The organism is Rhizobium sp. PL01 (genome assembly GCF_033447125.1).
In the GTDB taxonomy this organism is placed as follows: Bacteria; Pseudomonadota; Alphaproteobacteria; order Rhizobiales; family Rhizobiaceae; genus Pararhizobium.
Window position 1 is genome coordinate 1 of sequence record NZ_JAWQUM010000003.1, and the last position, 57,671, is coordinate 57,671.

47 protein-coding genes and 1 tRNA gene (1 of these 48 running past the window's edge) are annotated in these 57,671 nt (G+C 59.5%); 29 read left to right on the plus strand and 19 right to left on the minus strand.

The genetic code is table 11. From position 1 onward, the window contains the following. The 6 genes from R6X40_RS07745 to R6X40_RS07770 form a co-directional block, all read right to left on the minus strand. Positions 1-408, minus strand: a 408-nt coding sequence (locus R6X40_RS07745) for an Arm DNA-binding domain-containing protein (RefSeq protein ID WP_318412399.1), incomplete at its 3' end; no start/stop codon positions are given. 323 nt (positions 409-731) lie between these two features. Next, positions 732-2,552, minus strand: coding sequence for a phosphogluconate dehydratase (gene edd, locus R6X40_RS07750; RefSeq protein WP_318412400.1), 1,821 nt, complete (start codon positions 2,550-2,552; stop codon positions 732-734). Between the two features lie 184 nt (positions 2,553-2,736). Next, positions 2,737-3,435: a 6-phosphogluconolactonase gene (pgl, locus tag R6X40_RS07755; RefSeq protein ID WP_318412402.1), complete on the minus strand. Its 699-nt coding sequence runs from the start codon at positions 3,433-3,435 to the stop codon at positions 2,737-2,739. 11 nt (positions 3,436-3,446) lie between these two features. Continuing rightward, positions 3,447-4,922, minus strand: coding sequence for a glucose-6-phosphate dehydrogenase (gene zwf, locus R6X40_RS07760; RefSeq protein ID WP_318412404.1), 1,476 nt, complete (start codon positions 4,920-4,922; stop codon positions 3,447-3,449). 109 nt (positions 4,923-5,031) lie between these two features. Continuing rightward, a complete protein-coding gene (locus R6X40_RS07765) occupies positions 5,032-6,318 on the minus strand; it encodes an FAD-binding oxidoreductase (protein ID WP_318412405.1) in 1,287 nt (428 codons plus the stop codon). Positions 6,319-6,334: 16 nt separating this feature from the next. Then, a complete protein-coding gene (locus R6X40_RS07770; protein WP_318412406.1) occupies positions 6,335-7,771 on the minus strand; it encodes a glutamine synthetase family protein in 1,437 nt (478 codons plus the stop codon). A 172-nt stretch (positions 7,772-7,943) separates the two neighbouring features. On the opposite strand from R6X40_RS07770, the gene R6X40_RS07775 reads away from it, so the two are divergent. From R6X40_RS07775 to R6X40_RS07790, 4 genes are all read left to right on the plus strand, one after another. Next, positions 7,944-9,128, plus strand: coding sequence for an NAD(P)/FAD-dependent oxidoreductase (locus R6X40_RS07775; RefSeq protein WP_318413217.1), 1,185 nt, complete (start codon positions 7,944-7,946; stop codon positions 9,126-9,128). Between the two features lie 222 nt (positions 9,129-9,350). Further along, positions 9,351-9,506, plus strand: coding sequence for a hypothetical protein (locus R6X40_RS07780; protein WP_318412407.1), 156 nt, complete (start codon positions 9,351-9,353; stop codon positions 9,504-9,506). A 338-nt stretch (positions 9,507-9,844) separates the two neighbouring features. Further along, positions 9,845-12,394: a HAMP domain-containing methyl-accepting chemotaxis protein gene (locus R6X40_RS07785; protein WP_318412409.1), complete on the plus strand. Its 2,550-nt coding sequence runs from the start codon at positions 9,845-9,847 to the stop codon at positions 12,392-12,394. A gap of 385 nt (positions 12,395-12,779) precedes the next feature. Then, a complete protein-coding gene (locus tag R6X40_RS07790; RefSeq protein WP_318412410.1) occupies positions 12,780-13,655 on the plus strand; it encodes a LysR family transcriptional regulator in 876 nt (291 codons plus the stop codon). 92 nt (positions 13,656-13,747) lie between these two features. On the opposite strand, the gene R6X40_RS07795 is transcribed toward R6X40_RS07790, so the two are convergent. Further along, the gene (locus R6X40_RS07795) at positions 13,748-13,987 is read right to left on the minus strand and encodes a hypothetical protein (RefSeq protein WP_037119629.1); all 240 of its coding nucleotides are present in this window, start codon (positions 13,985-13,987) and stop codon (positions 13,748-13,750) included. Positions 13,988-14,069: 82 nt separating this feature from the next. Then, on the minus strand, positions 14,070-15,359 hold the full coding sequence (gene aceA, locus R6X40_RS07800) for an isocitrate lyase (protein WP_318412414.1): 1,290 nt from the start codon (positions 15,357-15,359) through the stop codon (positions 14,070-14,072). Positions 15,360-15,590: 231 nt separating this feature from the next. On the opposite strand from aceA, the gene R6X40_RS07805 reads away from it, so the two are divergent. Then, entirely contained in the window at positions 15,591-17,000 is a 1,410-nt protein-coding gene (locus R6X40_RS07805) for a helix-turn-helix domain-containing protein (protein WP_318412415.1), read from the plus strand. Positions 17,001-17,007: 7 nt separating this feature from the next. Here R6X40_RS07805 and R6X40_RS07810 read toward each other — a convergent pair whose 3' ends face one another. Next, entirely contained in the window at positions 17,008-17,961 is a 954-nt protein-coding gene (locus tag R6X40_RS07810) for a fatty acid desaturase family protein (RefSeq protein WP_318412417.1), read from the minus strand. Positions 17,962-18,302: 341 nt separating this feature from the next. On the opposite strand from R6X40_RS07810, the gene R6X40_RS07815 reads away from it, so the two are divergent. From R6X40_RS07815 to R6X40_RS07830, 4 genes are all read left to right on the plus strand, one after another. Further along, entirely contained in the window at positions 18,303-19,397 is a 1,095-nt protein-coding gene (locus R6X40_RS07815) for a polyamine ABC transporter substrate-binding protein (protein WP_318412418.1), read from the plus strand. Between the two features lie 93 nt (positions 19,398-19,490). Beyond that, positions 19,491-20,633, plus strand: coding sequence for an ABC transporter ATP-binding protein (locus R6X40_RS07820; RefSeq protein WP_318413219.1), 1,143 nt, complete (start codon positions 19,491-19,493; stop codon positions 20,631-20,633). Positions 20,634-20,637: 4 nt separating this feature from the next. After that, positions 20,638-21,549 (plus strand): ABC transporter permease subunit, encoded by a 912-nt coding sequence (locus R6X40_RS07825; RefSeq protein WP_318412419.1) that lies wholly within the window; start codon positions 20,638-20,640, stop codon positions 21,547-21,549. 2 nt (positions 21,550-21,551) lie between these two features. Further along, positions 21,552-22,367, plus strand: a complete 816-nt coding sequence (locus R6X40_RS07830) for an ABC transporter permease (RefSeq protein ID WP_318412421.1) — start codon at positions 21,552-21,554, stop codon at positions 22,365-22,367. 24 nt (positions 22,368-22,391) lie between these two features. Here R6X40_RS07830 and R6X40_RS07835 read toward each other — a convergent pair whose 3' ends face one another. Both R6X40_RS07835 and R6X40_RS07840 read right to left on the minus strand, forming a co-directional pair. Beyond that, positions 22,392-22,652 carry a DUF6460 domain-containing protein gene (locus R6X40_RS07835; RefSeq protein WP_318412423.1) on the minus strand — a complete coding sequence of 87 codons (261 nt, stop codon included), beginning with the start codon at positions 22,650-22,652 and terminating at the stop codon, positions 22,392-22,394. 71 nt (positions 22,653-22,723) lie between these two features. Beyond that, on the minus strand, positions 22,724-24,562 hold the full coding sequence (locus R6X40_RS07840) for an AsmA family protein (RefSeq protein WP_318412424.1): 1,839 nt from the start codon (positions 24,560-24,562) through the stop codon (positions 22,724-22,726). 172 nt (positions 24,563-24,734) lie between these two features. Between R6X40_RS07840 and R6X40_RS07845 the strand changes: the two genes are divergently transcribed. Then, the gene (locus R6X40_RS07845) at positions 24,735-26,687 is read left to right on the plus strand and encodes an acetoacetate--CoA ligase (RefSeq protein WP_318412425.1); all 1,953 of its coding nucleotides are present in this window, start codon (positions 24,735-24,737) and stop codon (positions 26,685-26,687) included. 284 nt (positions 26,688-26,971) lie between these two features. On the opposite strand, the gene R6X40_RS07850 is transcribed toward R6X40_RS07845, so the two are convergent. After that, positions 26,972-28,042, minus strand: a complete 1,071-nt coding sequence (locus tag R6X40_RS07850; protein WP_318412427.1) for an alpha/beta hydrolase family protein — start codon at positions 28,040-28,042, stop codon at positions 26,972-26,974. Between the two features lie 149 nt (positions 28,043-28,191). Between R6X40_RS07850 and R6X40_RS07855 the strand changes: the two genes are divergently transcribed. After that, on the plus strand, positions 28,192-29,220 hold the full coding sequence (locus tag R6X40_RS07855; RefSeq protein WP_318413220.1) for an AraC family transcriptional regulator: 1,029 nt from the start codon (positions 28,192-28,194) through the stop codon (positions 29,218-29,220). Here the strand turns inward: R6X40_RS07855 and R6X40_RS07860 are convergent. Then, complete coding sequence (locus R6X40_RS07860; protein WP_318412428.1) at positions 29,217-33,056, minus strand: ATP-binding protein; 3,840 nt, start codon at positions 33,054-33,056, stop codon at positions 29,217-29,219. The genes R6X40_RS07855 and R6X40_RS07860 overlap by 4 nt on opposite strands. Before the next feature lie 249 nt (positions 33,057-33,305). Between R6X40_RS07860 and R6X40_RS07865 the strand changes: the two genes are divergently transcribed. The 4 genes from R6X40_RS07865 (at position 33,306) to R6X40_RS07880 (ending at position 35,821) form a co-directional block, all read left to right on the plus strand. Then, entirely contained in the window at positions 33,306-33,755 is a 450-nt protein-coding gene (locus R6X40_RS07865) for a phasin (RefSeq protein WP_318412430.1), read from the plus strand. 166 nt (positions 33,756-33,921) lie between these two features. Continuing rightward, positions 33,922-33,998, plus strand: a tRNA-His gene (locus R6X40_RS07870). Between the two features lie 230 nt (positions 33,999-34,228). Then, on the plus strand, positions 34,229-34,669 hold the full coding sequence (locus tag R6X40_RS07875) for an NUDIX hydrolase (RefSeq protein WP_318412432.1): 441 nt from the start codon (positions 34,229-34,231) through the stop codon (positions 34,667-34,669). Between the two features lie 516 nt (positions 34,670-35,185). Next, positions 35,186-35,821: a DUF1062 domain-containing protein gene (locus tag R6X40_RS07880; protein ID WP_318412434.1), complete on the plus strand. Its 636-nt coding sequence runs from the start codon at positions 35,186-35,188 to the stop codon at positions 35,819-35,821. A gap of 98 nt (positions 35,822-35,919) precedes the next feature. Here R6X40_RS07880 and R6X40_RS07885 read toward each other — a convergent pair whose 3' ends face one another. Next, a complete protein-coding gene (locus tag R6X40_RS07885) occupies positions 35,920-36,081 on the minus strand; it encodes a hypothetical protein (RefSeq protein WP_318412436.1) in 162 nt (53 codons plus the stop codon). A 257-nt stretch (positions 36,082-36,338) separates the two neighbouring features. Here R6X40_RS07885 and bcsA point away from each other — a divergent pair, with 257 nt between their 5' ends. From bcsA to bcsN, 4 genes are read left to right on the plus strand one after another with little or no spacing between them, the layout of a single operon-like run. Next, positions 36,339-38,603, plus strand: coding sequence for a UDP-forming cellulose synthase catalytic subunit (gene bcsA / locus R6X40_RS07890; RefSeq protein WP_318412438.1), 2,265 nt, complete (start codon positions 36,339-36,341; stop codon positions 38,601-38,603). Then, positions 38,596-40,968 (plus strand): cellulose biosynthesis cyclic di-GMP-binding regulatory protein BcsB, encoded by a 2,373-nt coding sequence (locus R6X40_RS07895; protein ID WP_318412440.1) that lies wholly within the window; start codon positions 38,596-38,598, stop codon positions 40,966-40,968. Before bcsA ends, R6X40_RS07895 begins: the two co-directional genes overlap by 8 nt. Beyond that, positions 40,965-43,061: a bacterial transcriptional activator domain-containing protein gene (locus R6X40_RS07900; RefSeq protein WP_318412442.1), complete on the plus strand. Its 2,097-nt coding sequence runs from the start codon at positions 40,965-40,967 to the stop codon at positions 43,059-43,061. The genes R6X40_RS07895 and R6X40_RS07900 overlap by 4 nt, the downstream gene beginning before the upstream one ends. Next, positions 43,058-43,999, plus strand: coding sequence for a cellulose biosynthesis protein BcsN (bcsN, locus tag R6X40_RS07905; RefSeq protein WP_318412444.1), 942 nt, complete (start codon positions 43,058-43,060; stop codon positions 43,997-43,999). Before R6X40_RS07900 ends, bcsN begins: the two co-directional genes overlap by 4 nt. A 4-nt stretch (positions 44,000-44,003) precedes the next feature. Here bcsN and R6X40_RS07910 read toward each other — a convergent pair whose 3' ends face one another. Together R6X40_RS07910 and R6X40_RS07915 are read right to left on the minus strand one after the other, a co-directional pair. Further along, positions 44,004-44,885 (minus strand): LysR family transcriptional regulator, encoded by an 882-nt coding sequence (locus R6X40_RS07910; RefSeq protein WP_318412445.1) that lies wholly within the window; start codon positions 44,883-44,885, stop codon positions 44,004-44,006. A gap of 10 nt (positions 44,886-44,895) precedes the next feature. Continuing rightward, complete coding sequence (locus R6X40_RS07915) at positions 44,896-45,213, minus strand: antibiotic biosynthesis monooxygenase family protein (protein WP_318412446.1); 318 nt, start codon at positions 45,211-45,213, stop codon at positions 44,896-44,898. Positions 45,214-45,336: 123 nt separating this feature from the next. On the opposite strand from R6X40_RS07915, the gene R6X40_RS07920 reads away from it, so the two are divergent. From R6X40_RS07920 to rirA, 4 genes are all read left to right on the plus strand, one after another. Next, the gene (locus tag R6X40_RS07920; RefSeq protein ID WP_318412448.1) at positions 45,337-46,833 is read left to right on the plus strand and encodes a CoA-acylating methylmalonate-semialdehyde dehydrogenase; all 1,497 of its coding nucleotides are present in this window, start codon (positions 45,337-45,339) and stop codon (positions 46,831-46,833) included. Between the two features lie 181 nt (positions 46,834-47,014). Next, positions 47,015-48,106, plus strand: coding sequence for a YjgN family protein (locus R6X40_RS07925; protein ID WP_318412450.1), 1,092 nt, complete (start codon positions 47,015-47,017; stop codon positions 48,104-48,106). Then, positions 48,096-49,163: a M48 family metallopeptidase gene (locus tag R6X40_RS07930; RefSeq protein ID WP_318412451.1), complete on the plus strand. Its 1,068-nt coding sequence runs from the start codon at positions 48,096-48,098 to the stop codon at positions 49,161-49,163. The genes R6X40_RS07925 and R6X40_RS07930 overlap by 11 nt, the downstream gene beginning before the upstream one ends. Positions 49,164-49,434: 271 nt before the next feature. Further along, positions 49,435-49,899, plus strand: coding sequence for an iron-responsive transcriptional regulator RirA (rirA, locus tag R6X40_RS07935; RefSeq protein ID WP_318413221.1), 465 nt, complete (start codon positions 49,435-49,437; stop codon positions 49,897-49,899). Between the two features lie 45 nt (positions 49,900-49,944). Here rirA and R6X40_RS07940 read toward each other — a convergent pair whose 3' ends face one another. After that, entirely contained in the window at positions 49,945-50,331 is a 387-nt protein-coding gene (locus tag R6X40_RS07940) for a response regulator (RefSeq protein WP_318412453.1), read from the minus strand. Between the two features lie 69 nt (positions 50,332-50,400). Then, positions 50,401-51,111: a helix-turn-helix transcriptional regulator gene (locus R6X40_RS07945; RefSeq protein WP_318412454.1), complete on the minus strand. Its 711-nt coding sequence runs from the start codon at positions 51,109-51,111 to the stop codon at positions 50,401-50,403. A 496-nt stretch (positions 51,112-51,607) separates the two neighbouring features. Between R6X40_RS07945 and R6X40_RS07950 the strand changes: the two genes are divergently transcribed. The 6 genes from R6X40_RS07950 to R6X40_RS07975 all read left to right on the plus strand — a co-directional run bounded on the left by R6X40_RS07950 (position 51,608) and on the right by R6X40_RS07975 (position 57,358). Beyond that, positions 51,608-53,203: an ABC transporter substrate-binding protein gene (locus R6X40_RS07950; RefSeq protein ID WP_318412456.1), complete on the plus strand. Its 1,596-nt coding sequence runs from the start codon at positions 51,608-51,610 to the stop codon at positions 53,201-53,203. A gap of 105 nt (positions 53,204-53,308) precedes the next feature. Beyond that, the gene (locus R6X40_RS07955; protein ID WP_318412459.1) at positions 53,309-54,313 is read left to right on the plus strand and encodes an ABC transporter permease subunit; all 1,005 of its coding nucleotides are present in this window, start codon (positions 53,309-53,311) and stop codon (positions 54,311-54,313) included. A 9-nt stretch (positions 54,314-54,322) separates the two neighbouring features. Further along, positions 54,323-55,216 (plus strand): ABC transporter permease subunit, encoded by an 894-nt coding sequence (locus tag R6X40_RS07960; RefSeq protein ID WP_318412460.1) that lies wholly within the window; start codon positions 54,323-54,325, stop codon positions 55,214-55,216. Next, positions 55,216-56,070, plus strand: coding sequence for an ABC transporter ATP-binding protein (locus R6X40_RS07965; RefSeq protein ID WP_318413222.1), 855 nt, complete (start codon positions 55,216-55,218; stop codon positions 56,068-56,070). Before R6X40_RS07960 ends, R6X40_RS07965 begins: the two co-directional genes overlap by 1 nt. Next, positions 56,067-56,894, plus strand: a complete 828-nt coding sequence (locus R6X40_RS07970) for a dipeptide ABC transporter ATP-binding protein (protein WP_318412461.1) — start codon at positions 56,067-56,069, stop codon at positions 56,892-56,894. The genes R6X40_RS07965 and R6X40_RS07970 overlap by 4 nt, the downstream gene beginning before the upstream one ends. Positions 56,895-57,013: 119 nt before the next feature. Continuing rightward, entirely contained in the window at positions 57,014-57,358 is a 345-nt protein-coding gene (locus R6X40_RS07975) for a RidA family protein (RefSeq protein WP_318412462.1), read from the plus strand. Between the two features lie 68 nt (positions 57,359-57,426). Here R6X40_RS07975 and R6X40_RS07980 read toward each other — a convergent pair whose 3' ends face one another. Then, positions 57,427-57,671 carry the 3' portion of a hypothetical protein gene (locus R6X40_RS07980; protein ID WP_318412463.1) on the minus strand. The gene runs 142 nt beyond the window's last position, so only the last 245 of its 387 coding nucleotides appear in the window; the start codon falls outside the window, past its right edge; the stop codon is at positions 57,427-57,429.

Consider the following 57,671-nt stretch of genomic DNA (forward strand, 5'->3'; position numbering starts at 1 on the left):
GGCCAGATTTCGGTTCAACAGCCAGCGGTAGCCAGCGGCGGTTCGCGGTCGCAGTTTCGACAGGCGGCGCGCGGTATAATCGGCCAGCACGGTTTCCAGCGTATCGCTTTTCAGCCGTGCCTCCTGTTCCTTGCGCTCGCGTTCGGCCACCTTGGGATCGACACCCGTCGTCACCTGTCCAACGATGCCTTGCGCCAGTTCGCGCGCCTTGGCGAGCGGGATGGCGGGATAGGAACCCAACGTCGCCTTGGTCACCTTGCCGCCGATTGAGTAGCGCACGGCGAAGGATTTCGAGCCGGTCTGCTGGATGATCAGATAGAGGCCGGGAAAACCGAGATCGGCGATTTCCTGCCGCTTTTCGGTTGCTGGTGCGTGCTTGCAAAATCGGTCTGTGAGTTTGACGGGCATGGTGTCCTTGGGGGAAGTCTGGGGGAAGCGTGGCACCCTGTATACAGCTGTTATCAACTGTTGTCTACTGTTGCAATAAACGGTTGATATTTATGGCTTTTTGTTCGGTATCGGCATTCAGCAGTTGCCACTTGGGGGAAGCTGTTTTGCCAGTATATCTGTGCTTGTCACAGAGATCCAGCCAGTCCAAGTCTTTGGGCTGAAAGAGTCGTTTGACCCGACCGACGTCAGGTCGCTGGATCCCCGCCACGAGGGCGAGGATGACGGAGAGTGGGTGACACTCTTTACAGAGAATCATTTTCAGTGTTTGTCAGAAGCCGTTCTCAGTGAAAGAAGACGCTGGCGCCGTGATCAGCGGAGCCTGTCGCTGCGCGGAATGGGGCGAACAGTTCACGGCCCATGCCGAATTCATTGTCAGACAGATCGGCTTCCGCCGGAGCCCGGCTTGCCAGTTCCGCAGCATCGACCAAAACCTGGATCGTGCCGTGGATGGCATCGAGCCGGATGATGTCGCCCTCGCGGATCTTGGAGATCGGCCCGCCGTCCTTGGCTTCGGGCGTCATGTGGATCGCCGACGGCACCTTGCCGGACGCGCCGGACATGCGGCCATCGGTGACAAGCGCCACGGTCTGGCCGCGATCCTGAAGGATGCCGAGCACGGTGGTCAGCTTATGCAGTTCCGGCATGCCATTGGCTTTTGGGCCCTGGAAGCGCACGACGGCAATGAAGTCGCCTTCGAGCTTGCCGTCCTTGAAGGCCGTCTGCAGCTCGGACTGATCGTGGAAGATCTTCGCCGGTGCCTCGATGACATGGCGTTCCGGCTTGACGGCCGAGATCTTGATAACCGCCTTGCCGAGATTGCCGGTCAGCATCTTCAGACCGCCGGAATGCTGGAAGGGATGTTCGACAGTCGAAAGCACCTTGGGATCATGGCTGACTTCCGGCGCCGGTTCGCGCGCGACCGTGCCGTTGGCACCGAGCTTAACGTCGATCGCATAGGCATCCAGCCCCTGGCCGAAGACTGTGCGCACGTCATCATGCAGCAGACCGTGCTTCAGAAGCTGGCTGATCAGGTAGCCCATGCCGCCGGCCGCGTGGAAATGGTTCACGTCGGCAAGACCGTTCGGATAAACACGGGCAAGCAGCGGGATGGTATCGGACAGCTCGGAAATATCCTGCCATGTCAGCGCAATACCGGCCGAACGGGCCATGGCGACAAGATGCATCGTGTGGTTGGTTGAGCCGCCGGTCGCATGCAGGCCGACGACGCCGTTGACGATCGAACGCTCGTCGATCATCTCGCCTGCCGGTGTGAATTCGTTGCCGAGCGCAGTGATGGCCAGCGCACGTTTGGTCGCTTCCTTGGTCAGCGCATCGCGTAGCGGCGTGCCCGGATTGATGAAGGAGGCACCGGGCAGGTGAAAGCCCATGATTTCCATCAGCATCTGGTTGGAATTGGCGGTGCCGTAGAACGTGCAGGTGCCGGGGCCGTGATAGGACTTTGATTCCGCTTCGAGCAGTTCGTCGCGTCCAACCTTGCCTTCGGCAAACAGCTGACGCACACGGGACTTTTCGTCGTTCGGCAGGCCTGTGGTCATCGGGCCGGCCGGAATGAAGACGGCTGGCAGATGGCCGAAGGTCATCGCGGCGATCATCAGGCCGGGCACGATCTTGTCGCAGACACCGAGATAGACGGTTGAATCGAACATGTTGTGCGACAGGCCGACACCTGCGGCCATCGCGATCAAGTCGCGGGAAAACAGCGAAAGCTCCATGCCTGGCTGTCCCTGGGTGACGCCATCACACATGGCCGGGACGCCGCCTGCCACCTGCGCCACGCCGCCGACATCATGGGCCGCCTGGCGGATCAGGGCCGGGTAGTTTTCGAACGGCTGGTGAGCCGAGAGCATGTCGTTGTAGGAGGTGATGATCCCGAGATTGAGCACTTCATCGCCGGAGAGCGCCACCTTCTCGGAGGGGGAACAGACGGCGAAGCCATGGGCAAGGTTGCCACAGCCGAGAACCGAACGGGTGACGCGCTTGGATGCAGCCGAGCGAACGCGGGCGAGATAAGGTTCGCGATAAGGCTTTGAGCGTTCGACGATGCGAGCGGTGATCGCAGCAATACGGGCATCAGCGGACATGACAATCCTGTTCCGGAGTGTTCGGCACTCCTGTGATCGGCGTGGTTTCGGTTATCCGGGTCTTGGGTCCCCGGATTCGGGCTTAAAGCATGTCGCGCAAAAGTGTGCAGCGGTTTGCGATAACGACATGCGTAAAATCAAAAGACCCAAAGCGCAGGAAGCGATCCAGAGATCGCGACCCGCTTTAGGGGGCCCAGTAGATCTGAAGCGGGGAGGCGGCCCGGCGCAGTATGGCCCGGATCGGCATCTCCGCCTCGTCACCGGGCGCTTCAGCCTTGGCAAGAACGTCCTTCTTGGCCGCTCCCTCAATATGGAGCACCAGAAGTCGGGCATCCTGAAGGCTGGAGAATGTAAATGTCAGGCGCGGCTCGCCGGCTCCCTCGGCTTCCATCGTCATCAAACCGCGCGGCGTGGCCGGATCAAGCGCCTCGGCAAGGCGCGAGCCACCCGGAAAGAACGAGGCCGTATGTCCGTCACCGCCCATGCCGAGAATGACCACGTCGAAGGGACAGCCAAGCGCGGCGGTCTGCTTGTTAGCCGTCGCCGCGGCCTCTTCCGCTGTCGCCGCCGGATAATAGAGCGGCTGGAAAAGGGCTGAGGCGGCAGCATTGGTCAAAAGGTTGTCTTTGACGAGCTTTTCGTTGGAGCGGTCGGTATCGGGCGCAACGAAACGTTCGTCGACCAGGGTCACCGTGACCTTGGTCCAGTCGATCGATTTGCCGGACAGTGCTTTAAAGAACGCCTTTGGCGTCGAGCCGCCGGAGACGGCGATGCAGGCTTCGCCGCGTGCCGCAACGGCGGCGGACAGTGCCGAAGCCACAGCCTCGGCCAGGCCTTCCGCCAGATCTGCACCATTGTCGAATACATGCATCGCAGCCGTCATGGCTCTTATCCTCAGATCACTTCATGCCAGGTGCGGCCGTCCCGCTCGATGAGCGCGATGGCCTGGCTCGGTCCCCAGGTGCCAGCCGTATAGGACTGGACCTGCTGGTTGACGGCTTCCCAGGATTTCAGGATCGGATCGACCCAGCGCCATGCCGCTTCGACTTCGTCGCGGCGCATGAACAGGGTCTGGTTGTTGCGCACCACGTCGAGCAGCAGGCGCTCATAGGCGTCGGCGCTGCGGGCATTGAAGGCTTCGGCGAAGGTCATGTCGAGCGAGACGTTGCGCAGGCGCATGCCGCCCGGACCGGGGTCCTTGATCATCAGCGACTGCTTGACGCCTTCGTCCGGCTGCAGGCGGATGATCAGTTGATTGGCCTCGATGCGGCCGGCGGCATCGTCGAAGATCGAATGCGGGATCGGCTTGAAGGTGATGACGATTTCCGACATGCGGCCGGCCATGCGCTTGCCGGTGCGGATGTAGAAGGGAACGCCGGCCCAACGCCAGTTGTTGATTTCGGCCTTGATGGCAACGAAGGTCTCGGTGTTGGACACGCCGCCTTCGAGCTCTTCAAGATAGCCCTTGACCGCACCGCCTGCCGAAGCGCCAGCCTTGTACTGGCCACGCACCGTCATCTTCTCGACATTGCTCGGATTGATCGGCTTCAGCGCGCGCAGCACCTTCAGCTTTTCGTCGCGCACGGCTTCCGCGTTCATCGACGGCGGAACTTCCATCGCAACAAGGCAGAGAAGCTGCAGAATATGGTTCTGCACCATGTCGCGCAGCGCGCCAGCCTTGTCGTAATAGCCGGCACGGCTTTCCAACCCGACCGACTCGGCAACGGTGATCTGGATATGGTCGATGTAGGACGAGTTCCAAAGCGGTTCGTACAGCGTGTTGGCAAAGCGCAGCGCCATCAGGTTCTGCACGGTTTCCTTGCCGAGATAATGGTCGATACGGAAGATCTGTTCTTCCTTGAACACCTTGCCGATCGTGTCGTTAAGCTCGAGTGCAGACGCAAGGTCTCGGCCGATCGGCTTTTCGACGACGATGCGTGTCATCTTGGTGATCAGCTTGTGGTCACGGATCTTCTCCGAGATATCGCCGAAGATCGCCGGGGCGACGGCGAGGTAGAAGGCGCGAACGCGGTCCTTGCCTTCGTCCAAAAGTGCCTTCAGCTGATCCCAGCCGTTGTCCGACTTGGCATCGACTGGAATATAGAAAAGACGGTCGGTGAAGGTCTTTACCTGCGCCTCGTCATACTCGCCTGCCTTCAGATGCTCCTTAAGGGCGTCGGTGGCAAATTTGCGGTATTCTTCATGGCTGAGCACGCTGCGCGATGCACCGATAATGCGGGTCGGATCGGTGAGTTGGCCATCCAGCTGGCGATGATAAAGGGCAGGAAGCAATTTGCGTTCGGCAAGGTCGCCGGTGCCTCCGAAAACCACATAGTCAAAGGGTTCCACAGGAATGATCTGGCTGCTCATGAGAAATCTCGATCTCGTTCTGGTCTGAGGAGTGTATAATCTAATCGATTTAAAAGCGCTAGGGTGCGACGCAACAAAATGCGTTTCGTCGGCCTTTGAGGTCCGGCTTTTAAAACTTGTCGCGCAAGGCATACCAGCTGAGTGCGACGAACAAAAGCACGGAGCGGAACCGCGTGCCGCCCGGAAATGCCGGAACGTTCAGCTCCCGGAACAGGTCGAGGTCCGAGCGGTTACCGGTCACCATGTCGGAATAGAGCTTGCCGCAATAGTTTGACAGCATGACGCCATGGCCGGAATAGCCGCCAATCGAGGTGACGCCCGGCATGACTTCGCGCACGAAGGGTTGGCGCGGCAGCGTAATGCCGACTGAGCCGCCCCAGGAGTGGGTCATCTCGATATTCGCGAGCTTGGGGTAGATCTCGGTGATCTGCCGGCGGATATGCTCGGAAATCTCGCGTGGATTGTCCGCCGTATAAGCCTCGCGCCCGCCAAACAGCAGCCGCCCATCCTTCGATTTGCGGAAATAGCGCACGACGAAGCGCGAATCGGCAACGGCTTCGCCGCCGGGAAGAACATCCGGAAAATCGCCGAGCACCTTGGTGGCGCCGATGAACGAGCGGATCGGCATGACATGCCGTGCGGTCACCGGTTCGAGATTGCCGATATAGCCATTACAGGCAATCAAGGCCCGGTCGGCGCGGATCGTGCCCTTGTCGGTCTCGATGGTGACGCGGCCACCTGCCTGGTTGATCTTCAGCGCCTTGGTCTGCTCATGCAATGAAGCGCCAGCAAAGGCGGCCTGTTTTGCCAGGCCGACCAGCAGTTTCATCGGCTGTATATGGCCGGTTCCAGTATCGCGGATGCCGAACAGATAGCGCTCGGAGCCGAGCCGCTCGACGGTTTCGTCCCGGCCCATGAAGCTCTGATGAGAATAGCCATAGCGTGAGGAAGCGATCTCGACGCTGTCGCGGTACTCTTTTTCGAGGCGTGGCTTGTGGCAGACGTTCAGCTGTCCCTCGACATACTCGATATCGATGCCGTGCGCGGATGCGAAGTCGAGCAGGTACTTCTTGGCATCTTCGGCCAGATCGAACAAAGCCTTCGATCTCTCGAAGCCGAGCGATCCTTCCATCTCTTCGGGCGACCAGCGCTGACCGGTGCCGAGTTGGCCGCCATTGCGGCCCGATGCGCCGTCGCCGAGGCGGCAGGCATCGATCAGCGTGACGCGAACACCTTTTTGGGCAAGATTATATGCCGCTTGAAGACCGGTGAAACCGCCGCCGACGATGGCGACATCTGTCTCGACCGAGCCGGAGAGGGCCGGATATTCCGGCCGCTCCGGGACGTTTGACTCATACCAGGAAATCCCCGGCGAGATCGGGCTTTGCCAAGGCATGGCTGCGCCTTTCGTATCAGACATTGAGAAGCAGGTATTCGCGTTCCCAGGGGCTGATCACCTGCATGAAGGTTTCGAACTCGCCCCGCTTCACGCCACCATAGATGGCGATGAATTCCGGGCTGAAGATTTCGGCAAAGGCTGGTTCTGCCTCAAGCAGCGACACCGCTTCCAGCAAGCCCCGCGGCAGGTCGATCGTGCCCTTGTCGGCCGATGCTTCGGCTGGTGCCGATGGTTCCAGACCCTGTATGATGCCGAGATAACCGCAGCCGAGCGAAGCAGCGAGCGCCAAGTATGGATTGGCGTCCGAGCTTGGCAGGCGGTTTTCGACACGCCGGGCGATGGGCTCTGAAACCGGAATGCGAAACGCCGTTGTCCGGTTGTCATAGCCCCAGGCGTTGTTGACCGGTGCCGACATGTCTGGCGTCAGCCGCCGGTACGAATTCACATAAGGGGCCATCATCGACAGCGCCTTCGGGACAAACGTCTGCATACCACCGATGAAGGAGAAGAACTCCTTGGACGGCGTCCCATCGGCATTGGAAAACAGGTTCCGGCCGGTGTTCACCTCGATGACAGACTGGTGGATATGCATGGCGGACCCGGCCTGCGCCTGCATCGGCTTGGCCATGAAGGTCGCGTAGATACCATGCTTTAGCGCCGCTTCGCGGATCGTCCGCTTGAACATGAAGACCTGGTCGGCAAGCTCGATCGGATCGCCGTGACGAAGGTTGATTTCCAGCTGCGCCGGGCCTTCCTCGTGGATCAGCGTATCGATCTCGAGACCCTGCTTTTCAGAGAAGTGGTAGATATCGTCGATCAGTTCGTCGAATTCGTTGACGCCGGCAATCGAATAGCCCTGTCCACCCTGGATGGCGCGCCCGGACCGGCCCTTCGGCGGGTGCAGCGGGTAATCCGGATCCTCGTTCTTGGCGACCAGATAGAATTCGATTTCCGGTGCCACGACCGGCTTCCAGCCTCTCTGGTGATAGAGGTCGAGCACATGCTTCAGGACGTTGCGGGGGGTATAGGGAACTTTTTCACCCTGCGAACCCGCAATGTCGCAGATCACCTGCGCCGTCGGGTCGCTTTCCCAGGGGACGACCGAAAGGGTCGAAAGGTCGGGTACCAGCTTGATGTCGCTGTCCCGGCTGTCATAGCGGAAATTGCCCGTCTCTTCTGGGTATTCGCCGGAAATGGTGTGGCGGTAGATTGCTGAAGGCAGTGCCAGGGAGGTGTTGGAGGTGAATTTCGAAGACGGCATCATCTTGCCGCGCGGAACGCCGGCGATATCAGGCGTGATGCATTCGATATCTTCGATGCCACGGATCTTCAGCCAGTCGGCGGCTTCTTTCCAGGTTTTCACTCCGCGTGGAGCTTGCAGTGCGGCGGGTATTTTCGAAGTCTTGACAGTCCTTGCAGATGGTTGGGCAGCATTTCTTCTGACGGGCATAAATCACCGGTTTTGGGTTCGGATGAGGCATCATAGCCACAGTTTGGCAATTGGCTAGGGTGAAAACCGGGACTTTCGCCGCCGTACAGGCTGTATTCGCGCCGATTGCAGCAACAGCGATTGACTTTGACGTCCTTGCCTTCGAAAGAAAACTGAAACGGGAATGGATGTCTTGGCCGAGCAATTCGACGTGGTGATAATCGGGGCAGGCGCTGCCGGCATGATGGCAGCGATCGAGGCGGGCAAGCGTGGCCGCCGCGTCGCCGTGCTCGATCATGCAAAGGCGCCGGGCGAAAAAATCCGCATCTCCGGTGGCGGACGCTGTAACTTCACCAATATCCATGCCAGCCCGAAGAATTTCCTCTCAGCCAATCCGCATTTCTGCAAGTCGGCCTTGGCGCGCTACACGCCGCACGATTTCATCGGTCTGGTCGATCGCTACACCATCGCATGGCATGAAAAGGCGCTTGGCCAGCTGTTCTGCGACGACACCGCCAAGGACATTATCCGCATGCTCCTGACGGAAATGAAGGAAGCCCGCGCTGTCCTGCGGCTCGGCGCGCAGATCCAGACAATCGACAAAACCGTTTCCGGTTTTCGGGTCGTCACGGCGGACGGCGCGATTGATTGTTCATCACTGATCGTTGCCAGCGGTGGAAAATCGATCCCGAAAATGGGCGCGACCGGCTTTGCCTACAAGCTTGCCGAGCAGTTTGGCCTGCCGCTGGTCGAAACCCGTCCGGGACTGGTGCCGCTGACGCTTGACCCAGCGCAGCTCGAAAGCCTGAGCGCGCTTGCCGGCGTCGCCGTCGACGCACAGGCCCGCTCCGGCAAGACGATGTTCGAGGAAGCGCTGCTGATCACCCATCGTGGCTTGAGCGGCCCCGCGATCCTGCAAATATCCTCCTACTGGCGCGAGGGCGGGGACATTCGCCTCAGCCTGCTGCCGCACGTCGATATCGCGGCTCTCTTGAAGACGGCGCGCAAGGAGAATGGCCGTCAGGCACTACAGACGGCGCTGGCCGAACCCATGCCGAAAAGGCTGGCGCAGTTCTTTACTGAAGCCGCCGGGCTCAATAACCGGCCGCTCGCCGATCTCTCCGACAAAGCCATCGATGCCTTCTGTCTCACGATCAAGGACTGGGCCATCACGCCTGCCGGCTCGGAAGGTTACCGCACCGCCGAGGTGACACTGGGCGGGGTCGATACAAGAGCACTCGATTCCCGCACCATGCAGGCGCGCGACGTTCCCGGCCTCTATTTCATCGGTGAATGCGTCGATGTCACCGGCTGGCTTGGCGGTTACAATTTCCAATGGGCGTGGGCATCGGGCTTTTCGGCGGGGCAGGCGGCATGAACGGCACAAAGCTGAGCTGACTTCAGCGATTGTTAAGACATCTCGCCGAACCTGTTTGAAACGCTGGCACAACAGCCCTGCGCAACGGTAAAGATGCAGTTTTCAAGAATTGTTTCAGAAAAGTGACATTTTTACTCTTTTGTGAGCTGATGCAACATGATGTGGGCTGGCGGTCCAGATCATCCGGGTCTATTGTTACTTAGGTCGAAAGGAAATGATGCCATGAATCAGTCACGCAATCGTTCCACAGCCCGCGCAATCGCAATTGCGAAAGCCGACGAAAGCGCAGCGCGCAAGGCTTTGCTGATCCGCGTTTCAGTGATCGCCGTGTTCGCTCTTGCAGCGCTCGTGGCCCTGCCGACTTTCTGGTCCTTCTAAACAAGCTGCTTCTGTTTTTGAGTGATGACTGCGTTGTGCGCTATGTTTCAGCACGCAGTATTGTGCAGCTCTTTCGCTTGACGGTAAGCGAAAGGACCATCTGAAACGATTTAGGCCGCATTTATTCAAATATTAATCGTTCCCGTTGAAGAATGTTTATCAACGGAGCCTGCCGTGATCTTAGCCCCGGGAGGCGGCGGATCATGCAATGAATGCCTGGCAGGCTGGCGGCGATGCGCCGCATGATTTTTCAGTCAAATCACCAGCTTGTTGGCGTACCGGGGAAGCCTTTGAGGGCTTGAGGAGGGCGGACGCAGGCTGCGAGCCAAGGTGCGTTCATGTTCATCGACAAGATTCTTGCCCGCTTTAAAATCCAGACCAAGGTATTGTTGTTTATTCTGCCCTTCGTCGTCAGCATCAGTGCTGTCGGCATCACCGGGCTTTACGCGTCCGGGTTGCTGCAGGGACGGATGGAAATTTCCAACAGTGTCCTGCAGTCGCTAAGCGGCTTCAAGGACGTTTATGCCGGTATGAACGCTTTCCTCCAGAACACGTCAGAAGAAACCCGGCAGGCTGTTGTCACGAAGCTGGAGACCCAGCAGGACGTTCTCGCGGCGACGCTCTCGCAGGTCGTCGACAAGGAAGGCCGCCAGCAGCTTCAGATGGCTGTCGACGGCAGCACGAAAATCGATGACCGGGTCGGCCAGTTGTGGACCCTGTTTGAAAACGAAGTGAGCTTGCGCAAGTCCATCAACGTCAGCCTTGGCAATCTGCTCAGTGAGCAGATGAAAGTGCTTGAGGAAGCAACCAAGATGGAACGCGCCGTGCGCAAGGACGAGGAAGCGGCAAAGACGCTGTTGCGCGAAGCCGAGCGCCTGACCTCTTCCGGCGACACCGTGGCTTCCCTCGTGACGAATTTCGCATTGGCAAATGCCAATACCGACAAGGCTGCCGGTGCGGCGGCGGCAATCGGGGTCGCGGCAGAGTCCTACGGTCCCATGAGCAAGGTGCTGCGCAAGATCAGCTCGGCCCTGCCGCCGGAGCGAAAAGCCGCTGCAGAAACAATGAAGAAGACGATCGACGAGATCAAGGCGCTGGTTGATGGCGGTGACAAGAGCGAGGAGACGGCCGCTTCCATCGGCAAGCTCATCGCGCGCTTCCGCCAGACGAGCATCCAGCTGAACACCGCGGCGGTTTCGAAGATGAAAGAGGCAACGGCAACATTCGGTAAGCTGGATGCGCCGCTGGTCAAGGCCGGTGCCGTGCTGACGGATACCCGCAAGCTGGTCAATTCTGTTTACTCCATCCGGATCGCTGCAGCGAGTTTCCTTGAAAAATCGGATGAAGAAGGCCGTCAGCGTCTTGCCCGGGAGTTCAAGGTGATGGAGCAGGATATTCAAAGCCTTGCCGGGACAGCGGGCGACATGGAGTTTTTCTCCAAGCTCGTCGGCGCATTGAAGCCAATCATCGAGAAAATGGGCAGCGACAGCGCCACGCTGGTCGATATCAGCCAGAAGCGCAACGCGGAGTTCACGGCCGCTGCTGCCGAGATCGACGACATCTGGGCTCAGCTCACAGCATTCGCAGAGGGGCAGAAGACGACAGCCTCCGTCGAGCGCGACAAGGCCAACCAGGTATCCGTCATGGCGACCGTGCTGGGCGTTCTCATCGCGCTTCTCGCCGGCGGTGCGCTGGTGCTAACGCTAAAAGGCCCGATCGGCCAGATCACCGCCGCGATGCGCCGGCTTGCCGACGGCGCACTCGACACCTCGATCGATGGCGGCGCCCGCCGCGACGAGATCGGTGACATGGCTCGGGCGCTCGGTATCTTCAAGGAAAATGCCTTGTCCAAGGTCCGCATCGAGGCCGAAAGCGAAGAGCAGCGGGCGCAGGCCGACGCGGAACGCAGCCGCAATGACACGGAAAAGCGCGCCCTCGACAGCCAGATCGATTTCGCCGTCAGCCAGCTCGCCGCGGGTCTTGGCCGCCTGGCGCAGGGCGACCTGTCCCAGCAGATCGAAACGCCGTTTACCGGCCGCCTCGAACAATTGCGCATGGACTTCAACGGCTCGCTGATCCGCCTGCAGGACACGTTGCTGCAGATCCGCAACAATGCCCTGTCGATCCAGCGCAGCGGCAATGACATGCATGCATCGGCCGATTCGTTGTCGAAGCGCACCGAGGCGCAGGCCGCGTCCCTGGAAGAAACGGCCGCTGCCGTCGACCAGATCACCGTCACCGTCCGTTCCTCGGCCGAGCGTGCCCATGAGGCCAATGTCGCCGTTACGCACACCAAGAAGAGCGCCGACAGCTCGGCCGTTGTCGTCAGCAGCGCCATCGCCGCCATGGGCCGCATCGAGGACGCTTCGCACCAGATTGAACAGATCATCGAAGTCATCGACGAGATTGCCTTCCAGACCAATCTGCTGGCATTGAACGCCGGTATCGAAGCGGCGCGTGCCGGCGATGCAGGTCGAGGCTTTGCAGTCGTTGCCCAGGAAGTGCGGGAACTTGCCCAGCGTTCGGCTGATGCTGCCCGCCAAATCAAGGGCCTGATCAACAAGTCGACGCAGGAAGTGAATTCCGGGTCACAACTGGTTCAGGAAACGGGCGCGGTGCTCGCTTCGATCAGCCAGCAGATCGTCTCGGTCAGCAGCCATGTGGAAATGATCGCAACCGCCAGCCGCGACCAGGCTGCGGCGCTGCACGAGGTCAACGGCTCCGTCAACCAGATGGACCAGATGACCCAGCAGAACGCCACCATGGTCGATCAGGCAACCAACGCCAGCCGCGAACTCGCCAATCAGGCCGATACGCTGATGATGCTGGTCGATCAGTTCCGTCTGGAGCCGGTCAGCACTGGACGCCAGATCGGCCGCGCCGCCTGATCAAGCAGAGAGTTCGAACGCGAAAAGCCCGGCGTCCTCAGGATCGCCGGGCTTTTCGTTTGCTGCCTTATCGCACCCAGCGCAGGCAAAGCAGGCGCAGCGCGCTGGACATTCTGCTGGACAGGCGGTTCCGGTTGATCACCTCCTGGAATTCGTGCGGCCTGCGTCCGTCCTTCGCCAGCATATCCGCCAACAAAACTATTCCCATCATCTCTGGCATTGCAGTTCCTTCGGCAACAGAAAGCCGTTGCCGGACGGATGTCCCGCAGCCAACGTTCTTCAATCTGGGGTGAGAAAGCGGCTCGGCCACGCTCCGTTTACGCTCCGAACCTATGCTTCAAAAATCGGTTTATAAACGCAAGAAACCGGAGTACATTTTTCATTTATGAAAGACGTAACCTGGGATTCCTATCAGATTTTTTTAGCTGTCGCGCGCCATGGCGGCTTGACCGGCGCTGCGCAAGCCAATGGTTTGAGCCCAGCTACGGTGGGCCGCCGCGTGCTCGACCTGGAGCAGGGGATCGGCCGGCAGCTGTTTGTGCGCAGCCAGACCGGTTACCGGCTAACTGCCGACGGGCAGGCTCTGTTCGAGCAGCTGCAGGCGATGGATGCTGTTGCTCGCAAGGTCGATGGCTGGCGGCAAGAGGCGCATGGCGCGTCGGTGGTGCGGCTGATGGCCGGTACCTGGGTGACGTGGCTGGTCTGCGAAAATGTCCAGGCAATCTGGAGCGAACGCGACGGGTTTCGCCTCGATATGTCCGTTTCCGAGCGCCGGGCGACGCTGGCGCACCGCGAAAGCGACGTAGGCGTGCGCGCGGTGGTGCCGGAAGAGCCGCATCTGGCCAGCCGCCATACGGGCGACGTCGCCTATGCAACCTACCGGCAGCGCAATGCGCCGGAGGGGCTGGCGTCTGCCTGGCTTGCCGTGTCGGAGGAGGACGCGATTTCGCCTTATCTGCGCTGGCCGCATGAGCAGGCAGCCGCCTCGATCGCCGTCATCGTCAGCCGGCCGCGCTCGCTGCTCGATCTCGCCCGCGCCGGTGCCGGGCAGGCGGTTCTGCCCTGTTTCGTCGGAGATCTCGATCCGGGTCTGGAGCGGGCCGGCGATGAGCTGAAACAATTGCGTCACGGGCAATGGATCGTCACCAACAGCGAAGACCGCCACCGCCGCGAAATCCGCACGGTTTCCGAGCGTTTTTTCCGATTGCTCAAAAGCCATGCTGATCTCTTTGCCGGCAAGCGCCCGAGCCGAAACGTCTAACGGTGGCGGCGAACAACATTCGGGCGGCGCTTAAACGCAAAACCCCGACGGGATAAGTCCCGCCGGGGTTCTCGTCGACAGAGTACCATGCCTCAGCCGCGTCCCTGCGTGACGATGACCGGGATCAGCAGATCGCCCCAGTTTCCCTCGCCACCATGATGGCGGGCCGAGCGGACAAGCTCGACGGAAACACCGGCATCAACGGCCTTCATCACGGCCTGATTGAGCCTGTGCAGGTCATTGGCAACCATGCGGATCATCGCCTGCTGTTCCGGTGTCATGGCCGAGGACTGTTCTTCGGCCCGTTCCTTGACGCGTGTCTGGACTGTCATGTTCGTTCCTCCTTGGTTGATGATGGGTCTAAGACCCCTCCCAACCCCTCCTCCTTGTGGGGAGGGGTTGGGAGGGGAGTTTTTACTCCGCCGCCGGGCGGAATTGTTCGTGTTCGGTCGATTCATGCATGGCGGTGGTCGAGGACTTGCCGCCGGTGATGGCCATTGAGACGGCGTCGAAATAGCCGGTGCCGACTTCGCGCTGGTGTTTGGTCGCGGTATAGCCGTTGACCTCGGCGGCAAATTCCGCCTCCTGCAGTTCCGAATAGGCGGCCATCTGCCGGTCCTTGTAGCCGCGCGCCAGTTCGAACATGCCGAAGTTCAGCTGGTGGAAGCCGGCCAGCGTGATGAACTGGAACTTGTAGCCCATGGCGCCGAGTTCACGCTGGAACTTGGCGATCGTCGCGTCGTCAAGGTTCTTTTTCCAGTTGAACGACGGCGAGCAATTGTAGGCAAGCTTCTTGCCCGGATGCACCTTGTGCACCGCCTCGGCAAACCTGCGGGCCTGTTCGAGATCGGGCTTGCCGGTCTCCATCCAGATCAGGTCGCAATAGGGGGCGTAAGCAATGGCGCGGGCGATGCAGGGCTCGATGCCGTTCTTGACCTGATAGAAACCTTCGGTCGTTCGCCCGGCATCGTAATCGACGAAGGGCTGGTCGCGCTCATCGATATCGGAGGTCAGAAGCTTTGCGGCCTCCGCGTCGGTGCGGGCGATGACCAATGTCGGCGTGCCCATGACGTCGGCTGCCAGACGCGCGGCATTCAGGTTGCGGATATGGGCAGCCGTCGGGATCAGAACCTTGCCACCGAGATGGCCGCACTTCTTTTCCGAAGCCAGCTGATCCTCATAGTGAACCCCGGCTGCGCCCGCCTCGATGAAGGACTTCATGATCTCGAAAGCGTTGAGCGGCCCGCCGAAACCGGCCTCGGCATCGGCAACGATCGGGGCGAACCAAGTGTCGACGGACAGGCCTTTGCCCTCGGACGTTTCGATCTGGTCGGCGCGCTGGAGCGTGCGGTTGATGCGCTTGGCCAGTTCAGGTGCGGCGTTGGCCGGATAAAGCGATTGGTCGGGATACATCGACGATGCGGTGTTGCTGTCGGCCGCGACCTGCCAACCGGACAGGTAGATCGCCTTCAATCCGGCGCGGACCTGTTGCATGGCCTGATTGCCGGTCATGGCGCCGAGCGCGTTGACAAAATCTTCCTCGTGGATCAGCTGCCACAGCCGGTTTGCACCCATTTCGGCCAACGTGTGGCGGATCTGGACCGAGCCGCGAAGACGCTTGACGTCTTCTGCCGTGTAGGGGCGATCGAGACCATAGAAACGGCCCTTCGGTGCGCCGGGAACGAGATTGTAAAAATCAGTCATAAACATCCTCCTGCAAATTTTCGGGTGCCGTTCGACTTTGGTTTAACAGACACTCGATCAACGAATTCAATGTGACGAGTTTTACAATGCGTCGCACAAAACAGCGAGAACAAAAGAATTGTTGGGCCTTTGAAAAGGGTTATCATGTCTTGTCTTTTACAGAGACCTCTTGTAATTTTGTAAATGATGTAAATATCCTGATTGCCCGCGAATTTGTAAAAGGCGTGACAAATGGCTGAAAACAAGATTTTTGCCGGCGCCCGCGTTCGGCGTATCCGCAATGGCCTGTCGCTGACCCAGACGGCGATGGCCGAGGCGCTGGGCATCTCGCCGTCCTACCTCAACCTCATCGAGCGCAATCAGCGGCCGCTGACGGTGCAGCTGCTTCTTAAGTTGGCATCGGTCTACAAGGTCGATCTCGATGAACTGCAGGGCGAGGCATCCGGCAGCGTCGCGCAATTGCGCGAAATGTTCGCCGATCCCCTGCTGTCCGGAGAGCTTCCCGGTGATCAGGAACTGATCGAAGTGTCTGAAGCCGCCCCGAATGCCGCGATGGGCGTGCTAAAGCTCTATCGTGCCTACCGCGAACAGTCTGCCCGGTTGAAAGACCTGAGTGCGCTGCTGTCCGACCAAGGGCATATGGCAGCACTGTCGGATGCGCGCCTGCCGATGGACGAGGTGCGCGACATCTTCGAAACCCGTCCGCATTATTTTGCCCGCATCGATGAAGCGGCCGAAGCCTTCCACGCCCAACTCGCTCCGGGTGACGATCTCGCTGGCGCGTTGAAAACCTGGCTGCGCAAGGAGCATGGACTGACCGTCCGCACACTGCCTGTGCATGTCATGCCGGACCTGCGCCGCCGCTTTGATCGGCATTCGATGCGCCTGTTTCTGTCGGAGCGGTTGTCCCTGCCGGATCAGTTGCGCGAGATTGCCATGGAGGCGGCACAGATTGCCTTTCCAGAGGCAGTTGCTGCCGATCTCGATCATCTGGCATTCTCGACAGGGGAGGCCCGGCGGATCGGCCGCTTTGAGCTGGCCCGCTATGCCGCCCATGCGATCATGATGCCATATGGCGCATTTCTGGCCGCAACGCAGCGGGCAAAATACGATCTCGACGTGCTGTCCGCCCGCTTTCAGGTTTCCTTCGAACAGGCCGCAAACCGGCTGGTGACGCTGCAGCGTCCGGGGGCTTCAGGCCTGCCATTTTTCCTGATGGAGATCGATCATGCCGGGCATTGTCTCCGCAAATCCGGTGCGCTGGGCTTTCCGCAGGCGCGGTTCGGTGGCAGCTGTCCCAAGCTCAATATTCATGCAGCGTTTTCGCAGGCCGGACAGGTTTTGGCCGATCGTGTCGAGATTTTCGGCGGCGGGGAGTTCTTGACGGTTGCCCGGACTGTCGAGGGGCCACGCACCAGTTTTCAGGAGCGCGTGCGCCGTACTGCCCTACTGGTGGGGTGCGATGCCGCCCATGCGCAGGAGACGATCTATGGCGAGGCGCCACTGGTGACCGTCGCCGGCGGCACAGCCTGCCGTCTCTGCGAACGGCGGGGCTGTCTTGCCCGGGCCGAACCGCCGGTCACCCGGCCGCTCGGGCTGGATGAGATGGTGACCGGTTTGAGCGCGTTCGATTTTCAGTAACTGCCGTTTAGTAACTGACCGGATGGTGGGCCGGCAGAAGCGGGGCGTCTGGCGCGAAGCATTCCGAGGCAAGACCTGTCGTATAGCCACGCGTGATGTGCGCCTTTGCGGCGTAGGTGGGGTTCTTCATCAGGATCGCGTGCAGTTCCGGCAGGTTGTAATAGGGCACGCCCGGATAAAGGTGGTGTTCCAGGTGATAGTTGATGTTGTGGGGCGCGAAGAACAGCTTTTCCCAGAGGTGCGGATAGACCGTGCGCGAGCTGCCCAGTTCGTCTGAATAGTCCATGCTGCCAAAATGCTCGGCAACGCTGCGGACATACAGGAAGAGGCAAAAGAAGGTGAAGAACGGCACCAGCCAATAAAGGGTGAAATCCGTCCAGAGCCCGAAGACCGAGAAGATCAGAGCAGCCGTGATATAGAAGCCGAGCCGCAACAGCTTGTAGGTCCGGGTCGAGCGGTCATGCTTGGCGATGCGCTTGGCCATATGCAGGATATCGCGGATCGAATTGACCGCAACAAGATAGCCGAGCAGTTGCACGACGCCACGCCAGACCTTCTGCGGGAAGGTGAATTGCGTCATGCCGAGCTTGGCAGCCCAGTCCGGATCATCGTCGGTATTGGTATGCTGGTGATGGGCAAGGTGGTTCATCCGGTAGCCATCGACGGTCGCCATGATCGGCCATGCCAGAAGAAGGTCGCTCATCCAGTCGCTGAGCTTGCGGTTCTTGATGATGCGGTAATGGGCGGCCTCGTGCATCAGGCAGCCGAAGGCATGCATCCGCCCGGCAATAACCAGCACGGCGGCGAAATAGGCCAGCGGGTGCTGCATATATTTGCTGAAGGCGATGGCGCCGGCGATCAATGCCCAGTCGAAACCGATGACCAGAAGTGTCCGGTGGGATTGCAGGACGGAGAGACGTTTCAATTCCCGTGGATCGATCCGCTGCGACTTGACACTCATGATGGCCAACTCCGAAACGCAAAACGTGCGCGCAAAATCGCATTCCGGACATGGTTAAGCAATCGTAAACACTGTCGTGCCGGATCGATTTGAGCTTATGGTTAATCCGCCTTCGATGGGTGGGCGTTTTCTGTCACTGTATGGATGTCACACTGAAAAGATTCGGCTTTTGCCGGTGGTCGTGAAAAAATCGGGAAGCGGCCGAATGGCCGGATGGCGCGTGTAAAAGCGCTTGTGGTTGTCAGAAAACATGCCTACCTTCCAGACGCGCATACGGAGGGACAGACTGGCAGGCGACGGCAGCGTGCCCGGACTGATCCGATAAAACCAAGGGGAATTCTATGTCGCGTACGATTGCCACAGCCTTTGCCGCGTTGATCCTCAGCGGGTCCGCAACCATTGCCTTCGCGCAGGAGCGCGTTGTCAATGTCTACAACTGGTCCGATTACATCGATGCCAGCATTCTCGAAGACTTCACCAAGGAAACCGGCATCAAGGTCGTCTATGACGTCTTCGACAGCAACGAGATCCTCGAAACCAAGCTGCTCGCAGGCGGCACCGGCTATGACGTCGTCGTGCCAACGGCCAGCTTCCTGCAGCGCCAGATCGCTGCTGGCGTGTTTCAGAAGCTCGACAAGTCGAAGCTGCCGAACCTGTCCAATATGTGGGACGTGATTTCCGAGCGCATCCAGAAATATGACCCCGGCAACGAATACGCCATCGACTATATGTGGGGCACCACCGGCATCGGCTATAATGTCGAGAAGGTGAAGCAGATCCTCGGCACCGACGAGGCACCGACATGGGACGTGATCTTCAAGCCGGAAGTCGCCGCAAAGTTCAAGGATTGCGGTATCCACATTCTCGATTCCGCGTCCGACGTTCTGCCGTCCGCCCTGGCCTATCTCGGTCTTGATCCCGACAGCCGTACCCCGGATGACCTGAAGAAGGCGGAGGAGCTTCTGACGTCCATCCGCCCTTACGTTCGCAAGTTCCATTCGTCTGAATATATCAATGCGCTTGCCAATGGCGACATCTGCCTTGCCGTCGGTTATTCCGGTGACGTGTTCCAAGCGCGTGACCGCGCCGCCGAAGCCAAGGCCGGCGTCACGGTCAACTATGTCATCCCGCCGACCGGCGCGCAGATGTGGTTCGACGTGATGGCCATCCCGGCCGACGCACCGCATGTCACTGAAGCCCATGAGTTCCTGAACTACATGATGAAGCCGGAAGTCGTTGCCAAGGCGTCGAACGTTGTCTTCTACGCCAATGGCAACAAGGCCTCACAGCAGTTCGTCGACAAGGCGGTGCTTGATGATACGGCGATCTATCCGACACCGGAAGTTTTGGCCAAGCTCTTTACGGTCACACCCTATGACGCCAAATCGCAGCGTCTGGTGACGCGGCTCTGGACCAAAGTGGTCACCGGCCAGTAAGTCGAAAAGAGTTGCCCGGACCTGAAGTCCGGGCAATTTTCTTTTATGGCGCTGGGGACGGCGCCGTTTGTGCATGTCATTTGGGGATAGATGATGAAGTCACTTGGCAGTATCCGGCGCTCTTTTGCTCCTTGGACAGATCCGAAATCCGTGCCATTCATCGCGGTCAAGAACGTCACCAAAAAGTTTGGTGATTTTGTCGCCGTCGACGATCTGTCGCTAGACATCTACCCCCGCGAATTCTTCGCGCTTCTCGGTGCTTCCGGCTGCGGCAAGTCAACGCTGCTGCGCATGCTGGCGGGCTTTGAGCAGCCGACTTCGGGCGAGATCATCCTTGATGGCCAGAGCCTTGCCGGCATCCCGCCCTACAAGCGGCCGGTCAACATGATGTTCCAGTCCTATGCTCTGTTCCCGCATATGACGGTCGAAAACAACATCGCCTTCGGCCTGAAACAGGATGGCATGCCGAAAGCGGATATCGCCGCTCGTGTCGAACAGATGCTGAAGCTGGTCAAGCTCGACAAATTTGCCAAGCGCAAGCCGCATCAGCTCTCCGGGGGCCAGCGCCAGCGCGTCGCGCTTGCCCGCTCGCTGGCCAAGCGGCCGAAAGTGCTGCTGCTTGATGAGCCGCTCGGCGCGCTCGACAAAAAGCTGCGTGAGGAAACCCAGTTCGAACTGATGGACCTGCAGCAGGAACTCGGCCTAACCTTCGTCGTGGTGACCCATGACCAGGAAGAGGCGATGACCATGGCCGACCGCATCGCAGTCATGGCGCATGGCAAGGTCGTGCAGGTGGCGACGCCGCCGGAAATCTATGAGGCCCCGAACTCGCGTTTCGTGGCCGATTTCATCGGCGACGTGAATATTTTCGATGGCACTGTTTCCGCCGTCGGCAATGGCACCGTCGAGATCGCAACGCAAACCGGCTTTACGGTGCGCGTCGCCTCCGCCGAGCCACCCGCCATGGGCGCCAAGGCCGGCTTTGCCGTCCGCCCGGAAAAGATCCGCGTCGGCCGCGACCGGCCCGCCTGCGCTCCGCTCAATGCCGCACAGGGCGAAATCTGGGACATCGGCTATCTCGGCGACATGACGGTTTTCCACATCAAGCTCAAGGACGGCAAGGTGATCAAGGCCTCGTCGCTCAATGCTGTCCGTGCTGTCGAGGATCCGCTCGGCTACGATCAGGAAGTCTGGATTTCGTTCGATGAAAATGCCGGCGTCGTGCTGAAGGATTGAAGCCATGGCAAAATTCGGATCGGCTTTGTTCAACCGGCTGGTGATCATCATCCCCTATGCCTGGTTGCTGTTCTTCTTCCTGATACCGTTTTTCATCGTCATCCGCATTTCGCTGTCGGAAACTGCAGTCGCCATGCCGCCTTATCTGCCGGTGTTCGATCTGGCGTCTGGCTTTGGCGGGTTCATCGACAATATCAAGCAGTTCTCCATCGACAACTACATCTGGCTGACCGAGGATGCGCTCTACACCAAGGCCTATATGTCCAGCCTCTGGATCGCCGGTGTCTCGACCTTCCTGACGCTGCTGATCGCCTATCCCGTCGCTTACGGCATGGCGCAGGCCCCCAACACCATCCGCCCAACACTGTTGATGCTGGTCATCCTGCCATTCTGGACAAGCTTCCTGATCCGCGTCTATGCCTGGATCGCGATCCTGAAGCCGGAAGGCCTGCTCAATCAGCTGCTTTTGACGCTCGGCGTGATCGATCAGCCGTTGATCATCCTCAATACCAATTGGGCGATCTATATCGGTATCGTCTATTCCTATCTGCCGTTCATGGTACTGCCGATCTATTCGTCGCTGGAAAAAATGGATCACAGCCTGACGGAGGCGGCACAGGATCTCGGCTGCACGCCGATCCGGGCGTTTTGGCGCGTCACATTCCCGCTCTCCATGCCCGGTGTCATCGCCGGCTGCATGCTGGTGTTCATCCCGGCTGTCGGCGAGTTCGTTATCCCGGACCTGCTTGGCGGCTCCGAGACCCTGATGATCGGCAAGACACTCTGGAACGAGTTCAACGCCAATCGTGACTGGCCTGTATCCGCAGCGGTGGCGACCATCCTTCTGCTCATTCTCGTGGTGCCGATCATGTTCTTCCAGCATGCGCAGGCCAAAGCCGACGGCGAGGGGAAATAGTCATGCAGCGCTGGTCTCGTTTCAACATCGCCTCCATCGTTCTCGGTTTTGCGTTTCTTTACCTGCCGATCGTGCTTCTGGTGGTCTTCTCGTTCAACGAATCCAAGCTCGTCACCGTCTGGGCGGGCTTCTCGACCAAATGGTATGTCCAGCTATTCCACAATCAGGCGCTTCTCGATGCCGCCTGGGTGACGGTCCGTGTCGGCCTGATCTCGGCGACGGTGGCAACGGTCCTCGGCACGCTGGCAGCGCTCGCGATGACGCGGTACACCCGTTTTCGCGGCCGCATGCTGTTTTCGGGCATGATCTATGCGCCGCTGGTCATGCCGGAAGTCATCACCGGCCTGTCGCTGCTGCTGCTGTTCGTTGCCATCGGCTTTGATCGCGGCTTCTGGACGCTGACTTTGGCGCATATCACCTTCACCATGTGTTTCGTTGCGGTGGTGGTTCAGTCTCGCCTGCTCAGCTTCGATCGTTCGATCGAAGAGGCCGCGATGGATTTGGGGGCTACGCCGGTTGCCACTTTCATGCAGGTGACGTTGCCGGTGATCGCACCGGCCGTGTTCTCCGGTTGGGTTCTCGCCTTCACGCTATCGCTGGACGACCTAGTGATCTCCAGCTTCACCTCCGGCCCTGGCGCCACGACACTACCGATGCGGATTTACAGTCAGGTCCGGTTGGGCGTAACGCCTGAGATCAACGCTGTCTGCACCATCCTGATCGGCATCGTCGCCATCGGCGTGCTGATCGCCTCGGTGGTGTCGCGCCGCCGGGAAATTCAGCGCGTCAAGGACGAGCAGGCCGCTTTCGCTCACTGATCCGAATGGAAGGGGGCGGGCGCGTCAGTCGCGCTCGCGTTCTCTTTCGCGCGGGGGCAAGAAAACGTAAGTCAGCAGCCAGATCGGCAGCACGATCATCGAGCCCAGCATGATGTTGGGCAGTGCCCAGTTGGTGAAGCGCATTAGGTGAGCCCACAACACATCCGGTGTCAGCCCGGCTTGCTCGAGAATCTGCACCGACGATATGTTGAAGATCGACAGTCCGGCACCCGTCAGGAGCGATGCCGGCGCGATCTTGAGCAGGGCGGCAAGGAAACGGAGCACCGGCACATCTCCTGTGGGCTGATTCGCCTGCTTATCTTAGAATGCCCTGCGGCAAAGTCGATCTGGTCCGCCTATGGCTGGGTCGTCCGCGCGGGCAGGAGGGAAATGACCGGATTGGGCCAGGACCCGTCGGCGAAGAAGCGTAGAACAGGTATTGCGGTATCGTCAGACCGGATGGCGCCGGCAAGCGCCAGTTTACCCTTCGTGAACGGAACGGTGCCGGCAAGAGACACTGTCTTTCCTTCACCCGTGATATCCGCCGTGGTCAGTTCGATAGCGCCATTGCGAAAGGTCGCGGCGATCTCCGCTCTGGTGAAGGCGAACGAACCATTGGTGGCGTGGCTGACGTTGAAAGCTTGGCCCAGCGTTGCCAGCCGCTCGAATTCCGGCAGGTCGAAATTCACCACGGTGCCGTTGTTTGCCGCGTAGCGAAATACTCCGGAAACGCCGTCCACCGTCATTTTCGACAGGGGTTCGGCGGTCGAGAGGTCTGCGCTTAGTATACCCCGGCCAAGCGGCAACGGTCCTTCGAGACCAAGACTTTCTGCCACGGGCGCGAGATCTGCATTCTTCAGCGCAAGCTGCAAATGGCCGCCTTCAGCACCGTCATTGGTAAGCGTGATACGGCCGCTGACTGAGCCATTGGCAAATGTGCCGTCACCGATATCGAAGGAGGCACGGCCGTTTTCCACCATGATGCCGGCGGCGACATCCGTCAGCGCGGCGGTACCATAACTGATCTCCTGTGCCGACAGCCGCAGATCGAGACTGATCTGCTTGAGCAAGGCCATTTCCTGCTCGTTCGCGGTGCTGTCTACCGGGCGAAGCGGGAAAACCGATGACAGAAGCGGCGTCAGGTCCAGCCGGTCGAATGCGAGCGTGCCATCGATGCGCGGACCACGTGCCTGACCCCAAGCCATGCCAAGGACACCGGTCGCATTGGCATCGTCCAGCGATAGCGAAAGGTTGTCCATTTTCAAGCTCTGAGCGGACATTGTCATGCTGGTGTCGATGCTGACAGACCCGGCCGTTGCGGGCGGTAGCGGATCGCCTTTGAACCATGCCTGCATGGCGCCGACCGATTTTACCTTGAGCTGAAGCTGGCCGGTGGCGAAGGGATGGTTTGAAGCGTTGCCGTTGCCATCGAAACTGAAAGTCAGCGGTGAGGAATTGAACGATGTCTTGATTGTGCTGGTCTGGCCAGACAGCAGCATCAGCGGCTCATCGCAGGTGATCGTCCATTGAACCTTTTCACCGTTCATGAGAGCCGAAAGGTCTGCACTCATTCGTGTGGTTGGGGTCCGCCATTGCACGGAGCCCGATATGGCGCTGACGCGATGCGTGCTAGAGGTGAGGCGGTCGGTCAATTCGAGCGTGCCGTTGACGACTTCTATATCGCCAATCGGTGTATCGCTCGCGGGGGATGGCGTCTTGCCGGAAGCATCGGCGATGGCATCTGCCATCCAGCCGGAGCGCCGCCAGTTGAACGTCCCGTCAAGCCGGCGCTCCACCTTGAAAACTGGATTGATCAGATGGAAGTCGTAGAAGACCGGCGTGCCGCTCAGCGCCGCGAGGATATCGAAATCCGCCGCAATGGCGTCAGCCTTCGCCAAGAGTTCCGGTGCGGCGGCATCGCCGCCTTCGAAGGTGACGTTGCGCAACGTTAAGACCGGGTGCGGCCAGAAGCTGATCTGCGGATCGCCGGCAATATTTGCCCGCGCGCCGGTCCACGACGACAGCACGTTCTCCATGTTCGTCTTGACGCTGCTCGTCGAAACGAAGAGCGGCAAGGCGATTTTGAACAGGGCAGTAAGAATGACCGCGCCGACAAGAAGCCATGCGACGGTGCGCGACAGAAAAAATGCCTGCCATCCGTTTTTTCTGCTGGCGATGGTGAAGAATTGCCTCATGGGCGTCCGGGGCACTTTCAATCGGTTGAAGGCCTCTGGATAGGCTTTCATCGCTCATAAATCAAACTGTTGACACGCGAAATGTCGCAACTGCCACAGCCATCATTTGTACGGCCTGTTTATCTTGCGTCGCAGCATGATATAGAGGCTGGCTTGGGAAGCGGAGGAAAATATGCAGTCAGATCGGCCCCTTTGGATACCATCAGCAGAATTCATCGAGCAGACACCGATGAAGGCGTTTATCGACTGGTGCGGACAACGTTTCTCGAAGACCTTTGCAGACTATGATGCGTTCCATGACTGGTCGATCACCGAGCGCACCGATTTTTGGACAGGGGTCTGGGATCATTGCGGCGTTATTGGCAATAAGGGCGAACGCGCACTGATCCACGGCGATGTGATGCTGGACGCGCGTTTCTTCCCCGATGCCACGCTTAATTTCGCCGAAAACCTGCTGCGCCATACCGGCAGCGGCGACGCGTTGGTTTTCCGGGGCGAGGACAAGGTGCAGTCGCGCATGTCCTGGGACGCGTTGCGGGCTCTGGTCTCAAAACTGCAGCAGGCGTTGAAGGCCGAGGGTATAGGCAAGGGCGACCGCGTCGCGGCGATGATGCCGAATATGCCGGAAACTATCGCATTGATGCTGGCCACCGCTTCCATCGGCGCCATCTGGTCGTCCTGTTCTCCGGATTTCGGTGAGCAGGGCGTGCTCGATCGGTTTGGCCAGATCGAGCCCAAATTGTTCATCGCCTGCGACGGCTACTGGTATGCCGACAAACGTCAGGACGTGTCCGCGAAGGTTCAGGCGGTCACAAAAAAGCTGGGCGTGCCCACCTTGATCATTCCCTATGCCGGCGATGCGGAAGCCCTTGCGGCATCGCTCGATAACGGCAGGACGCTTTCCGATTTCATCGCGCCCTTCACTGCGAAGACGCTTGAGTTCATCGCGCTGCCGTTCGCGCACCCGCTCTATATCCTGTTTTCGTCCGGCACCACCGGCGTTCCGAAGTGTATTGTCCACTCCGCGGGCGGCACACTGTTGCAGCACCTGAAGGAGCATCGCTTCCATTGCGGGCTGCGGGAGGGCGAGAAGCTTTTCTATTTCACCACCTGCGGCTGGATGATGTGGAACTGGCTGGTCTCTGGCCTGGCATTCGGTGCAACGCTCTGCCTGTTCGACGGTTCGCCGTTCCATCCAGATGGCAATGTGCTGTTCGACTACGCCCGCGACGAACAGTTCGCCATCTTCGGCACCTCTGCAAAATATATCGATGCCGTGCGCAAGGGCGGCTTCACGCCGGTCTCCACGCATGATCTCTCGGCATTGCGACTGATGACCTCGACCGGTTCGCCGCTGTCGCCCGAAGGCTTTTCCTTCGTCTATGAAGGCATCAAGCCGGACGTCCAGCTGGCCTCGATTTCCGGCGGTACCGATATCGTCTCCTGCTTCGTGCTCGGCAATCCGCTGAAGCCGGTCTGGCGCGGCGAAATCCAGGGGCCGGGGCTCGGCCTTGCCATGGATGTCTGGAACGACGACGGAAAGCCGGTGCGCCAGGAGAAGGGCGAACTCGTCTGCACCAAGGCGTTTCCTTCCATGCCGGTGATGTTCTGGAACGACCCGGAAGGCGCCAAATACAAGGCGGCCTATTTCGAGCGTTTCGACAATATCTGGTGCCACGGCGATTTTGCCGAATGGACCGTGCATGGCGGCATCGTCATTCACGGCCGCTCGGATGCCACGCTTAACCCCGGCGGGGTTCGTATTGGCACGGCGGAAATCTACAATCAGGTCGAGCAGATGGACGAGGTGGCAGAAGCCATCTGCATCGGCCAGGACTGGGATGATGATGTTCGCGTCGTCCTGTTCGTCCGGCTGGCAGCAGGGATCGTTTTGACCGATGATCTGGTCAAGGCAATCAAGGCGAGGATCCGCAGCGGCGCATCTCCGCGCCACGTGCCTGCCAAGATCATCGCCGTCACCGATATCCCACGCACGAAATCCGGCAAGATCGTTGAGCTTGCAGTGCGCGAAGTGGTGCATGGCCGGCCGGTCAAGAACAAGGAAGCGCTCGCCAATCCGGAAGCGCTTGACCTCTACGCAAACCTTGCCGAGCTTGGAAACTGAGTGCGTCCTGTTAACGATTTGGAGCTCGCCGAATTAACCAAAGCTTAGGTCTTACGTGCCGATAGCTAAAATTGGTGTGTTTCGTAGAAAGGTTTTGTTTACGAATGGCAGCGCATGGTGATCTCAACTTGAGGCCACCCAATGTGGGGTTGGCTTTGGCAGAGATGCCGGCGCAGACATGATGTCATTACCTCTCGAGCACCTGTTTTAGCATTTAACTTATCGAGGCAGCTTCCCAGCTGCCTCTTTTTTTGTCTGCTGTTTGGAGCGCAAGATGCGGCGTCTTACTGGTGATCCTTGAGCGTTTTCTGCAAGGCGTCCTGTATGAGGCGTGTGAGTTCCGCATGGATATCTGCGCGCGACCGGCTGCCGCTATCCGAGCAGATCGGATCGACTTCTCCGAACGTTTTTAGGAGTTCGGCGCCGCCTTGTTTGCATTCCGGCAGGAAGCTGAAGTGATCGGCATCGGTCACGGTGGCATATGATCCCTTTGGCGAGAGCGCCGCCAGCCGGTCGGCGATCACTGCTTCGGGGATCGTGCCGGTGCTGCCGAGATTGATGAAGCTCATCGGGATCGCGATCTCTTTCAGGCTCTCCGCTTCAAAGGCCTGCGCCAGGCCTGGATCGACGAGAACGGCGGACCGTATGCGGCGATCGAGGTTCGATTGTTCGAAGCGTACCTTGTCGAGAGTGCGCAGATCGACTTTATCGACCTTCACCGGTTCGTCGTTGATGTAACCTTTGCCGCCTGCAAACCAGGCGCAATCCCATTTCGTGTAGGTGTCGCAGTAGCGCGCAAAAGCCTCAAGATTGGCCCGCGCACCGGCGATCTCCATAGCGGCGGCACCGCCAAGCGAGAAGCCGACAACCCCGATACGGTTAGCATCGATGACGCTCTTCCAGTCCGGTTTGGCCGTCAGCGCGTCGATCACTGCCGATAGATCCTGTGTGCGCTCCCACAGCTTCGGTGTGTCGGCCGGGGTCGAGTCGCCGCTGGTCGTGCCGGGATGATTGGGACCGGCAACGACAAAGCCGGCTTTGGCGAGTTCGGTTGCAAGCCAGGTCATGCCTTCAATGCGTCCGCCCGAGCCATGCGACATCAACACCAGCGGAAAAGGCCCTTTGATCATGGGCGCGTTGTGAAAGGCTGATGAGCCCTTGAAGATCTTGTTGTCACCAACGAGAACAGGCTCGCCACCTGCCTCGGCGGGATACCATACGGTGACGGCGAGATCGCGCGCGCGTTCCGGCGCGGGAACGCTGATTTCGCGCAGCACACCGACCTCGGCAGCCAGGCAGGGAACAGCGAAAGTGACCGGAATGACGACGGAGCAGAAAAGATGAAAAAGGTTCATGAGGGGCTCACTTGGTTTGGAGGAACCCGAAAAACATCGCAGCTCCATCGCGCCACCGCTTCCTCGATCGCGATTCAGGTCGTCCCGAATCGCGATATGAGCGACCATCGGCCGATTGATCGCCACTTAAAGGACACGCCTTGATCTTCGTGCCGCTGCCATTTGTCGTCGCATTGCTGCTTCTGATCCTGCTCGCTGTCATGCTGCGGGGTTCAGAGCCCTCGAAAGGCAATCGGCCATTCCTCGCTCTGGTTGGTGCGTGTGCGCTGCAGTCGATTGTCGTCGGGTTGCGATGGGGCTACGAGGTTGAGGAGTTGCGCTACGTACTACCCGTTCTGGCAAGCTGCCTGCCTCCGCTGGTCTGGGCAAGCTTTCGTAGCCTGATCCATCAGGAGGGCGGTGCCGGCATCAGCTGGCTTCATGCCGCCCCGCCGCTTGTCATCGTCGCATTGTTAGCGATTGCTCCCGCATTGATCGATGTCGCCTTGTTCGGGCTGTTCGTCGGATACGCGCTTGCGCTCCTGGATCTTGCCCGCAACGGCACCGATGCGTTGGACGAGGCACGTCTCGAAGGCGCCGTGGCAGCGCATCGCGCGCTGTTTCTCGCCGCCGCATCCCTTTGCCTGTCGGCGCTGTTCGACCTGACGATCCTTCTGGATTTTGCATGGGGCAAGGGAGAGAATGCCGCCCTGATCGTCGGTAATGCGAACCTTTTCGGCCTGTTTTTATTCGGTGTAACTGCTCTCGTCGCCGCCCGCGAGCGGGCAGGTCCTGTGCCTGTCTCGAACGTCGATCATCTTGCGTCTCAGGCCGTGCAAGATCGCGACATCCTTGACCGGATCGATCGTTTGCTAACCGAACAGAAATTGTCGCGTGATGAAAATTTGACATTGTCGCGGCTGGCGCGGCGTGCGGGCGTACCCGCCCGGCAGATATCCGGTGCCGTCAACCGGCTCGCGGGCAAGAACGTCTCGCAGTACATCAATGATTTTCGAATTGCCGAAGCCTGCCGGCTGCTGCGCGAGACCGACATGTCCGTGACATCAGCCATGTTCGAATGCGGCTTTCAGACCAAATCGAACTTCAACCGCGAGTTCCGGCGGGTAACATCCCTCAGCCCTGCCTCCTGGCGCGAGCAAAACCGGATGCTTGACGCTTCGCTATCTGGGAGCGCCTAGTTCGCCAGCACCCTTTGCGACGGGAAGGAAATCTCCACCAGCGTGCCTTCGTTGGGGGCCGAGTTGATCGAGAAGTGGGCCCGGTTGGCCTCCGCCATCGCCTTGGTCAGCGGCAGGCCAAGGCCGGTGCCGTCGCCGCGCTTACGCGCGCCGGTCGTCACCTGACGAAATGGCTTCATTGCCTGCTCCAGTTCGGTGCGGGTCATGCCGACGCCGGTATCGCGGATGCGCAGGATAACGCTGCCATTGGCCTCATAGGCTGTTGAAACAACGATCTGGCCGCCGGATGGGGTAAAGCGGATGGCGTTGGACAGGATGTTCAGCGCGATCTGCTTGATCGACCGGTTGTCGGCAACCACGTTCGGCACAGAACCGGACAGCGAAGTACGGATGATCACGCGTTGGCTGTTGGCCTGCGGCTGCACCAGAGAGACAGCTTCGGACACCGCGTCGTTGATCTCGACGGCGGTGAATTCCAGATCCATCTCGCCGGCCTCGATTTTCGAAATGTCGAGCAAATCGTTGACGATATCGAGCACATGGCGGCCGGAGCGGCCGATATCCCCGGCATATTCGACATAGCGGGGATTGCCGATCGGACCGAAATGCTCGCTCGCCATCATGTCGGAAAAGCCGATGATCGCGTTGAGCGGCGTGCGGATTTCGTGGCTGACGCGGGCAAGGAAATCGCTCTTGTGGGCATTTGCCGTCTCGGCGGCCCGCTTGGCGTTGCGCAGTTCCTCTTCCGTCCGCTTCCACTGGGTAATGTCGCGGATAACGGCGCAGAACCCGTTGGAGGAGGAGAGGCGGCCCATGGTCATGAACAGCGGAATAAAGCCGCCGGATGCCTCGCGGCCGATCACTTCGCGGCCATCGTTGAGCACGCTGGCTACACCATGGCCGGAAAGGCCCGCGAGATAGTCGAGAACGGCCTTCTGGCTTTCGTGGGCAAACAGCATGGCGAACGGCTTGCCGCGGATTTCACCGTCATCATAGTTGAACAGGGCGCTTGCCGAGCGGTTGACCGAGCGGATCTCACCCTCGGCACCAACGACGACGACGCCGTCCGTTGCCGTCTCGAGAATGGAATGCAGTTCCTCCGCCTCCATGCGCAGTGCATGGACTTCCGGTGCTTCCGCCGGTTCTGCGGCGGCATCCAACTGCTGGATGTCTGCTGCGACAGGTGCAGGCGCTGTCTGCGTAGCCGAAAGCGCCATCATCAGCGCGTTCGTGTCTTCCCAGCGGATCGACTGAAGCCGCGCCGAGACCGGCACGAGTTGGCCATCGTTACGGATCAGCATTATCGTGCCATCCGGCAGGTCGAACAGATCATCCTCATCCCCGGCGAAAAGGGCATCGATCCCACCTTCCTCGCGCAGTTGGTCCAGGTCGGAATAGCCAGTCAGCGCCAGAAATTCGGAATTGGCGTGAAACAGGTCGTCACCGCTGTGGACCAGAAGAGCGAGCGGAAGATTGTCGAGGAATTCCGGTGTCAGGCTGCTGTTGCCGCTGGTGCGGGCCGGAACGATCGGGGCGGGCGCCTCGGGCAAACCGGTTTCGACGATTGGCGCTGCTTCTTCAGCGATGTCGGTGCGATCATCGACGCTGATGGCCTCGGTTTTCGGCGAGAGATCATCCTGGATCAAATTTTGAGTCGCGGACTCGTCCGCAACAGGCACGGTTTCATTCGGACGGTTGTCGACACTCTCACCGAGTTGACGGGCAATCTCGCGAAAGGCGGCCTGTTCACTGCGGCTCAGGGGTTCGGTACCCGGACGATGACTGTCGAGCTGGACGATTTTGTCGGATGAGCGGCGCCCGAAAGGCTGGACCAGTTTCAGCGCCGGACGCTCGCCGCGGAAGGGGTCTTCCTCTTCATCGACCACGGGCGCTTCGTTGCTGGGCTCGGCAGGCCGTTCGCTGTCACCTTGCTCAGGCGGCGTCAGTTCAGATGCAAACTCCGCGCTATCATCAGGTTCGCTCGGAGCTTCGCTATGCTCCACCGATGTGGCATCTTCCTGCGTCGTGTCATACGGGGCAGTCTCTTCAGCGACCACGTCTTGACCGGCCGTCAACAGATCCTCAACCGTGCCATCCAGCCCGTCCGCAACAGCTTCCTCACTGGCTTCCTGAACGCCAAACGTCAGTCCCATCGACTGTGCATCGTCGATCGTATCGGCCACGCGCACGATGCCGAAACCACGAAATCCATCGAATTCACGGTTGCGCGAATAGGTCGGAAGGGCGGCGAGATCGACCGGAACCTGAAGGGCCGTGCCTTCGACCGGCCAGTAGATCGTCTTGCCCGACCACGTGTCGCGCCGCTTCAAGAGCTCGCTGATCGTATTGCCGGGGTCGAGGTGATAGCGGTCCGCCAGATCGCTAAAGCTCTGGCCGGTAATATTGGCGGAATTCGGCCCGACCGCTGCCGCGAATTCCTCGGAAATCTCGCTGAACCGCCCATCCGAATCGATCTTCCAGACAAACCGCACGGCACGGCTGTTCGGGTTGAAGACGAAACCCTGGACAGGCTCTGCTGCGCTGGTGTCGTCGGCAGGCGTTTCCTCTGACGTGATATCGGCTGGACCGGCGGCGACATCGTCATCGGCTGCTACGTCATCTGCGGCAGTGTCCGCAGGCGCGGTGCCCTCAACCTCGGCCACAACTGTCTCATCCAGCGCAACACTGCCTTGAACGGGCTCTTCCCGAGCTTCGATGGATTCGACTGGCACTGTTTCGCCGGCCTCAATCTCGTTGGCCACCGGTTCATCTGTTCCCGGCAGAACGGCAGTTTCCTCGGAGACGTCGGCGTCTGCAGTCTCATCCGGATCAGCGACATCCGAAGCGATGTGGTCCGGCCGCGGATCAGAGGGCAGGTCCAGATGCGGAGCTGCTTCCTCGGTCACAGGGTCAACTGGAGCCGCCGGCTCTTCCGCGGAAGGCTGTTCCGTCTCTGCTGCGAAAACACTGTCAGCATCATCGGCGTCGATGAAAGCATCGTCTTCCGGCGCGATTTCCTCGATCTGCTCGATCTCGTCGATGACATCGGCGGGCAGGAGCGCGGGCGACAGAAGAGGCGCGGCCGCTGGGCTTGGACCCTGTTCGGCGACGGTTGGCACGCTGTTGGTGTCCGCGATCTCCTCAAAATCCGTTCCCGGATCGAGGTTGCCGAGGATGGTTTCGACTGCGAAAAGCAGATGCAGGGCGGGACGTTCCGAGAGCTTGCCGATGGCGGCCGGTAGGTGGCCCTTGCCTGTCGGGATCGGCCGCTTGAGCAACCAGTCGCTGTCGCGGGTGACGGCGGTTACCAAAGAGCGGCAGGTCTGCGGTGTCATCGCCAGCGCCTTGAAACCGGGCGAGGCGGCAAGAACGGCGCCATCGCCATCGAGAACGGCCATATGTGTGTCAGGGTCGTCGAAGCCGGAGATCATCCGTGCTGCGCGATCCTGAATGGCAAGCGGCTTGCCGCTGCGGGGAGCTGCAAAGAGGATGGCTGTTTCACCCGGCCGCACGGAGATCATCTCGACCGAGGCTCTGACAGAAGCCCGCTGGAAACCCGAGGCAATCCGCATCAGGAACGACCGGCTATCGCCGCTGCGCTTCAATTGCCGGGCGGCGGCCTCCATCTGGCGATAGGCGGCATCATTGCGGTTGGCGCCGCTATCGATGAAATCGTAGATCGACGGCAGGCCGAACAGGAACGCGCCTTCGCCATTCGACCACAGCACCTGGCTCATGTCGGGCGAAAACAAGACGGCTGCATCGCCCTTGGCAAAATGCTCCCGCACCCGTTCATGAACGGCGATGTCGATAAAGGGATACGATTTTGCGGGCATCGGTTGACCTGGTTTGCGCAACCGTCACAAGGACGGGATTGTTAACAGTCTATTAATAGCCTCCGGGGCGGCAGGGGTCCAGCTTGCTGACCATGGCGCACAAGCCTTTCACGGCGCAAGGTTAATGTCGGTGATTTTAATGAATGCTGCACTGCACAAATATATTGCAATGCACAACTAAATCGCCTATATAGACATCATCACACAAGGGTGCCTCATGAGAGGGCCCAAAACCAAGGAGCGCAGATCATGGCTACCAAGAAAACCGACGACGTCTTTTCGCTTGCCTCGTTCGACCCGGCAAAGGTCACCGAAACTTTCCGCGATTTCGCTGAAAAGGGTGCTGCCCAGTCCAAGGAAGCCTATTCCAAGATGAAGACCGCCGCCGAAGACGCGACGAAGACCGTTGAAGCGACATTCGAAAGCGCGCAGTCCGGTACCGTCGAACTTGGCCTCAAGGCGATCGACGCCCTGCGCACCAATGCCGAAAACTCGCTGTCGCACATGGAAGCGCTGCTCGGCGTCAAGTCGGTTTCGGAACTGTTCGAACTGCAGACCGCCTTCATCCGCAAGCAGGCCGAGCTTGCCATGGAACAGGCAAAGTCGATGCAGGAAGCCACCCGCAAGGTTGCCGAAACCGTGACCAAGCCTGGCAAGGATGCCGCCGAGAAGGCCGTATCGAGCTTCAAGAAGAACTGATTTTTGCAGGCGCTGGCTTTGCCAGCGCAGCATGACAAAAAGAACCGGGTGATTTTTTACCCGGTTTTTTCACATCTACGGGCAAGTTATGGCTTGCAAAAAATCCGGACTGCCCGTATTTGACCCGTCAGCGGCACATGATAATGTCTGTGCGTTGCTGTGTTGTGCGGTTGTAGCTCAGTTGGTTAGAGCGCAGGTTTGTGGATCCTGAGGTCGGTGGTTCGATTCCACCCAACCGTACCATTCCTTCCCCAGTCAAATATATGACGATATAGCTTTTTTGCCGTTCTTGGCTTGGCGCATCGAAATTTCGGCAATTTTTTGGGTACTCCGTATCCCTGCCACTTGCAGCCCGGCCCCTCCCTGTATTTTGATGATCCGGAGCAGTCTCCACCTATGGAGAGCTGTCAACAAATGGCTTGTTCTGAATCGCGAGCGATTCACGCCATCGAAAATGATAGAACGGGGCGCAAATGGCTGATGATGTTCCCGAAATCATGACGCTCAGCAGCACAGCTGTTTATCAGAACCGCTGGATGAAGGTCCGCGAGGATATTGTCGAGCGACAGGATGGCTCGCAGGGCGTCTACGGGGTTGTCGAGAAGAATGATTTCTCCCTCATTGTACCCATCGATGCAGCGGGCACTGTCTATCTGGTCGAACAGTTTCGCTATCCGGTCGGAAAGCGCTTCTGGGAACTCCCGCAGGGTTCTTGGGAGGAGCAGGAGGGTGTCGATCCCCTGGAACTGGCTCATGGCGAGCTACAGGAGGAAACGGGTCTTGTAGCCGATGACATGACCTATGTCGGTCAGCTCTTGAAGCGTACGGATATTCGACGCAGAGATGCCATATTTTCCTCGCCCGCGGTCTGCGCCCGATATCGACGAACCTTGACCCTGAAGAACAAGGGCTGATCAGTCGGGGCTCTGCGATTGAGACGGTCATTGACTGGATTGTGCGCGGCGAAATCAAGGATGCTGCCACGGTGGCAGCATTCGGGCTTCTGCGCTTCAAAGGGCTGCTTTGAAGAAACCTTCGCTGATCCAAATCGATTCAGCCGACACCGCAGAAGTTGCACAAACGCCGCACCATCGCGTTTTCTTATCCCGAGTGCGTCGAGGGTCTCCACCTTGCGTGGATCATTTGCTAGCTTGATAGTCGAAGAGCGTTGGCGCATCGAGGTTGCAGTTTGCCTAAGTAAAGACCGGTCTCAATCCAGTTTCACCCGCATTGCCGGATAGCGAGATGCTGTCTGCGTGCAAACATGTTCATCGGGTGGTGGCAAGAGACCGGTTTGGCATTGTTGAAATGTGCCATGTGCAGCTCCGCTCTCTTCGTTCGTCAGCCGCCCGAAACATCGCCACACCGCGCCCCCATGGGTTTTCTCCTGCACCATCTTGGTGGACTTCCGAACGGAAGACCAAGACGATATGTGCAATACACTCCGGGTCCGGTGGACCATTATTCCCCAGCAATCCCCTCAACCCTGGATCGCCTGCAGCGGATGCGGTGGTCCGAGAGCCTTCCAATGCAGCGGCAAGATCCGGTTGAACGCCAATGGCCGGAAACTCGATGCGTGGCTCATTTACAAATGCGCGAGCTGCGAGAAGACATGGAACCGGCCGATCTTCGAGCGCCGGGCTGTCCGCGGCATCGATCCCGCCGTGCTGGAAGCGCTGCAGTCCAACGATCCGCATTGGATCCGGGCCGAATCCTTCAACCTCGAAGCTTTGAAGCGCAAGTCGCAGCGCGTCGATGAATTCAGCGCGTTCGAAATCGGCAAGGAGCTGCTGCATGACCCGCCAAACTGGACGAAACTGGACATCGAACTGCGCGTTCCGTTTGCCATCAGCATGCGCCTTGACCGCCTGCTGGCGTCAGAGCTGAAAATCTCGCGTTCCCGGTTGCAAGCGCTCAACGACCGAGGTGCCCTTCAGGTTGGTGCGGACCGTGATGGCGCTCTGCGGCGGCGCGTCAGGAATGGTGCGCATGTCCTGTTCGATCTCACGGCAGAGACTGACCGGGAGCCATCGTGGAAACTGGCAGCCATCCGTCATCTGTCGTAACCGGCAGGGAGACGGGCAACAACGGCCCAAATTTCCGGGTCTTTGTGGTCCGTCTCCCCGGGGGCTGTCGAAATTCGGTGCGTTTGATGGCTTGCTTTTCAGCCGGACATTGAATCCGACCCCACCTGCTGCGGCGGCTCCGGGTTTTCGTCGGGATTGGGCAAGGGTTCCTCGTCCGGCAGCCGGTCGGGCTCCGGCTCCTGGACGGGGACTGTTTGCTTGATTGGCGGGCCGGGGATGGGGTCGGCGGGAAGCGTCATTGTTGTCTCCTTTGCTGGAAGATGCTGGAAGACCAACGCGATGACGCCGTTCTGGTTCCCGTAAAAGGTTCCCGGGGTCGCCCCCTCATATCTTGGCGCGCGCCGTAAACTTCGTGTTAACCTCGTCCTGTGTCCTTTCCGGCCATCTTTCCGTAAATTAGGATTCTATTGACCCTTCGCCGATTAGGTTCCGGCTGTTCGATGTAGAACCGGCACGCATGATGCGCCGCTGAAAATGACGATGGGGTTGGTGGCACATGACGTGCGGAAAATATCTGGCTATACCGGCCGGGGCACTCGGCTTGTCTCTTATTTTGCTACCGATGAGTCTCCAGGCGCAGCTCATGCTCAGCTTTGCTGTTCTGGGCATCATGTTCATCGGGATGACGCGTCCCGACAACAGCACCTTCCGCGTGATCACGCTCGTTTTTGCCGGCATCATTGCTCTGCGCTACGGTTTCTGGCGCACGACCGAGACGCTGCCTGACATTACCGAGCCGCTCAATTTCATTCCGGGTTTCCTGCTGTATCTCGCCGAGATGTATTGCCTTGCGATGCTGGCGATCAGCTTCTTCATGGTCATCGACCCCATCAAGCGGAAGACGCCGGACATGGGGGCTACAGCCGATCTGCCGACGGTGGACGTCTTCATTCCGAGCTACAATGAAGACGCAGAACTGCTGGCTGTGACGCTGGCCGCAGCCAAGTCGATGGCCTATCCGAAGGACAAGCTGAACATCTATCTGCTCGATGATGGCGGCACGGATGCCAAGCGCAACCACAAGAACCCGCATGTCTCGGTCGCAGCCATCCGCCGCCATGAGCAGCTGAAGGCACTGTGCGCTGCCATGGGCGTGCACTATCACACCCGCAAGCAGAACGACCACGCCAAGGCCGGCAATCTTAATGATGGGCTGAAGGTTTCCAAGGGCGAACTGGTCGTCGTGTTCGATGCCGACCACGCACCGGTGCGCGACTTCCTGCGCGAGACGGTCGGCTTCTTCAAGGATGACGAAAAACTCTTCCTCGTCCAGACGCCGCACTATTTCCTCAATCCGGATCCGCTGGAAAAGAACCTTCAGACCTTTGCCCGCATGCCGTCGGAAAACGAGATGTTCTATTCGATCCTGCAGCGCGGGCTCGACAAGTGGAATGCGTCGTTCTTTTGCGGCTCGGCTGCCGTGTTGCGCCGCTCGGCCCTGATGACGACAGACGGTTTTTCCGGCCAGTCGATCACTGAGGATTGCGAAACGGCGCTGTCGCTGCATTGTCAGGGCTGGCACTCGGTCTATGTCGATAAGCCTTTGATCGCCGGCCTGCAGCCGGAGACTTTTGTCTCGTTCATCGGCCAGCGCGCCCGCTGGTGCCAGGGCATGCTGCAGATCCTCATTCTCAAGCGGCCGTTCCTGGCCAAGGGCCTCTCGATCCCTCAGCGCATCTGCTACGCCGGCATCAACATGTTCTGGCTGTTCCCGCTGTCGCGGCTGGCCTTCATGTTCTCGCCGCTGCTCTACATTTTCTTCTCGCTGGAAATCTACAAGGCCAACATCCTCGAGTTCGCCTCTTACGCTGTTACCTATCTGATCAGCTCGTTCGCCATGCAGAGCTACCTCTATGGCCGTGTCCGCTGGCCGTGGATTTCCGAGCTTTATGAATATGTCCAGGCCGTCTTCCTGTTCGGCAGCATCGTCAGCGTCGTGCGCAATCCGCGCAAGCCGACCTTCAATGTGACCGCCAAGGGCCAGACGCTGGACAAGAGCAAGCTGTCGCCGCTGGCAACGCCATACTTCGTCATCTTCTTCCTGCTGCTCGCCGCCGCTCTCTATTCGGGATACCGCGTGCTGACCGAGCCGGTCGCCAGCGAACTGCTGTTGATCGTCGCCATGTGGAACCTGATCAATCTCGGTCTCGCCGGTGCAGCCCTCGGCGCCATCGCCGAGCGCCGCGAACTGCGCCGCAATCAGCGTCTGCCGGTCAAACGCCATGCGCTGATGCATGTCGACGATGTCATCCACCATGTCATCGTTCAGGATGCCTCCAGCGGCGGCGTGTCGATCGAATTCGTCGACAAGGAACCGAAGCTTGACCTCATCAATCCGACGACCGCCAAGGTCGAAGTGCGGCGCGGTGGCCAGACGATCACCTTCAATGTGGTCTATCGTTCGCGGCGCATGCTCGACCAGACTGCGATCTGCGGCTTTGCCTATTCCGAGCGTACGCCGGAAACGGTGATGGCGATTGCCGAGCTGATGTATTCCGACCAGTCCGTGCTGCAGGATCGCCTCGAGCGCCGCCAGACCCGGAAAAACTTTTTCTGGGGCACCAGCCGGTTTGCGCTCTGGAGTCTGACGGAATCGTTGCGGGCCATCCGCTACAGCGCGGGTTTGATCCGCGAGAGTGTCGTCCAGTCCTTCGAGGACGCGCCAATGGTGTTGAATGACAACAAGATCGCCCAGGTGCCTTTGCCTGTGAAAGCAGCCGAACATGCCCCGGTTCTCAAGGGAGAGCAGCTCTATGGCTAAGCTTTTTCGCACGCGGGCGGCCAGCCTGTCGCTCGCCCTCATCATGGCACAGACGCTGCCGCTGTCCGCGCAGAGCCTGCTGGATGCCGCACCGTCGGCCCTTCGCACGTTGCCTGGCGACAGCGAGAGCATTCTGTCGACCCGTCCGGCACCGGTTGAAGCCGTCGTCGCCAAGGTCAGCGGCCTGGTGCCGTTCGAACAGGCATTGCCTGTCTATCACCTGGCCGGCGAGGATGCCGTTGCACGGTTGAGTTTCAATCTCGCTGCCGATCAGGCGGCAGATGGCGGACAGCTGACACTTGCCTATCGCAATGCCGTCTCCGTCCTGCCGGACACATCCGTCATGGATATAGAGGTCAATGGCAAGGCGGCGGGAACATTCCGCATCGCCTCGCCAAACGGCTTCAAGAGCGAAGCGCTGCCGATCGGAGCCGATTTTCTGAAGCCTGGCCGCAATCAGGTGGTTCTCCGGGCTCGCCAGTTCCATCGCGTCGATTGCTCGCTGGAGGCGACCTATGAGCTGTGGAGCGAGCTCGATCCGTCGGCCAGCGGCTTTGCCGCCACCCGGCATCATGGCTTTCAATCCTTCGACGATCTGCTGACCGTTGTGCGCACTGACGCCAATGTTACCGATATCCGGCTGATCCTGCCACAGGCGGCGACCGCCGAAATGCTGAATGACGCAGCTCCGGCTCTGCAGACGCTGGCGCTGTTTCTGAACAGGGACGACGTCGCTATCACCGTTGGCGAAAAGCCTGGCACAGGTCCGGGTATCGATCTCTATGTCTCGACGGACAAGACGCGGGCGCAGGCGCGCGGCGCTGATGGACAGGCGGCAGCGCCTTACGGTCTTTCTGTGCGCAATGGCGGCAGCGATGGCCGCGCCGATGTCAGTTTGCGGGGGGCTACCCGCGCCGATATGAGCAGCCAGTTGCTGCAAGCCATTCAGGGACCGCTGAAGGGAAGCCTCGATAGCGGTGTCTTCTCCAACCGGTCGGGAACGATCATCGCCGATGCCTCGACGACCTACACGCTGGCCGATACCGGCTTTGAAAGCCGGGTCTTTTCCGGTCGCCTGTCGCGCACCGGTTTCAACATGGTCATGCCAGCGGATTTCTACCCGGCCGACTATGCGACGATTGGCCTGAAGCTGAGTGCCGCCACGTCGCCGGGCCTGAAGCGCACGGCGCAGTTTCTCGTGCGGGTCAACGACCGTGTCGTCACCAGTTACCCCTTCCGCAACAGTGCTGGCGAACAGTTCGACGGCAAGCTGATCGAGCTGCCGCTGCGGGCATTCCGTCCGGGCAACAACAAGGTCGAGCTTCTGGCTGAACTACCTGTCGAGGCCGACGAAACCTGTGCGCCTGAGGCACGCGCCGACGCCACGCCGCGGTTCATTCTCCTGAAGGACACCAAGATCGAGATCCCGGCGCTCGCCCGGATCGGCCGTCTTCCTGACATCGGTGCATTTGCCGGCACGGCCTATCCCTATGCCGACGGCAGGCCATTCGATATCTTTATCGAGCGTCCGGATGCGCAGTCTGCCGGTGCTGCCCTCACCATGCTGTCGCGCTTGGCGCTTGCTGCCCGCAATCCGTTGAACGCCGATATCCGGCTCGGCGCCGCCAATCCCTCCAGCGATCGCAATGCGCTGGTGATTACCACGCAGAATGCCTTCGCCGATCTTGGCGCGGCCGGCAAGGGTGGCTTCCCTACCGGTGCATTCCAGCCGATGGCCGCATCCGTTGCGGATGTTGATCCCATCAGGACGGCAACCATTGGCGGCAGCGTTTTCGCGGCCAGCCCGGCGCTGAACAATGACGAGGATTCAACCGCGTTGCTGGATGCGTTCCGCAAGTCGACCACGCGGCCTGAGGATACGCTGTCCTTCCCATCGAAAATGCACAGCTGGTTCTCAGGAGCGGGCGCGCGTTTCGGCAAATGGTTGAGCTACCAGGACGGTTCTGCTTCCACCCCTATGCTCAAGCCGGGACACTCGCTCCTGACCTTGACGCAGACCCCGTCGCCTTCCGGCAATGCGGTCTGGACTGTCGTCCATGCCGGATCGCCCGCCGATATCGCACTGGGCGTTCGCCGGCTTGTCGAACCGGCCGTCTGGCAGGGTCTGAATGGCGGTTCGGCGGAGATCGAGACTGCGAGCCTGGCCGTCAACACGATGCCGGCCGGATCGCATTTCATCGCCGGGATGACCGACGAGAGCCCCAGCAACCTGCGTCGCTTAGCGGCCGCATGGTTCTCGGATAATTTCCAGTTCTACGTTCTGCTCATCGTCGGGTTGATGGGCGTCTTCGCCGTGTGGCTCGGGCTTGCCATTCCGCGCAAGGGTGTGAGGTCGGATCAATGATCGTCTTGAAAAAACATTGGGTCGCTCTTCTGGCAGCATCGAGTCTCTTTTTGCCGGTAACGGCGTTCTCCGAGGATTCGGCAAAACTGCTGACGCAGGCGGCCGGTTCCTTCCGCATCATCGATGAGGCGATGACATCGGCCGCGGACGGGCAGATTGAACCTGTGGCAGCTGCTGGCATGGGGCAATCTGCAAGGACGTCGCAGGCGGCGGTGAACCAGCCCGATGACGTGGAGATGGCGGCACTCTATTATTATGCCGAGCAGAAACAGGACGGGCGCGTCGCCGCTGAGGCTGCACGTCTCAGGTTGAAATTCCCGCAATTCGAAATGCCGCAGGACCTCTACTTGCAGCAGGCGGCCCGCGGCGTCGATGAGACCGTGCTCTGGCAGCTCTATGATCGCAGCGACTTCACCGGCATCGACGCCGAGATCATCCGCCGCAAGAGCGAGGCGCCGGAATGGTCGCCGACAGCCGATTTCACGGAGAAGCTGGCACGCCGCAAACAGCGCGTGCTGATGACGGAAGCGGCAAAGGACAACAACTGGACGGATGTCATCCAGGCCGGCGCCAGCATCGATCCAACAACGGAAACAGAGGTGGATCTGCTTTGGACGCTGATCGACGCCTACTCGCAGGCGGGGATGAAACAGCCTTTGGCGGACGTTTACCGCGGTATCCTCCTGCGTGAAGGCGACAAGCGTCTGCCGGACGCGGTGCTGGTGACGACGCTGCAGAAGGCCATCGGGGATTTTCCGGCCGCAGAAGTCCAGACAGTGATGCAGAAACTCGCCGTGACACCGGCGATGCAGGCGGGCCTGCAGCCGGTGGCTTTCGATCTGATGCGCAAGACGGTCGCCGATTTCAACGCCGATGAGAAGCAGACAACACCTCTGTCCGACGATCAGCTTGAGCCGCTCAAAGCAGCCGTGCCGCCGAAGGCCGGGGATATGGCGTTGCTTGGCTGGTATTACCTGAAGGTCAAGCAGCCGGCCGTCAGTGCACTGTGGTTCGGCAAGGCGCTGGCGATCCAGGCGGATGCTTCCAATGCCAAGGGGCTGTATCTCAGCCTTGCGGCTCAAAATCTCGAAGAAGAAGCCTACAAGGTGGCGACCACCTATCTGCAGGATTTGTCCAGCGATCCGGAATTCCTGATGAACGCACTATCGCTGCGCTTTGCCAAGCCCGACATGGCCGTCATCGACGAAAAGATCGTTGCGTCCTATTCGACGACCATCCTGCAGACGCTGAATGCCGATCACGCCGAAATTCTTGCCTGGTACGCCTATAATTCCAAGCAGTACGAGGCATCTTCCGCCTGGTTCCAGAAGGCGGTGGACTGGAAGGTTGCACCGATACGGGTCAAGGGTCTGGCCCTCTCTTACCTGCGGCTATCACAAAAGCCGGAATATGCCGCGCTACAGGAAAAATATGGCGTAACCTACCCGGATATCTGGCAGGAGATCCTCGTCGCATCGCCGCCGAAGGGCAGGGCCGCCGCTCCGGTGATCAAGCCGCGCGGCGCCATCCAGGCCAACTATTTCCGCAATTTCCAGGCCAAGCGTTACGCCGCCTGCATCAATGATCTCACCGACCTGCGCAACCGGGGCCAGCTGTCGCCGGACGCGGCCCAGATCGGCGGCTGGTGCTATCTCGGCCTTGGCCGCCTTGCGGAAGCGCGCGCAGCCTTTGCGGACGGTCTTGCGGCCGGCGGGCAGGTGCGGGCCGACGCTGCCTATGGCACGGCACTCACTCTTTTGCGCGGGCGCCTGACAGATGATGCCGAAGCGATCATCAGAGCCTACCCGCTCAGCGCCGAACGCGACCGGGAAATCCGCGTGGAAATCTACTTCCAGCGTGCCCGGGCGACGTTCGACCGCAAGCAATACCAAAAGACGCTCGATGCGTTGAATGCGCGGGCGAGCCTCGTGGCGGAGCCTGCCGATCTCAGCCAGTTGCGCGGCTGGGCCTATTACCATCTCGGAAACAAGCAGGTTGCCAAACAGGTCTTCCAGCGTCTCAACGATCACCTGTCGGATGCCGGCGTGAGACGCGGCCTTGTCGCCACGAGCCAGACGGACACACGCCGATGAAAACAGTTTTTCCAGCAATTGCCCTGGTCTCTATGCTTGCGTCATGCACGTCGGTGGTTGATGACCCCTTCCTGCGCACAGGTGCTGTCGAGGGCAATTGGCCATCGCTTGCAACGACGGTTTCTCCCGAATACGCAGTCGCAGCCCTTCCTGGGTTGCCTGCGACGACAGTTAGGCAGACGGGAGCCAAGGGGAAAATCGAGCAGACGATCGTCTACGCCAATGCGACCGACCTTGCGGGCGAGAACATTCTGAACGTGACGATCGACCCGTCTGCAAAGATCACGCGCAGCAATGGCGCGCCGTCGCGGTCGCAGGTCGCAGCCGAGATGCGAAGCGCCCTGGCCGGTGTGAAAATGCAGATCAGCCCGGTGATTGCCGATAACGCCTATGGCGTCTTCGGCTACGCGACAGGCACCATCGGAAAGGGCGGCAGTTGCATCTACGCATGGCAGTTTGCAAAGAACATCAGGCCCTATGACGGTGGGGCCACGACCGGCGGCGCAGCGCAAATCCGCATGCGCTATTGCAGCCCGACGATTGCGGCCGACCGGATCGTCGCATTGATGCAGGGGCTGCGCCTCAATCCGGCTTCGTCTCAGAATATCCAGGCGTTCGGCTCTATGGCACCAGCGAGTGCGTTTGCGCCGGTGCCGTTCATCGAAAAGCAGGCTGAGACCGCCGTTGCGGCGCCGGTGCGCCGGGTCAAGCGGCATGCCGTGGCCGAAGAGGCACCGGTGGAAACGGCAACGGTCGAACCGGCCGGGAAGGCCGAAAAAGCGATCGTCAACGCCGTCAAAGTGCCGATGCCGGGAGATGCGGCTGCGATGGCTGCAGTGGACGTGCCGCCGGCCGTTGTGCAGCAGGACGTTTCAAAAGTGGCGCTGAAGCCATCTCTCGTTCCGCTTCCGGCCGCCGTTGCACACTTGGTGCAATAGACATTCAGATGAAAATGCCGTGTTCCTCCGTCACCAGTTCCTGAAGGAAATCGACAACAGTGCGGACACGGACGAGTTCGCGGGCGCTTTCGTGATAGGTGGTCCAGTAGCCTCGCCGGATGGTGGTTTCCGGCAGGATGCGGATCAACTCGGGATATTGCCGGGCGATGTAATTGTGCAGGATGCCGACCCCGGCACTTGAGCGCACGGCTTCAGTCTGGCCGGTGGCACTGGAAATCTCGAAGGACGCGTCCCAGCTTCGCATCACCTCACCGGTAAAATTCAGCGAGGCGGTGAAGATCAGGTCTTCGACATAGCCGATGCGGCGATGGTTCTTCAGATCATCGACGGTTTCCGGCGCACCGTAGGACGACAGATACTCCTGCGAGGCGTAGAGCCCGAGTGTGTAATCGGTCAGTTTCGACGATATCAGCCGGCCCTGTTCGGGACGCTCCAGCGTGATGGCGATATCAGCCTCGCGTTGCGATAGTGAAAAGGAGCGGGGAACCGGCACCAGCTGGATGCGCAGTTCCGGAAACCTGGCCGTCAGTCTGCCGAGACGCGGGGCAAGGAACGAGACGCCAAAACCATCCGGCGCGCCGACCCGGACGGTGCCTGCGACCGCTGTGTCGATCCGGCCGATCTGCGCCTGTGCCGCCAGCATCTCGGTTTCCATCCGCTCGGCGGCATGCAGGAAGATTTCGCCTTCCGCCGTCAGGTCGCAGCCATTGGTGCGCCGGATCAAAAGCCGGGTCTTCAGCGCTTCCTCCAGCGCCGTGACGCGCCTGCTCAACGTCGCATGGTTGACGCCCAGCCGTTTGGAGGCCGAGAGGATCTGGCCGCTGCGGGCGACCGCCAGGAACATGCGGACGTCATCCCAGTTCATCGCGTAATCCTCATTTGGCCGAAAGCGCGATGGGATCGACATCGACAAGGTTGAGCGACCGCACCATGCCGGTGGTCAGCGTCTTGTATTTGAGGAAATGCGGGGTCTGGATATGGGCTTCGTAAGCCTGCCTGCTGGCATAAACTTCAAGGATTCGCACCTTCTCCGGCGCATCCTTGATTGAGACGGCATGCAGCATCAGCACGCCTGGCTCCTTTGCAACGGAGGTTTCGATTTCTTCGGTCAGGAGAGCGATATACTCCTCAAGCTGTGCCGGATCGATTTCCAGCTCCGCCATCCTGACAATCTTCTCGGAACCGGTATTCATCGGAGACCTCCATGAGGGCATGGTTACATCAATTTTTGCACAACGGTTGCTGAATATCGCGCGTTGATTTGTGCATATTGTAGTGCGACACTCCCGCCATAATCAAGATCAGGAGGATCACCCATGTACGAGATTGGTCATTTCATTGGCGGCAAGCGCGTTGCGGGCACCAGCGGACGCACAAGCAATGTCTTTAATCCGGCAACCGGCGAAGTTCAGGCCACCGTGGCGCTGGCCAGCGACGCGGAAATGGATGCAGCGGTACAGAACGCCAAGGCTGCGCAGCCGAAATGGGCTGCCACCAACCCGCAGCGCCGCGCCCGCGTCTTCATGAAGTTCGTCCAGCTCCTGAACGACAACATGGATGAATTGGCTGAATTGCTGTCGCGCGAACATGGCAAGACCATTGAAGATGCCAAGGGCGACGTCATCCGTGGCCTCGAAGTTTGTGAATTCGTCATCGGCATTCCGCATCTGTCGAAGAGCGAGTTCACCGAAGGTGCTGGCCCGAACATCGACATGTATTCGATCCGCCAGGCTGTCGGTATCGGCGCCGGTATCACCCCTTTCAACTTCCCGGCCATGATCCCGATGTGGATGTTTGCCCCGGCCATCGCCTGCGGCAACGCCTTCATTCTCAAGCCGTCCGAGCGCGATCCGTCCGTACCGATCCGTCTGGCCGAACTGATGATCGAAGCTGGTCTGCCGGCCGGTATCCTTAACGTCGTCAACGGCGACAAGGGCGCAGTCGATGCGATCCTGACGCACCCGGATATCTCCGCCGTTTCCTTCGTCGGCTCGACGCCGATTGCCCGCTACGTCTATGGCACGGCTGCGATGAACGGCAAGCGCGCCCAGTGCTTCGGCGGCGCCAAGAATCACATGATCATCATGCCGGATGCCGATCTCGACCAGGCCGCCAACGCCCTGATGGGTGCCGGTTACGGCTCGGCTGGCGAACGCTGCATGGCAATCTCCGTTGCCGTTCCGGTCGGCAAGGAAACCGCCGATCGCCTGATCGAAAAGCTGACCCCGATGGTCGAAAGCCTGCGTATCGGTCCTTATACCGACGAAAAGGCCGACATGGGGCCGGTCGTTACCAAGGAAGCCAAGGAGCGCATCCTCGGGCTGATCAACAAGGGTGTCGAAGAGGGTGCAAACCTCGTCGTCGATGGCCGCGATTTCAAGCTTCAGGGTTATGAAAACGGCAATTTCATCGGCGGTTGCCTGTTCGATAACGTCACCCCTGACATGGATATCTACAAGCAGGAAATCTTCGGTCCGGTTCTCTCCGTTGTTCGTGCGAAGACCTACGAGGAAGCCCTCGATCTGCCGATGAAGCACGAATACGGTAACGGCGTTGCGATCTACACCCGTGATGGCGATGCCGCCCGCGATTTCGCTTCGCGCATCAATATCGGCATGGTCGGCGTCAACGTGCCGATTCCGGTTCCGCTGGCCTATCATTCCTTCGGCGGCTGGAAGTCCTCGTCCTTCGGCGACCTCAACCAGCACGGCACGGACTCGATCCGGTTCTGGACCAAGACCAAGACCATCACCTCGCGCTGGCCGTCCGGTATCAAGGACGGTGCCGAATTCGTCATGCCGACGATGAAATAATCCCGGCAGATCATCGATCCTCCCTGACTGGGCCTCCTTGTGGAGGCCCTTTTTTGTTGTGCTCACCCCAGTGCGGTTGACCTGCAGTGGCAGCCGTTTAAATGTTCCCGCCATCGGCCGAATATCGGGGGGTGTTCAGCCGTTTGTTGATTTGCATCAGTGATTGAGCAGAGGGGCGACTATGAGCACGATTGAAACGGCGCCAGTGCCGGCGGCACCGCAGGATTTTCACCGGCTGTCGTTTACCGGAAATGCGGCGGAATATTTCGGCATCTGGATCGTCAATATCCTTTTGACCATCATCACGCTCGGCATCTATTCGGCTTGGGCAAAGGTGCGCCGCAACCGCTATTTCTACGGCAACACCGTGCTGCTCGGCCGCGCCTTCGAATATCACGCCAAGGGCAAGCAGATCTTCATCGGGCGATTGATCGTCCTTGGATGTCTCGTGGTTTACAATATCATTCTGGCGGTTCTGCCAGTTGCCGGCCTCATCGTAGGTTTGGTTGCCCTATGCTTCTTTCCCTGGCTGATCATGCGTGGCCTGCGCTTCAGCGCCCGCGTCACGAGTTATCGCAATGTCCGGTTCAATTTCGTCGGCAAGATGGGCGGCGCCTTTATTGCCTTCATGGCCGCTCCGGTCATGGCGGTCCTGTCGCTCGGCATCCTGGCGCCACTCGCCAGCCGTTGGATGTACCGCTATCTCGGCAACAACATGCGCTATGGCGGCCGGTCGTTTACGACCGATCCAAAGCTTGGGACGATCTACCAGACCTGGTTCTTTTCGGCGCTGATCGTCGTCCTCGGCCTGTTGATCATCGCGGTCGCCGCCTTTGCCAATATGTCGCTGATCATTACACTCATTGATAATCCCAATACGCTGCCTCCCGAGTTCCAGGCGTCGATGTTCGTTCTTGGCATCGTCGCGTATCTGGCGGTGCTTCTATCCTTCGGCGTCGCAGCGCTGTTCTATCGAGCCGGTGTGCGCAACATCGCGTGGTCGGCGGCCCGTTTTGATGGCAAGCACGCGCTGAAAAGCGATCTGTCGCGGTTTCGTTATGTCTGGATTGCCCTGTCGAATGTGGCCGTGACCGTCCTGACCCTCGGCCTGATGCGCCCCTGGGCAGCCGTTCGCATGGCGCGTTACACCAACGAGCACACGGCAGTCCGTTTCGACGGGGATGTCGGAGAAATCCTGGCAACGGTCGAGCAGGAAGGGTCTGCAGTCGGCGCGGAGTTCATGGAGTTCGAGGGCTTCGATTTTGGCTTCTGACGAAAAGCCGGGCTGCCGTGGCGATTGGCATCCCCGTGATTCCAGCCGCTCGGTCCCGTCTCGTCTGGTCGACAGGGACGGGCAGATCCGGGCTGTTGCGGAAGACGGTACTGAGCTTGCATCCACGGTCTTTTCAAAGCTCGACATCTCTCCACGGGTCGGCTCGATCCCGCGACGGGTCGAGTTTGCCGATGGCTCGCTGTTCGAAACCACGGACAATGCCGCAATCGACAGTCTGCAACTGGCGAACGGGCGCAAACGCGCAGGGTTCATTCACGGCCTGGAGCGGTTTCATCCGCGGCTTTTGGTCTTTGTTGCTGCGGTCTTCCTGCTGTCCGGTCTGGTCTACCGCTATGCTCTGCCGGTTATGGTGGAGGTCGCCGTCGCGGTCACCCCGCCGGTCGTACCGGGCCTCATGTCCATCAGTACGCTGGAAACGCTGGATCGCACCGTTCTCAGCGATACCAAGCTGGACGATGCGAGGCGGCAAGCGATTTCCGATGGTTTTGCCCGCATCGCGAAAAATTCCACCCGCGGCCCGTCCGCCTATACGCTGAACTTCCGCAAGGGAGGGGCGATTGGCCCGAACGCATTCGCGCTGCCGGACGGCACGCTGATCATCACCGATGAACTGGTCGACCTTTCAGACGGCGATACCGAGATGCTGATTGGCGTTTTGGCACATGAGATCGGCCATGTTGAACTGGAACACAGCCTGCGCCAGATTTACCGGGCTGCCGGCATGGCCGGTCTGATCATGCTGATCGCCGGCGATGTCGGTGACAGCGTCGAGGATCTGCTTGTTCAAGGGGGCGGCCTTCTGGCGCTCTCCTATTCGAGAGATGCAGAAGCGGCCGCCGACCGGCATTCGGTCGAGCCGATGCAAAAAGCCGGTTACGACCCCACTGCCATTGCACGCTTCTTTGAGATCATCGAGAAGAAACTCGGCGACACATCCGAAACCAACATCCTGTCGACGCATCCAGGCACGCCAGACCGCAGGAAGGCGATCGATGAATACGAGGCTGAATTGCGCGCGAAACAGGCCGGAAATTAGCACATTTCGACGATAATCCACTCAAACTTGAGGTGCGTCATCCACTTTTCCCGTTTAGAGGGTGGACAGCCCGCAAGAAGCTGATCATGATCGCTTCACGATGATTTTCTGCTTTTTGGAATTGTTCCAAACTATCATCCGTCCTATATGAGAAGCAGAATGTGGGCGCCGGTCGAATCGACTGTGCGACCACGAAATCTTGAGTGCCTCTACGGGCTCACAGGTTCATCCGAACCCAGGGGCGCCGAACAATCGAAGCCGGGAGTCGATGATGCGTCTGACGAAGCAAACGAACTACGCAGTCCGCATGCTGATGTATTGCGCGGCCAATGACGGCCATCTCAGCCGCGTTCCGGAAATTGCCAAGGCCTATGGTGTGTCCGAGCTTTTCCTTTTCAAGATCCTTCAGCCGCTCAACAAGGCGGGGCTCGTCGAGACGGTGCGTGGCCGCAATGGCGGTGTGCGCCTGCCGAAGCCCGCGGCCGATATCAGCCTGTTCGATATTGTAAAGGTCACCGAAGACAGTTTTGCCATGGCGGAATGCTTTGAAGCTGGCGAGATCGATTGTCCTTTGGTTGATAGCTGCGGCCTGAACTCGGCTCTGCGCAAGGCGCTGAATGCGTTTTTCGAAGTCCTGCAGCAATACTCGATCGACGACCTGGTAAAAGCCCGGCCGCAAATCAACTTCCTGCTCGGTATCGACCTGATTACGCACCCGAAGAAGGCTGCGGCCTGATACTTCGACGAACAAAAAGCCCGGCTAGCCCGGGCTTTTTGTTGTCTATGCTCTCGTCACGTATTCCCGTAGGATAAATTCGACCGCAGTCGGATCGAGTTCACCCTTGTCGATGCGGAAATCGGCGCCGTACTCTTCGAATTTCTGGAAGTAGGGGTCGGCGAGCGACGACGAAAACACCCCGATCGGACCGATATAGCCTTGTTGGCGCAGCGCTGGCACTGTCTCGCGAAAATCGCATTGCTGCATTCGGTTGTCCATCAACACCATCGAAACGGGCGTTCCGGATGCGATGAAATCCAGTGCCGCGTCGATCGTCTGGCAATAGTGCAGATGAATCTCCGCGCTCGATACCTTATTCATCACGCCGCGCATGATCAGGTTTTCAGCCGGATCGTCGTCAACAAGCAGGATATGGATCGGGTGTGTCATCTGGCAATTTCGCTTGGGTGAATGGCTTAAAATACGGCTTGGGTCTGATTACGCGAGCGCCTGCCGGCGTTATTGAATGATCTGTTCCCGGATCGCTTTCGCCACCATCTGGGTTCTGTTGACGACGTCAAGCTTCTTGAGGATCGTTGCCGTGTGGGAGTTGACCGTGTGTTCCGAGACGGAGACGATCAGCGCGATTTCGCTTGCCGTCTTGCCATGGGAGATCCAGCGCAGAATTTCCGTTTCCCGCGGCGTCAGCCCAAGGCCCGCCTTGTTGGATAAAACCAGTCTGTAAAAATAATCGAACGCGCAAATGGCATCGTAACACAGTGCGAGATGCGCCTGCCGTTCCATATCGTCACCGTCGCCGAGGAACAGCACCGCATAACGCGCTCCATTGATGCCCGCGACCGGCACGCACATCAGCATGTCGAAGCCGAGTTGGCCGAGAAGATTACCGCTGTGGCCGGGGTGTGGATCGTCAGCCTTCCAGGTGGATGGGATGGACGATGTGTGAAGGCTTTTGAAAACGGCGGAATCGCCGAAACGGTGGCGTTTGTCATAGGCGTCGGCAAGCCCGGAGGGGAGGTCGTGCAGAGCCAGCCGGTTGGTCAGCGTGCAGGCATCGCCCTCGTTTCCCAGCTGCAGGATTCCGAAATGGTCGAAACCATAGCGGAGCGCCATTGTGTGGAAAATGCGAAAGAAATCGACCCGATTGAGAGCTTTCTCCAAATCGCTGTCATGATAGTTTTGCCGGTGGTTTTTTAAATCGATCGTCACGTCGCGGCCGTCCCCCACGTATTCCGCGACCACCATTTTAACGTGCGACTCTCGATAAGCAACCGTATCGGAATGGAAAAGGAGAGTTGTCGGCAGTTTTGACAACACCGGCCGCCGGACGGGAGGGGAATGGCGAGAGGGAGGACTGAATATGGTCGCTTTCATCTAATCCCCGCCTGGCAGATAAAAGCTGAACAGTCCTCCCCGCCCCGCAAGTGCCTTATGCCACGGCACCTCTTCCCACGCTATCGGTGCAATTTGGGATTGACTTTAACGGTAAAACGAAATCGATTCGGCCAGTGGCGCTGGCGGCCAAAAGAAAGTCGTGTATAGCCTCCGGCCTTGTCACGTCTGGGAGAATTTTCCAATTGGACAAATTTTTCGGGTCGCTTATTGCATTGCCCGATCAAATGTCGTTCCATCCGGCCTTGACCGGAAACAACGGCTTCTGCGTCAGAAAAATACGAGAACAAGAACAAAGCTGGGAAGCAAATTCATGAAAAAGCTCTCTACTCTGCTTGCTGCAACCGCGATCGCCACTTTGATGGCCGGTTCTGCATGGTCAAAGACCTTCGTTTACTGCTCGGAAGCGTCGCCGGAAGGCTTCGACCCCGGCATGTACACCGGCGGCCAGACCTTCGATGCCGCCGCGCACACGGTTTACAACCGGCTGGTGGAATTCAAGCGCGGCACGACGGAAATCGAGCCTGCGCTGGCCGAAAGCTGGGAAATTTCCGCTGATGGCAAGGAATACACCTTCAAGCTGCGTCCGGGCGTAAAGTTCCAGACGACCGAATACTTCACGCCGACGCGCGAATTGAACGCCGATGACGTGATCTTCTCCTTCGAGCGTCAGTACAAGGCCGACAATGCCTGGAACAAGTACGTTCCGGGTGCGTCATGGGAATACTTCTCTGGCATGGGCCTGCCTGACCTTCTCGACAAGGTCGAAAAAGTCGACGACCTGACGGTCAAGATCGTGCTGAAGCGTCCGGAAGCGCCGTTGCTGGCCAACCTCGGGATGCCTTTCATCTCGATCCTGTCGAAGGAATATGCCGACAAGCTTCAGGCCGACGGCAAGATGGAACTGATGAACCAACAGCCGCTCGGCACCGGTCCGTTCACGTTCGTCGCCTACCAGCCGGATGCTGCCATCCGCTTCAAGGCCAACCCGGATTACTGGGGTGGCAAGCAGAAGATCGATGACCTCGTGTTCGCGATCACCACGGATGCCGCCGTTCGCGCCCAGAAGCTGAAGGCTGGCGAATGCCACCTGATGTCCTATCCGAACGCAGCTGACGTTGCCGAACTGAAAGCCGATCCGAACCTGCACATCTCCGAGCAGGCCGGCCTCAACGTGTCCTACCTCGCTTACAACACCCTCGTTCCGCCGTTCGACAAGGTTGAAGTCCGCAAGGCGCTCAACATGGCGATCAACAAGCAGGCCATCGTCGATGCCGTGTTCCAGGGTGCAGCAACTGTAGCCAAGAACCCGATCCCGCCGACAATGTGGTCGTATAACGACAAGGTCGAAGACGACAAGTACGACCCGGAAGTCGCCAAGAAGATGCTTGAAGACGCTGGCGTCAAGGATCTCAAGATGAAGATCTGGGCAATGCCGGTCGCGCGTCCGTACATGCTGAACGCCCGCCGTGCAGCTGAGCTGATGCAGTCTGACCTTGCCAAGATCGGCGTCACCGTCGAAATCGTCTCCTACGAGTGGGCCGAATACCTGAAGCTCTCGTCTGCCAAGGACCGCGACGGTGCGGCCATCCTCGGCTGGACCGGTGACAATGGCGATCCGGACAACTTCCTTGACACCCTGCTCGGCTGCGATGCCGTCGGCGGTAACAACCGTGCGCAGTGGTGCAACAAGGAGTTCGACGACCTGGTAACGAAGGCGAAGGAAACGTCCGACGTTGCCGAGCGCACGAAGCTCTATGAAGAAGCGCAGGTCGTCTTCAAGAAGGAAGCGCCCTGGAACACGCTGGACCACTCGCTCGCCGTCGTTCCGATGAGCAAGAAGGTCTCTGGCTTCGTCCAGTCTCCGCTGGGTGACTTCGTCTTCGAAGGCGTCGACATCGCCGAATAAGATCGGCTAAGAAAAAACAGGCACGCCGCAAAGAGCGTGCAATGGCCGGCGGCTCGAAGACATTCGGGCCGTCGGTTTTTCACAAGAAAGAAGGGATTGGCTCCCATGTTGCGCTTTATCTTCGGACGTCTTGCCGTCCTGATACCCACGTTCCTCGGGGTATCGCTGATCGCGTTCTCCTTCATTCGACTTTTGCCGGGCGATCCGGTCATGTTGATGTCGGGTGAGCGGGTCATGGCTCCGGAACGGCATGCCGAACTCATGCACCAGCTCGGCCTCGACCGGCCGATGTATGTTCAGTATTTCGATTATCTCGGCGGTCTCGTGACGGGCGACTTTGGTTCGTCCATCGTCACCAAGCGGCCGGTTCTTGATGATTTCATGAACCTCTTCCCGGCAACGCTGGAACTGTCGCTCTGCGCCATCATCGTTGCGGTGTTTCTCGGTATTCCGGCTGGCGTAATCGCCGCGGTGAAACGGGGGACCTGGCTCGACCAGTCGCTCATGGGGGTCGCCCTTATCGGCTATTCGATGCCGATCTTCTGGTGGGGCCTGCTGCTCATCATCTTTTTCTCAGGCTATCTCGGCTGGACGCCGGTCTCGGGGCGCATCTCGATGATGTACTTCTTCCCGCAGGTCACCGGTTTCATGCTGATCGACAGTCTGATCTCGGGACAGGCGGGTGCCTTCAAATCAGCGGTCAGCTATCTGATCCTGCCGACCGTCGTGCTTGCAACCATCCCGCTGGCAGTCATCGCGCGCCAGACGCGCTCGGCGATGCTGGAAGTTCTCGGCGAGGATTATGTCCGCACCGCCCGCTCCAAGGGCCTGTCGCCATTCCGGGTCATCGGTGTGCATGCACTGCGCAACGCGCTCATTCCGGTCATCACCACCATCGGCCTGCAGGTCGGTGTGCTTTTGGCCGGCGCGATCCTGACGGAAACGATCTTCTCCTGGCCGGGTATCGGCAAATGGATGGTCGATTCGGTGTTCAAGCGTGACTATCAGGTCGTGCAGGGCGGGCTGATGCTGATCGCCGCCATGATCATGATCATCAACCTCATCGTTGATGTGCTTTACGGCTTCATCAACCCGCGTATCCGGCATTAGGAGGGTCTGATGGCTGTCGCTGAAATCAAAACTACCAAGCCACAGACCGGTTTTGCCGAGTTCTGGTTCTATTTTTCGCGCAACAAGGGCGCGGTGATGGGGCTTGCTGTCTTCCTGATCATCCTGTTCGTTGCCGTTTTTGCAGCGTTCGTCGCGCCGCATAGCCCAAGTGTCCAGAACCGGGATGTGCTGCTGTTGCCTCCGGGCTGGACGCAGGGCGGGCAATGGACCTATCTTCTCGGGACCGATGCTGTCGGCCGCGATATTCTGTCCCGTCTGATCTACGGTGCCCGTTTCTCGTTGTTCATCGGGCTTGTGGTCGTGACGCTTTCGGTCATCTCCGGCGTTCTCGTCGGCTTGATCGCCGGCTATTTCCGCGGCCGCACCGATACGATCATCATGCGCGTCATGGATATCATCCTGGCCTTTCCGTCTCTGCTTCTGGCCCTGGTGCTGGTGGCGGTGCTCGGACCGGGCTTGGTCAACGCGATGATTGCGATCTCGCTCGTCAACCTGCCGCATTTCGTGCGGCTGACGCGCGCGGCCGTCATGTCGGAGCGGACCAAGGACTATGTCATTGCGTCCAGGGTCGCCGGTGCCGGCACTCTGCGCCTGATGTTCCTGACCATCCTGCCCAATTGCCTCGCACCGCTGATCGTCCAGGCGACGCTTGCCTTCTCGGCAGCAATCCTTGACGCGGCGGCACTCGGCTTCCTCGGCATGGGCGCACAGCCGCCGACGCCGGAGTGGGGCACGATGCTGGCCGAAGCACGCGAGTTCATCCAGCGTGCGTGGTGGGTCGTCACTTTCCCCGGTGTTGCCATTCTCGTCACCGTCATTGCCATCAATCTGATGGGCGACGGCCTGCGCGATGCGCTTGATCCCAAGTTGAAGAGGTCATGATGTCGCTTTTCGAAATCGAAAATCTTGTCGTCGAGTTCCAGACGGCTTCCGGTCCCTTCCGTGCCGTCGATGGCGTCTCGATGAAGGTCAATGCTGGCGAAGTGCTGGCGATTGTCGGCGAATCCGGTTCCGGCAAGTCGGTGTCGATGTTGGCTGCCATGGGCCTGTTGCCCTGGACGGCCAAGGTCACCGCCGACAAGCTGAAGTTCAACGGCATCGATCTGCTCGGCCTCTCGCCGTCGGATCGGCGCAAGATCGTCGGCAAGGACATTGCCATGATCTTCCAGGAGCCCGTTGCCAGCCTCAATCCGTGCTTCACCGTCGGGTTCCAGATCGAGGAAGTGCTGCGCATTCACCTCGGTCTCGACAAGGCGGCGCGCCGGGCGCGGGCCATTGAACTGTTCGAACTGGTCGGCATTCCCAATCCTGCCGAACGCCTCGGGCATTTTCCGCATCAGATGTCGGGCGGCCAGTGCCAGCGCGTGATGATCGCGATTGCGCTCTCGTGTAATCCGAAACTGCTGATCGCCGATGAGCCGACCACCGCGCTCGACGTGACCATCCAGAAGCAGATCCTCGATCTCCTGATGCGGCTGCAGGCCGAGCACGGCATGGGCCTGATCATCATCACCCATAACATGGGCGTTGTGGCGGAAACCGCCGATCGCGTCATTGTCCAGTACAAGGGCCGAAAGATCGAGGAGGCCGACGTGCTGTCGCTGTTTGAATCACCCAAGAGCGAGTACACCCGCGCGCTCCTGTCGGCACTTCCGGACAACGCCACCGGCGACCGGCTGCCGACGATCGCGGAATTCCTCAGCGACGACCAGATCTTTGCAGGAGCTGTTCGATGACCCATGTTCTCGAAGCCAGAAACCTCACCCGTGATTATCACATCCCGGGTAGCTTTTTTAAGAAGGCCAAGACTGTTCACGCCGTCAAAGGCGTGAGCTTTGCTGTCGACCAGGGCAAGACGCTTGCCATCGTCGGCGAAAGCGGCTGCGGAAAATCGACGCTCGCGCGTATAGTCACCATGATCGATCCGGCAACATCGGGCGACATGCTGATCGATGGCGCAAAGGTTGATATCGCCAAGGAACGGCTGACGCCGGAAATGCGCCAGAAGGTGCAGATCGTTTTCCAGAACCCCTATGGTACGCTGAATCCGCGCAAGAAGATCGGCGAAATCCTCACCGAGCCGTTGATCATCAACACCAGCATGAAAGCCGATGACCGGCGCGACAAGGCCATGGCCATGTTGAAAAAGGTCGGGCTTGAGGAAAAGCACTACGGCCGCTATCCGCACATGTTCTCGGGTGGCCAGCGTCAGCGCGTGGCGATTGCCCGTGCGCTGATGCTCAACCCGCGGCTTCTGGTGCTGGACGAGCCGGTTTCGGCGCTCGATCTGTCGGTGCAGGCACAGGTTCTCAACCTGCTCGCCGATCTGCAGGACGAATTCCAGCTGACCTACGTCTTCATTAGCCATGACCTGTCGGTGGTACGTTACATCGCCGACGACGTGATGGTGATGTATTACGGCGAAGCCGTCGAATATGGCAGCCGTGAAGAGGTCTTCAGCGATCCGAAGCACAACTACACCAAGACGCTGTTTGCCGCGACGCCGCGCGCCGATGTCGACAGCATCAAGGCTCGGCTCGCCAAGAAAAACGCAGCCTGAACGGAACGATGGTTGCTGCAATCGCGTGATGACGGTTCCACTGACCGCCAATCTGCGATAAAGCGCCTGCGTTAACTCAATTCATATGCGGCCCGCCGCATTTTACGAGGAATATAAAGATGGAAATCAAACGCTTCGAAACCGGTCCGCGCATGAGCCAGGCCGTTGTGCACAATGGTACCGTCTATCTCGCTGGTCAGGTCGGCGAAGCCGGCTCCGACGTCGCGGCCCAGACCAAGCAGGCTCTCGCATCGGTTGATCGCCTGTTGGCTGAAGCTGGCACCGACAAGTCCCGCATCCTGTCGGCAACCATCTGGCTGGCTGACATGGTTGACTTCCCGAAAATGAACGCCGTCTGGGACGCCTGGGCATCGCAGGGCAACACACCGGCCCGCGCGACCGGCGAAGCCAAGCTCGCAACCCCGGAATACCTGGTTGAAGTGATCGTCATCGCCGCCCTCTAAGAGCTGCCAGTGATCAAGAAAAAGCCGGCGTCCTTTTTGAGGGCGCCGGCTTTTTCTATGTCTGAAGGCTAATTTCCGATGCGGGCCGTGCCGGTCTCGCCATTATCACGTACCCATTTGACCTTGCCTTCGCCGGTTGCCGTCAGGTCGAAGCACATAGGCGATCCGTCATACCAGACCTTGAATTGCTGACAGAGCTTGTCGGCCTTTATCCACCAGCGGCCGGTGTCGTTCGGTTGGATGAATTTCCCGAGGCCGAGCGCCTTGCCGCTGCCATCGACATCGCCGGAGGGATGATAGTTGAGCGGGAATT

What these genes read in the sequence shown, in the direction of transcription:
- R6X40_RS07785 (WP_318412409.1), top strand. Translation starts at nt 9,845, where the DNA reads ATGTTCATCGACAAGATTCTTGCCCGCTTTAAAATCCAGACCAAGGTA.
- R6X40_RS07790 (WP_318412410.1), top strand. Translation starts at nt 12,780, where the DNA reads ATGAAAGACGTAACCTGGGATTCCTATCAGATTTTTTTAGCTGTCGCG.
- R6X40_RS07845 (WP_318412425.1), top strand. Translation starts at nt 24,735, where the DNA reads ATGCAGTCAGATCGGCCCCTTTGGATACCATCAGCAGAATTCATCGAG.
- R6X40_RS07860 (WP_318412428.1), bottom strand. Translation starts at nt 33,056, where the DNA reads ATGCCCGCAAAATCGTATCCCTTTATCGACATCGCCGTTCATGAACGG.
- bcsA (WP_318412438.1), top strand. Translation starts at nt 36,339, where the DNA reads ATGACGTGCGGAAAATATCTGGCTATACCGGCCGGGGCACTCGGCTTG.
- R6X40_RS07770 (WP_318412406.1), bottom strand. Translation starts at nt 7,771, where the DNA reads ATGCCCGTCAGAAGAAATGCTGCCCAACCATCTGCAAGGACTGTCAAG.
- R6X40_RS07940 (WP_318412453.1), bottom strand. Translation starts at nt 50,331, where the DNA reads ATGACACACCCGATCCATATCCTGCTTGTTGACGACGATCCGGCTGAA.
- R6X40_RS07915 (WP_318412446.1), bottom strand. Translation starts at nt 45,213, where the DNA reads ATGAATACCGGTTCCGAGAAGATTGTCAGGATGGCGGAGCTGGAAATC.
- R6X40_RS07960 (WP_318412460.1), top strand. Translation starts at nt 54,323, where the DNA reads ATGGCTGTCGCTGAAATCAAAACTACCAAGCCACAGACCGGTTTTGCC.
- R6X40_RS07765 (WP_318412405.1), bottom strand. Translation starts at nt 6,318, where the DNA reads ATGCCTTGGCAAAGCCCGATCTCGCCGGGGATTTCCTGGTATGAGTCA.
- R6X40_RS07815 (WP_318412418.1), top strand. Translation starts at nt 18,303, where the DNA reads ATGTCGCGTACGATTGCCACAGCCTTTGCCGCGTTGATCCTCAGCGGG.
- R6X40_RS07840 (WP_318412424.1), bottom strand. Translation starts at nt 24,562, where the DNA reads ATGAGGCAATTCTTCACCATCGCCAGCAGAAAAAACGGATGGCAGGCA.
- pgl (WP_318412402.1), bottom strand. Translation starts at nt 3,435, where the DNA reads ATGACGGCTGCGATGCATGTATTCGACAATGGTGCAGATCTGGCGGAA.
- R6X40_RS07810 (WP_318412417.1), bottom strand. Translation starts at nt 17,961, where the DNA reads ATGAGTGTCAAGTCGCAGCGGATCGATCCACGGGAATTGAAACGTCTC.
- R6X40_RS07780 (WP_318412407.1), top strand. Translation starts at nt 9,351, where the DNA reads ATGAATCAGTCACGCAATCGTTCCACAGCCCGCGCAATCGCAATTGCG.
- R6X40_RS07900 (WP_318412442.1), top strand. Translation starts at nt 40,965, where the DNA reads ATGATCGTCTTGAAAAAACATTGGGTCGCTCTTCTGGCAGCATCGAGT.
- R6X40_RS07875 (WP_318412432.1), top strand. Translation starts at nt 34,229, where the DNA reads ATGGCTGATGATGTTCCCGAAATCATGACGCTCAGCAGCACAGCTGTT.
- R6X40_RS07925 (WP_318412450.1), top strand. Translation starts at nt 47,015, where the DNA reads ATGAGCACGATTGAAACGGCGCCAGTGCCGGCGGCACCGCAGGATTTT.
- rirA (WP_318413221.1), top strand. Translation starts at nt 49,435, where the DNA reads ATGCGTCTGACGAAGCAAACGAACTACGCAGTCCGCATGCTGATGTAT.
- R6X40_RS07920 (WP_318412448.1), top strand. Translation starts at nt 45,337, where the DNA reads ATGTACGAGATTGGTCATTTCATTGGCGGCAAGCGCGTTGCGGGCACC.
- R6X40_RS07970 (WP_318412461.1), top strand. Translation starts at nt 56,067, where the DNA reads ATGACCCATGTTCTCGAAGCCAGAAACCTCACCCGTGATTATCACATC.
- aceA (WP_318412414.1), bottom strand. Translation starts at nt 15,359, where the DNA reads ATGACTGATTTTTACAATCTCGTTCCCGGCGCACCGAAGGGCCGTTTC.
- R6X40_RS07965 (WP_318413222.1), top strand. Translation starts at nt 55,216, where the DNA reads ATGTCGCTTTTCGAAATCGAAAATCTTGTCGTCGAGTTCCAGACGGCT.
- R6X40_RS07795 (WP_037119629.1), bottom strand. Translation starts at nt 13,987, where the DNA reads ATGACAGTCCAGACACGCGTCAAGGAACGGGCCGAAGAACAGTCCTCG.
- R6X40_RS07910 (WP_318412445.1), bottom strand. Translation starts at nt 44,885, where the DNA reads ATGAACTGGGATGACGTCCGCATGTTCCTGGCGGTCGCCCGCAGCGGC.
- R6X40_RS07880 (WP_318412434.1), top strand. Translation starts at nt 35,186, where the DNA reads ATGTGCAATACACTCCGGGTCCGGTGGACCATTATTCCCCAGCAATCC.
- R6X40_RS07850 (WP_318412427.1), bottom strand. Translation starts at nt 28,042, where the DNA reads ATGAACCTTTTTCATCTTTTCTGCTCCGTCGTCATTCCGGTCACTTTC.
- zwf (WP_318412404.1), bottom strand. Translation starts at nt 4,922, where the DNA reads ATGAGCAGCCAGATCATTCCTGTGGAACCCTTTGACTATGTGGTTTTC.
- R6X40_RS07950 (WP_318412456.1), top strand. Translation starts at nt 51,608, where the DNA reads ATGAAAAAGCTCTCTACTCTGCTTGCTGCAACCGCGATCGCCACTTTG.
- R6X40_RS07865 (WP_318412430.1), top strand. Translation starts at nt 33,306, where the DNA reads ATGGCTACCAAGAAAACCGACGACGTCTTTTCGCTTGCCTCGTTCGAC.
- R6X40_RS07885 (WP_318412436.1), bottom strand. Translation starts at nt 36,081, where the DNA reads ATGACGCTTCCCGCCGACCCCATCCCCGGCCCGCCAATCAAGCAAACA.
- R6X40_RS07975 (WP_318412462.1), top strand. Translation starts at nt 57,014, where the DNA reads ATGGAAATCAAACGCTTCGAAACCGGTCCGCGCATGAGCCAGGCCGTT.
- R6X40_RS07820 (WP_318413219.1), top strand. Translation starts at nt 19,491, where the DNA reads ATGAAGTCACTTGGCAGTATCCGGCGCTCTTTTGCTCCTTGGACAGAT.
- R6X40_RS07805 (WP_318412415.1), top strand. Translation starts at nt 15,591, where the DNA reads ATGGCTGAAAACAAGATTTTTGCCGGCGCCCGCGTTCGGCGTATCCGC.
- edd (WP_318412400.1), bottom strand. Translation starts at nt 2,552, where the DNA reads ATGTCCGCTGATGCCCGTATTGCTGCGATCACCGCTCGCATCGTCGAA.
- R6X40_RS07825 (WP_318412419.1), top strand. Translation starts at nt 20,638, where the DNA reads ATGGCAAAATTCGGATCGGCTTTGTTCAACCGGCTGGTGATCATCATC.
- R6X40_RS07830 (WP_318412421.1), top strand. Translation starts at nt 21,552, where the DNA reads ATGCAGCGCTGGTCTCGTTTCAACATCGCCTCCATCGTTCTCGGTTTT.
- R6X40_RS07955 (WP_318412459.1), top strand. Translation starts at nt 53,309, where the DNA reads ATGTTGCGCTTTATCTTCGGACGTCTTGCCGTCCTGATACCCACGTTC.
- bcsN (WP_318412444.1), top strand. Translation starts at nt 43,058, where the DNA reads ATGAAAACAGTTTTTCCAGCAATTGCCCTGGTCTCTATGCTTGCGTCA.
- R6X40_RS07895 (WP_318412440.1), top strand. Translation starts at nt 38,596, where the DNA reads ATGGCTAAGCTTTTTCGCACGCGGGCGGCCAGCCTGTCGCTCGCCCTC.